General features: G+C 70.2%; 46 protein-coding genes. 23 read left to right on the forward strand and 23 right to left on the reverse strand.

Annotation, left to right across the window (positions count from 1 at the left end):
• Positions 1-159: 159 nt before the first annotated feature.
• From ACFVS6_RS34890 to ACFVS6_RS34915, 6 genes are all read right to left on the reverse strand, one after another.
• Complete coding sequence (locus ACFVS6_RS34890; protein ID WP_389710410.1) at positions 160-1,563, reverse strand: 8-oxoguanine deaminase; 1,404 nt, start codon at positions 1,561-1,563, stop codon at positions 160-162.
• Positions 1,564-1,755: 192 nt separating this feature from the next.
• Entirely contained in the window at positions 1,756-2,679 is a 924-nt protein-coding gene (gene pucL / locus ACFVS6_RS34895) for a factor-independent urate hydroxylase (protein WP_356876379.1), read from the reverse strand.
• 1 nt (position 2,680) lies between these two features.
• Positions 2,681-3,070 carry a hydroxyisourate hydrolase gene (gene uraH, locus ACFVS6_RS34900; protein ID WP_281204049.1) on the reverse strand — a complete coding sequence of 130 codons (390 nt, stop codon included), beginning with the start codon at positions 3,068-3,070 and terminating at the stop codon, positions 2,681-2,683.
• A 2-nt stretch (positions 3,071-3,072) separates the two neighbouring features.
• Positions 3,073-3,579, reverse strand: a complete 507-nt coding sequence (uraD, locus tag ACFVS6_RS34905; RefSeq protein WP_389710412.1) for a 2-oxo-4-hydroxy-4-carboxy-5-ureidoimidazoline decarboxylase — start codon at positions 3,577-3,579, stop codon at positions 3,073-3,075.
• 154 nt (positions 3,580-3,733) lie between these two features.
• Positions 3,734-4,129 (reverse strand): helix-turn-helix domain-containing protein, encoded by a 396-nt coding sequence (locus ACFVS6_RS34910; protein WP_389710414.1) that lies wholly within the window; start codon positions 4,127-4,129, stop codon positions 3,734-3,736.
• Positions 4,126-4,377 (reverse strand): thiamine-binding protein, encoded by a 252-nt coding sequence (locus tag ACFVS6_RS34915; RefSeq protein WP_389710416.1) that lies wholly within the window; start codon positions 4,375-4,377, stop codon positions 4,126-4,128. Before ACFVS6_RS34915 ends, ACFVS6_RS34910 begins: the two co-directional genes overlap by 4 nt.
• A 126-nt stretch (positions 4,378-4,503) precedes the next feature.
• Here ACFVS6_RS34915 and ACFVS6_RS34920 point away from each other — a divergent pair, with 126 nt between their 5' ends.
• From ACFVS6_RS34920 to ACFVS6_RS34930, 3 genes are all read left to right on the forward strand, one after another.
• Positions 4,504-5,337 (forward strand): TIM barrel protein, encoded by an 834-nt coding sequence (locus tag ACFVS6_RS34920; RefSeq protein WP_362876380.1) that lies wholly within the window; start codon positions 4,504-4,506, stop codon positions 5,335-5,337.
• A 75-nt stretch (positions 5,338-5,412) separates the two neighbouring features.
• Positions 5,413-6,303: a 2-hydroxy-3-oxopropionate reductase gene (locus ACFVS6_RS34925; RefSeq protein WP_281204044.1), complete on the forward strand. Its 891-nt coding sequence runs from the start codon at positions 5,413-5,415 to the stop codon at positions 6,301-6,303.
• A gap of 233 nt (positions 6,304-6,536) precedes the next feature.
• Positions 6,537-7,994 (forward strand): catalase, encoded by a 1,458-nt coding sequence (locus ACFVS6_RS34930; protein WP_389710479.1) that lies wholly within the window; start codon positions 6,537-6,539, stop codon positions 7,992-7,994.
• A gap of 435 nt (positions 7,995-8,429) precedes the next feature.
• Here ACFVS6_RS34930 and ACFVS6_RS34935 read toward each other — a convergent pair whose 3' ends face one another.
• Both ACFVS6_RS34935 and gcl read right to left on the reverse strand, forming a co-directional pair.
• Positions 8,430-9,923: an APC family permease gene (locus tag ACFVS6_RS34935; RefSeq protein WP_389710418.1), complete on the reverse strand. Its 1,494-nt coding sequence runs from the start codon at positions 9,921-9,923 to the stop codon at positions 8,430-8,432.
• A gap of 298 nt (positions 9,924-10,221) precedes the next feature.
• On the reverse strand, positions 10,222-12,009 hold the full coding sequence (gene gcl / locus ACFVS6_RS34940) for a glyoxylate carboligase (RefSeq protein WP_389710420.1): 1,788 nt from the start codon (positions 12,007-12,009) through the stop codon (positions 10,222-10,224).
• A 266-nt stretch (positions 12,010-12,275) separates the two neighbouring features.
• Here gcl and ACFVS6_RS34945 point away from each other — a divergent pair, with 266 nt between their 5' ends.
• Positions 12,276-13,073, forward strand: a complete 798-nt coding sequence (locus tag ACFVS6_RS34945; RefSeq protein ID WP_389710422.1) for a hypothetical protein — start codon at positions 12,276-12,278, stop codon at positions 13,071-13,073.
• A gap of 67 nt (positions 13,074-13,140) precedes the next feature.
• The gene (locus tag ACFVS6_RS34950; protein ID WP_389710423.1) at positions 13,141-13,629 is read left to right on the forward strand and encodes a glutathione peroxidase; all 489 of its coding nucleotides are present in this window, start codon (positions 13,141-13,143) and stop codon (positions 13,627-13,629) included.
• Between the two features lie 24 nt (positions 13,630-13,653).
• Here the strand turns inward: ACFVS6_RS34950 and ACFVS6_RS34955 are convergent, their stop codons facing one another.
• Entirely contained in the window at positions 13,654-15,333 is a 1,680-nt protein-coding gene (locus ACFVS6_RS34955) for an AMP-binding protein (protein WP_389710424.1), read from the reverse strand.
• Between the two features lie 45 nt (positions 15,334-15,378).
• Complete coding sequence (locus ACFVS6_RS34960) at positions 15,379-16,515, reverse strand: winged helix DNA-binding domain-containing protein (RefSeq protein ID WP_389710426.1); 1,137 nt, start codon at positions 16,513-16,515, stop codon at positions 15,379-15,381.
• Positions 16,516-16,956: 441 nt separating this feature from the next.
• Here ACFVS6_RS34960 and ACFVS6_RS34965 point away from each other — a divergent pair, with 441 nt between their 5' ends.
• Positions 16,957-18,123 (forward strand): magnesium and cobalt transport protein CorA, encoded by a 1,167-nt coding sequence (locus tag ACFVS6_RS34965; protein ID WP_389710428.1) that lies wholly within the window; start codon positions 16,957-16,959, stop codon positions 18,121-18,123.
• Positions 18,124-18,158: 35 nt separating this feature from the next.
• Here the strand turns inward: ACFVS6_RS34965 and ACFVS6_RS34970 are convergent, their stop codons facing one another.
• From ACFVS6_RS34970 to ACFVS6_RS34995, 6 genes are all read right to left on the reverse strand, one after another.
• A complete protein-coding gene (locus ACFVS6_RS34970; protein WP_389710430.1) occupies positions 18,159-18,488 on the reverse strand; it encodes a Pycsar system effector family protein in 330 nt (109 codons plus the stop codon).
• A gap of 206 nt (positions 18,489-18,694) precedes the next feature.
• The gene (locus tag ACFVS6_RS34975) at positions 18,695-19,375 is read right to left on the reverse strand and encodes a hypothetical protein (protein ID WP_389710432.1); all 681 of its coding nucleotides are present in this window, start codon (positions 19,373-19,375) and stop codon (positions 18,695-18,697) included.
• A 239-nt stretch (positions 19,376-19,614) separates the two neighbouring features.
• A complete protein-coding gene (locus tag ACFVS6_RS34980; protein WP_389710434.1) occupies positions 19,615-21,708 on the reverse strand; it encodes a hypothetical protein in 2,094 nt (697 codons plus the stop codon).
• A complete protein-coding gene (locus tag ACFVS6_RS34985; RefSeq protein ID WP_389710436.1) occupies positions 21,705-22,604 on the reverse strand; it encodes a hypothetical protein in 900 nt (299 codons plus the stop codon). The genes ACFVS6_RS34980 and ACFVS6_RS34985 overlap by 4 nt, the downstream gene beginning before the upstream one ends.
• Before the next feature lie 129 nt (positions 22,605-22,733).
• The gene (locus ACFVS6_RS34990) at positions 22,734-23,459 is read right to left on the reverse strand and encodes a Crp/Fnr family transcriptional regulator (RefSeq protein ID WP_389710437.1); all 726 of its coding nucleotides are present in this window, start codon (positions 23,457-23,459) and stop codon (positions 22,734-22,736) included.
• A 234-nt stretch (positions 23,460-23,693) separates the two neighbouring features.
• Complete coding sequence (locus ACFVS6_RS34995) at positions 23,694-23,849, reverse strand: hypothetical protein (protein ID WP_389710439.1); 156 nt, start codon at positions 23,847-23,849, stop codon at positions 23,694-23,696.
• Between the two features lie 365 nt (positions 23,850-24,214).
• Here ACFVS6_RS34995 and ACFVS6_RS35000 point away from each other — a divergent pair, with 365 nt between their 5' ends.
• The 6 genes from ACFVS6_RS35000 to ACFVS6_RS35025 all read left to right on the forward strand — a co-directional run bounded on the left by ACFVS6_RS35000 (position 24,215) and on the right by ACFVS6_RS35025 (position 30,906).
• Positions 24,215-25,690: an AAA family ATPase gene (locus tag ACFVS6_RS35000; protein WP_389710441.1), complete on the forward strand. Its 1,476-nt coding sequence runs from the start codon at positions 24,215-24,217 to the stop codon at positions 25,688-25,690.
• A gap of 832 nt (positions 25,691-26,522) precedes the next feature.
• Entirely contained in the window at positions 26,523-27,722 is a 1,200-nt protein-coding gene (locus ACFVS6_RS35005; RefSeq protein WP_389710442.1) for an ATP-binding protein, read from the forward strand.
• Positions 27,719-28,561, forward strand: coding sequence for a roadblock/LC7 domain-containing protein (locus tag ACFVS6_RS35010; RefSeq protein ID WP_389710444.1), 843 nt, complete (start codon positions 27,719-27,721; stop codon positions 28,559-28,561). The genes ACFVS6_RS35005 and ACFVS6_RS35010 overlap by 4 nt, the downstream gene beginning before the upstream one ends.
• Positions 28,554-28,949, forward strand: a complete 396-nt coding sequence (locus tag ACFVS6_RS35015; RefSeq protein ID WP_389710446.1) for a DUF742 domain-containing protein — start codon at positions 28,554-28,556, stop codon at positions 28,947-28,949. Before ACFVS6_RS35010 ends, ACFVS6_RS35015 begins: the two co-directional genes overlap by 8 nt.
• A gap of 3 nt (positions 28,950-28,952) precedes the next feature.
• The gene (locus ACFVS6_RS35020) at positions 28,953-29,513 is read left to right on the forward strand and encodes an ATP/GTP-binding protein (RefSeq protein ID WP_389710448.1); all 561 of its coding nucleotides are present in this window, start codon (positions 28,953-28,955) and stop codon (positions 29,511-29,513) included.
• Between the two features lie 10 nt (positions 29,514-29,523).
• Positions 29,524-30,906, forward strand: coding sequence for a cytochrome P450 (locus ACFVS6_RS35025; RefSeq protein ID WP_389710450.1), 1,383 nt, complete (start codon positions 29,524-29,526; stop codon positions 30,904-30,906).
• Positions 30,907-31,098: 192 nt separating this feature from the next.
• Here ACFVS6_RS35025 and ACFVS6_RS35030 read toward each other — a convergent pair whose 3' ends face one another.
• Positions 31,099-31,716, reverse strand: a complete 618-nt coding sequence (locus ACFVS6_RS35030; RefSeq protein ID WP_389710452.1) for a TetR/AcrR family transcriptional regulator — start codon at positions 31,714-31,716, stop codon at positions 31,099-31,101.
• A 116-nt stretch (positions 31,717-31,832) separates the two neighbouring features.
• Between ACFVS6_RS35030 and ACFVS6_RS35035 the strand changes: the two genes are divergently transcribed.
• Positions 31,833-32,690, forward strand: a complete 858-nt coding sequence (locus ACFVS6_RS35035; protein ID WP_389710454.1) for a class I SAM-dependent methyltransferase — start codon at positions 31,833-31,835, stop codon at positions 32,688-32,690.
• Between the two features lie 76 nt (positions 32,691-32,766).
• Here ACFVS6_RS35035 and ACFVS6_RS35040 read toward each other — a convergent pair whose 3' ends face one another.
• Entirely contained in the window at positions 32,767-33,774 is a 1,008-nt protein-coding gene (locus tag ACFVS6_RS35040; RefSeq protein WP_389710456.1) for a hypothetical protein, read from the reverse strand.
• A gap of 186 nt (positions 33,775-33,960) precedes the next feature.
• Here ACFVS6_RS35040 and ACFVS6_RS35045 point away from each other — a divergent pair, with 186 nt between their 5' ends.
• The 9 genes from ACFVS6_RS35045 (at position 33,961) to ACFVS6_RS35085 (ending at position 42,160) form a co-directional block, all read left to right on the forward strand.
• Complete coding sequence (locus ACFVS6_RS35045; RefSeq protein WP_389710458.1) at positions 33,961-34,251, forward strand: cation transporter; 291 nt, start codon at positions 33,961-33,963, stop codon at positions 34,249-34,251.
• A gap of 95 nt (positions 34,252-34,346) precedes the next feature.
• On the forward strand, positions 34,347-36,614 hold the full coding sequence (locus tag ACFVS6_RS35050) for a heavy metal translocating P-type ATPase (RefSeq protein WP_389710460.1): 2,268 nt from the start codon (positions 34,347-34,349) through the stop codon (positions 36,612-36,614).
• Between the two features lie 9 nt (positions 36,615-36,623).
• The gene (locus tag ACFVS6_RS35055) at positions 36,624-36,905 is read left to right on the forward strand and encodes a metal-sensitive transcriptional regulator (protein ID WP_389710462.1); all 282 of its coding nucleotides are present in this window, start codon (positions 36,624-36,626) and stop codon (positions 36,903-36,905) included.
• A 332-nt stretch (positions 36,906-37,237) separates the two neighbouring features.
• Positions 37,238-37,633, forward strand: coding sequence for a BlaI/MecI/CopY family transcriptional regulator (locus ACFVS6_RS35060; protein WP_281203999.1), 396 nt, complete (start codon positions 37,238-37,240; stop codon positions 37,631-37,633).
• Positions 37,630-38,538 carry a M56 family metallopeptidase gene (locus tag ACFVS6_RS35065; RefSeq protein ID WP_389710464.1) on the forward strand — a complete coding sequence of 303 codons (909 nt, stop codon included), beginning with the start codon at positions 37,630-37,632 and terminating at the stop codon, positions 38,536-38,538. The genes ACFVS6_RS35060 and ACFVS6_RS35065 overlap by 4 nt, the downstream gene beginning before the upstream one ends.
• A gap of 155 nt (positions 38,539-38,693) precedes the next feature.
• Positions 38,694-39,173: a GNAT family N-acetyltransferase gene (locus ACFVS6_RS35070; RefSeq protein ID WP_389710465.1), complete on the forward strand. Its 480-nt coding sequence runs from the start codon at positions 38,694-38,696 to the stop codon at positions 39,171-39,173.
• Between the two features lie 282 nt (positions 39,174-39,455).
• A complete protein-coding gene (locus ACFVS6_RS35075; protein WP_389710467.1) occupies positions 39,456-40,346 on the forward strand; it encodes a class I SAM-dependent methyltransferase in 891 nt (296 codons plus the stop codon).
• Positions 40,347-40,435: 89 nt separating this feature from the next.
• On the forward strand, positions 40,436-40,873 hold the full coding sequence (locus ACFVS6_RS35080) for a Fur family transcriptional regulator (protein WP_389710469.1): 438 nt from the start codon (positions 40,436-40,438) through the stop codon (positions 40,871-40,873).
• A gap of 234 nt (positions 40,874-41,107) precedes the next feature.
• Complete coding sequence (locus tag ACFVS6_RS35085) at positions 41,108-42,160, forward strand: LuxR C-terminal-related transcriptional regulator (protein WP_389710471.1); 1,053 nt, start codon at positions 41,108-41,110, stop codon at positions 42,158-42,160.
• A gap of 502 nt (positions 42,161-42,662) precedes the next feature.
• On the opposite strand, the gene mshA is transcribed toward ACFVS6_RS35085, so the two are convergent.
• Positions 42,663-43,979 carry a D-inositol-3-phosphate glycosyltransferase gene (gene mshA, locus ACFVS6_RS35090; protein WP_389710481.1) on the reverse strand — a complete coding sequence of 439 codons (1,317 nt, stop codon included), beginning with the start codon at positions 43,977-43,979 and terminating at the stop codon, positions 42,663-42,665.
• Between the two features lie 148 nt (positions 43,980-44,127).
• A complete protein-coding gene (locus ACFVS6_RS35095) occupies positions 44,128-45,702 on the reverse strand; it encodes a class I tRNA ligase family protein (protein WP_389710473.1) in 1,575 nt (524 codons plus the stop codon).
• A gap of 329 nt (positions 45,703-46,031) precedes the next feature.
• Here ACFVS6_RS35095 and ACFVS6_RS35100 point away from each other — a divergent pair, with 329 nt between their 5' ends.
• The gene (locus ACFVS6_RS35100; protein WP_281203992.1) at positions 46,032-46,775 is read left to right on the forward strand and encodes a PIG-L deacetylase family protein; all 744 of its coding nucleotides are present in this window, start codon (positions 46,032-46,034) and stop codon (positions 46,773-46,775) included.
• A gap of 37 nt (positions 46,776-46,812) precedes the next feature.
• Here the strand turns inward: ACFVS6_RS35100 and ACFVS6_RS35105 are convergent, their stop codons facing one another.
• The 3 genes from ACFVS6_RS35105 to ACFVS6_RS35115 form a co-directional block, all read right to left on the reverse strand.
• Positions 46,813-47,487, reverse strand: coding sequence for a maleylpyruvate isomerase family mycothiol-dependent enzyme (locus ACFVS6_RS35105; protein WP_389710483.1), 675 nt, complete (start codon positions 47,485-47,487; stop codon positions 46,813-46,815).
• Positions 47,484-48,890: an adenosylhomocysteinase gene (gene ahcY / locus ACFVS6_RS35110; RefSeq protein WP_389710475.1), complete on the reverse strand. Its 1,407-nt coding sequence runs from the start codon at positions 48,888-48,890 to the stop codon at positions 47,484-47,486. The genes ACFVS6_RS35105 and ahcY overlap by 4 nt, the downstream gene beginning before the upstream one ends.
• 35 nt (positions 48,891-48,925) lie before the next feature.
• Positions 48,926-50,329: vitamin B12 dependent-methionine synthase activation domain-containing protein (locus ACFVS6_RS35115; RefSeq protein WP_389710477.1), on the reverse strand; the 1,404-nt coding region annotated here is incomplete at its 5' end.

Here is a 50,329-nt window from a genome sequence, read left to right on the forward strand (position 1 = left end):
GTCCCCTGTGCCGGGGGGGGGGGGTTTGACCGATGCCCCCCCCCCGGGGGCCCCCCCCGTACCCCCCCGGGGGCCCTCCCGGGCACGGCCGCCCGCCCCCCCCGCGGGGGCCCCCGCCCGCCGGTCGGGGGCCGTCCCCCCCGACCGGACTCCGGGGGATCAGGCCTGCGCGGAGATCCGCGCGAGGCGCTGGGCCTCTTGCCGCGTGGACACCGCGATGGCGTCCTCGTCGGCGAAGAGCAGTCGGTTGTTCTCGACGATCTGCTTGCCGTTGACGAACGAGGCCGTCACCGGGGCCGCCGCACCGAAGACCAGCGCGGTGACCGGGTCGGCGATCGAGGAGTGCAGGAGGGTGTTCAGGTTCCACAGGACCAGGTCGGCGCACTTGCCGACCTCCAGCGAACCGATGTTGTCCGCGCGGCCGAGGACCTGGGCACCACCGTAGGTGCCGAGGCGCAGGGCCTGGCGGGCGTTGAGGGCACGCTCGCGGTGGACCGGGTTCAGCCGGTTGATCAGCAGCGCGTTGCGCAGCTCGGTGTGCAGCTCACCGGACTCGTTGGAGGCGGTGCCGTCCACGCCGAGGCCGACCGGTACGCCGGCGGCCAGCATGTCCGGGACGCGGGCGATGCCGGCGGCCAGACGGGCGTTGGAGGACGGGCAGTGCGCGACACCGGTCTTGGTGCGGGCGAACGCGGCGATGTCGGAGTCGTTCATGTGGACGCTGTGCGCCATCCACACGTCCTCGCCGAGCCAGCCGGTCGACTCGAAGTAGTCGGTCGGGCCCATGCCGAACAGTTCCTTGCAGAACTGCTCCTCCTCGACGGTCTCGGAGCCGTGCGTGTGCAGGCGCACACCAAGCCGACGCGCCAGCTCGGCGCCCTGCTTCAGCAGCTCGGTGGAGACGGAGAAGGGGGAGCAGGGGGCGACGGCGACCTGGGTCATCGCGTCGAAGGAGGCGTCGTGGTAACGCTTGACGGTCGCCTCGGTGTCGGCCAGCGCGCCTTCGAGGGTCTCGACGGCGTGGTCCGGCGGCAGGCCGCCGTCCTTCTCGCTGCGGTCCATCGAACCGCGGGCGAGGGTGAAGCGGACACCCATCTCGGACGCGGCGCGGATGATCGAGCCGGACAGGTCGCCGGAGTTCGCGGGGAAGACGTAGTGGTGGTCCATCGCGGTGGTCACACCACCCTTGGCCATCGCGGCGAGGGAGCCCTGCGCGGCCGTGTACGTCATCTGCTCGTCGATGCGCGCCCACGTCGGGTACAGCGCGACGAGCCAGTTGAAGAGGTTGTGGTCGGTGGCCAGGCCACGCGTGATCCACTGGTAGAAGTGGTGGTGCGTGTTGACCAGACCGGGAGTCACGAGGTGCCCGGTGCCGTCGATGCGGCGGACCACGTTTTCGAGGTTCGCGGGGGCTTTGCCCGCGCCGACGAACTCGATCCTGTTGCCGGCGAGGACGACGTGGCCCGAGGCGTACTCGGTGTCGTTCGCGTCGACCGTCGCGATCGCACAGTTCTCGACGACGATGCGCTCGACGGCGCTGTCAGGGGCTGCCGATGCTGCCATGGGACTTCCTCGTGCTTTCAGTGGCGGTGCGGGCACGGCAAAACCCAGGGGATTTGAGTGCCGGAGCCGGGGGCCTTGGCAGCTGACAGTACTGCCGCCCCGTGTGTTGCGTCCGGGTGCCGATTCAGGAAGTTGTGGGGGTGTCGCGCACCCCGGGGCCACTGCGGAGCCCCGGGGAACGCGTGCCGCGCCCTAGAGGTTGGTCATGTCCACGGGGATACGGGCGTCAACGCCGTCGCGGAGGACCGTCGCCTCGATCAGCCCGTACGGGCGGTCGGCGGCGAAGTACACCTCGTTGTCGTTCTTGAGGCCGAAGGGCTCCAGGTCGACGAGGAAGTGGTGCTTGTTCGGGAGCGAGAAGCGAACCTCGTCGATCTCCGAACGGTGGTTGATGATGCGCGAACCCATCTGGTACAGGGTCTGCTGGAGCGAGAGGGAGTAGGTCTCCGCGAAGGCCTGCAGCATGTGCTTGCGGGTCTCGGCGTAGGACTTCTCCCAGTTGGGCATCCGCTGCTCGTCGTCCGACCAGGCGAAGCGCCAGCGAGCCGACACCTGGGTGGCCAGGATCCGGTCGTAGGCCTCCTTCAGCGTCGTGTACTTGTCCTTCACGTAACCCCAGAACTCGGAGTTCGTGGAGTTCATGACGACGAGGTCCTTGAGGCCGGAGATGACCTCCCAGTTCTTGCCGTCGTACGTGATCTGGGTGACCCGGGTCTCGCCGCCGTTGCGGACGAAGGAGTGGTTCACCTCGTCGGAGCCGATGAACTTGGAGTTGGCGTCCGAGGTGGCGATCCGGGACCAGGAGTACTCCTCGATCCGGATGCGCGCCTTCTGGATCGGCTCCTGGCTGTTGACGAACCAGCGCGCCAGGTGGATGCCGAACTGCTCGGCGGACTCGATGCCGTACTCCTTGGCGAACGCGTACACCGTGTTCTTGGTGGTGTCCGTCGGCAGGACGTTGGCGTTCGAGCCGGAGTAGTGGACGTCGTCCATGTCGCCGGAGAGGGCGACCGAGACGTTCAGGTCCTTGATGTGGTGGGTGTCGCCGTCCCGCGTGATCTTGACGACGCGGTTCTCTGCTTTGCCGTACTGGTTCTGGCCCAGAATCGTGGCCATGCTAGCTCCCTCGGTAAACGGAGTAGCCGAACGGGTTGAGCAGCAGCGGTACGTGGTAGTGCTCGCCCGGGTTCACCGCGAAGGTGATGGTGACCTCGGGGAAGAACGCACCGCTGTCCCTTACGCGGGGGGCGTCCTGCTGCGCCTCGGCTTGCTTCTTGGAGAAGTACGTCTCGGTCTCGAAGTCGAGACGCACGTGGGTGGTGCCCTCCGGCAGCGCCGGCAGGTCCTTGCAGCGCCCGTCCGCATCGGTGGCGGATCCACCCAGGGCCGCCCACTCGCCGTCGAGACCCGTACGGGCCGACAGGGAGATGGCGACGCCCTCGGCGGGCTTGCCGATGCTGGTGTCCAGGATGTGAGTGGACACCGAGGCGGTGGTTGCCGTGCTCATGGTCACTCTCCTTCTACGAGTCGGGTCAGGCGGATCTTGTTGATCTTGACGAGCTCACCGCGGGCGGTTTCCCGCTCCTGCTCCGGCGAGTTGTCGATCCGGACCTTGACCGCGTCCCGCATGAACTCACCGGTCGCACCGGTGGCGCAGATGAGGAAGACGTGGCCGAACTTCTCCTGGTAGGCCAGGTTCAGTTCGAGGAGCTCGTTCTTCAGCTCCTCCGAGGCGCCGGCCATGCCACGCTGCTCGCGGGCGGAGGTCGGGTCCCCCGGCTTCGGCCGGCCGATCGGCGCGTGGCCGCCCATCGCCTCGCCCAGGTCCTCCGCGGTGAGCTCCGCCATGGCGGATTCGTTCGCGGCGAACAGGGAGTCGGCGGTGGCGAAGGGGCGCTGGGCGAGGAGCTTTTCGCCCCATGCCGAGCTGGCGCACACCTCGTGCAGCTCGGCCGTGGCCTCGCTGTCGGCCAAGGCGTTGAACCGGGTGAGACCCGGGGTCGGACTCGAAGTCACGGTAGGCCTCCGTGGCCTGTTGTTGCTTGGACGGGCTGCGCATAGCTAACGCCCTCGACAACACGGCGTCAACACTTTGTTGAAACTTCCCGTACACAAAAGCCGCCGCCCGGGTGAATTGGGCGGCGGCTCGTGACGTGTGGTGACCGTGGGTTCACTCTTGGCTGTTCTTGGGCGCTTTCGGGGTGGCCGAATCCCTGTTCAAGTAGTTGTAGACGGTGAAGCGGCTCACGCCCAGTGCTCCCGCGACCGTCTCCACACCGTGCCGCACGGAGAAGGCGCCCCGCGCCTCCAGTATCCGCACCACGTCCTGCTTGGCCTTGCGGTCCAACTGCGCCAACGGTACGCCGTGCCGGCGCTCCAGGGCGGCCAGGATGTGGTCCAGCGAGTCGGACAGCTGGGGCAGTCGCACCGCCAGCAGCTCCTGGCCCTCCCAGCTCAGCACCACGTCGTCGGGCTGGGCCAGGGCCGGATCCATCAGCTCGCCGCCCATCGCGTCGATCAGGGGCTTGACCGCGGCGACGAAGGGGTGGTCACGGGGCTCGGTCACGAGGCCTCCTCCCTGATCACGTTCACCTGGAGCGAGACGCGCGTCGCGCCGGCCTCCAGGGAATCGCGCAGCAACGCGGCCACGGCGGTCAGCACCCGGTCGGCCTCGCCCTCGGCGGTGTTGCCGAACGGGCCGACGTCCACCGCGTCCAGCTGGGCCTTCTGGATGACCTCGCGAGCGGCCACGGCATGGGCGGGGGCCTCTTCGAGATCGAAGGGCTCGGTCGTGAACTCCACTCTCAATCGCACGCAGGTCAACCTACTGCGCAGTCACGATTTTTCGGCAGTCCGCACTTGACATCGGCGCGGAATCCCATGCAGTCTTCCATCAAGCAGAAAATAACTTCCGCAATACGGAAGGAGCGCACACCCCTCATGGGATACACGGACCAGCGCTTCGATGTAAACCTGTCGATCCTCTTCACGGAACTCCCGCTCCTGGAGCGTCCCGCGGCTGCCGCCGCGGCGGGCTTCACGGCGGTCGAGCTGTGGTGGCCCTGGATCGAGACCCCCACCCCCGCACAGGCTGAGCTCGACGCCCTCAAGAAGGCTCTTGAGGACGCGGGCACCCAGCTGGTGGGCCTGAACTTCTACGCCGGCCAACTGCCGGGCCCGGACCGCGGCGCGGTTTCGGTACCCGGTGACGAGTCGGACCGCTTCAACGCCAACATCAACGTCGCGGCGGACTTCGCCGCCTCGGTGGGTTGCAAGGCGCTGAACGCCCTGTACGGCAACCGCGTCGAAGGCGTGGACCCGGCCGTCCAGGACGAGCTCGCGCTGAAGAACCTGGTCGTGGCCGCTCGGGCCGCCGACCGCGTCGGCGCGATCCTCCTGATCGAGACCCTCAACAAGCCCGAGTCGCCGCTCTACCCCCTGGTGAGCGCGCCGGCCGGCATCGAGGTGGTGGACAAGGTCAACGAGGCCACCGGCCTCGGGAACGCCAAGTTCCTGCTCGACCTTTACCACCTGGCGATGAACGATGAGGACCTCTCCGAGGTCATCGAAAAGTACGCCGCCAAGACCGGTCACGTCCAGATCGCGGACAAGCCCGGACGCGGTGCCCCCGGCACCGGCGAGCTGCCCCTCGAGGCGCTCCTGGACCAGCTGAAGAAGGCCGGATACGAGGGCTGGGTGGGCCTGGAGTACAAGGCGGCCGACGCCGCCGCGTCCTTCGAATGGCTGCCCGCCGAGGCCCGCGCCGCCCGATAGGCGGACAAAGTCCAGGCGATCAGCCAGGCACCCCCCGCACTTTTCGTACAAAGCATTAAGAGAAGGACCCTCATCATGAGCAACCTCCCCAAGATCGCCTGGATCGGCCTCGGAATCATGGGCTCCCCCATGGCCGAGAACCTCCTCAAGGCCGGTTACTCGGTCACCGGCTTCACCCTGGAGCAGGACAAGCTGGACCGCCTGGCCGCCGCCGGCGGCAGCGCGGCCGGCTCGATCGCCGAGGCCGTCAAGGACGCCGACGTCATCATCACGATGGTGCCCGCCTCCCCGCAGGTCGAGGCCATCTCCTACGGTGAGAACGGCATCCTGGAGAACGCGAAGTCCGGCGCGCTGATCGTCGACATGTCGTCGATCACCCCGCAGACCTCGATCGACCTCGCGAAGAACGCCGCCGAGAAGGGCATCCGCGTCATCGACGCCCCGGTGTCCGGTGGCGAGGCCGGTGCCATCGAGGCCGTCCTGTCGATCATGGTGGGTGGCGAGCAGGCCGACTTCGACGAGGCCCTGCCGGTCCTGGAGACCCTCGGCAAGACGATCGTCCTGTGCGGTCCGCACGGCTCCGGCCAGACGGTGAAGGCCGCCAACCAGCTCATCGTCGCGGTGAACATCCAGGCGTGCGCCGAGGCCGTCGTCTTCCTCGAGAAGTCGGGCGTGAACCTCCAGGCCGCCCTGGACGTCCTCAACGGCGGTCTGGCCGGCTCCACGGTCCTGACCCGCAAGAAGGACAACTTCCTGAACCGCGACTTCAAGCCCGGTTTCCGGATCGACCTGCACCACAAGGACATGGGCATCGTCACCGACGCCGCCCGCAACGTCGGTGCGGCCCTTCCGGTCGGCGCGGTCGTCGCCCAGCTGGTCGCCTCGCTGCGCGCCCAGGGTGACGGCGGCCTGGACCACTCCGCGCTGCTGCGCGCGGTCGAGCGCCTCTCCGGCGACCAGGTCTGATCCCGCCGCGGCCCGCCCCGCGGGCCGCGCCTCCCCCCTCACGGGGGCCCCGAGTGTCCGGATGGTGCCGGTGCTGACACCTGTCCTGTCGCGCCCAAGCGCCGGCACCGTCCGGATTTCCTCTCCTCAATCTTTGTTCAACAAACTGTTGACGTCGCGTTCGAGCCGAATTTAGGCTGTTCCGCATGACGGAAGACCGATTCCGTCAGCAGTTATCCGTACGGAAGGTCACCATGTCGAAGCGCACGCTGACGACCGAGTCCGGCGCCCCGGTCGCCGACAATCAGAACTCCGCCACCGCCGGCGTCGGTGGCCCGCTCCTGGTCCAGGACCAGCAGCTCCTCGAAAAGCTTGCCCGCTTCAACCGTGAGCGCATCCCGGAGCGCGTGGTGCACGCCCGCGGTTCCGCCGCGTACGGCCACTTCGAGGTGACGGACGACGTCACCGCGTACACCAGCGCCGCGTTCCTGAACACGGTCGGCAAGAAGACCGAGACCTTCCTGCGGTTCTCCACCGTGGCGGACTCCCTCGGTGGCGCGGACGCCGTCCGCGACCCGCGCGGCTTCGCGCTGAAGTTCTACACCGAAGAGGGCAACTACGACCTCGTCGGCAACAACACCCCGGTGTTCTTCATCAAGGACCCGATCAAGTTCCCCGACTTCATCCACTCCCAGAAGCGCGACCCCTTCACGGGCAAGCAGGAGCCGGACAACGTCTGGGACTTCTGGGCGCACGCCCCCGAGGCGACGCACCAGATCACCTGGCTGATGGGTGACCGCGGCATCCCGGCGTCCTACCGCCACATGAACGGCTACGGCTCGCACACCTACCAGTGGACGAACGAGCAGGGCGAGGCCTTCTTCGTCAAGTACCACTTCAAGACGAACCAGGGCATCCGCTGCCTGTCGGGCGACCAGGCCGCCGAGCTCGTCGGCAAGGACGCCAACTCGCACCAGACCGACCTGCTCCAGGCGATCGAGCGCGGCGTGAACCCGAGCTGGACCCTCTACGTCCAGATCATGCCCGCCGCCGAGGCCGCGGACTACCGCTTCAACCCGTTCGACCTCACCAAGGTGTGGCCGCACAGCGACTACCCGCTGCAGCGCGTGGGCCGTCTGGTCCTCGACCGCAACCCGGACAACGTCTTCGCCGAGGTCGAGCAGTCGGCGTTCTCCCCGAACAACTTCGTCCCGGGCATCACCGCCTCGCCGGACAAGATGCTCCAGGGCCGTCTCTTCGCGTACGCCGACGCCCAGCGCTACCGCCTCGGTGTGAACCACACCGTGCTGCCGGTCAACGCCCCGAAGGCGACGAAGGCCGACAACTACGGCCGCGACGGCGTCATGGCGCTGCGCAACGGCTCGCGCCACGACAAGAACTACGAGCCCAACTCGTACCAGGGTCCGGCCGAGACCGGTCTCGCGCTGGGCGCCCCGAAGGCCGTCTCCGGCTGGACCGGCACCCACGAGGCCCCGGCCCACACCAAGGATGACAACTTCTTCCAGGCCGGCGAGCTGTACCGGCTGATGTCGGAGGCCGAGAAGGAGCGTCTGGTGGCGAACATCGCCGGCGGTCTCTCCCAGGTCACCCTGGAGGACGTCATCGAGGAGAACCTGGCTCACTTCCACGCCGCCGACGCCGACTACGGCAAGCGCGTCGAGGAGGCCGTCCGCGCCCTGCGCGACGCCTGAGCCTGAAAGCTGTACCGGGGGCCTGACGGGAGGTCAGGCCCCGGGTGCTGAGCCCGACCCGTGGACCCGGATGAGGGGTGGTACGCGGTGAGGGCAGGACGAGGACCGTGGCGAGCGTGCGAGCCAGTGCGGTGGTAATGGGTTCCGAGGCCCGTCTCTTGACCTGAGGGAGACGACGCCGGAGTTCTCGTCGCCCGCCCGCCACGGTCCCAGCCACATCCTCCTTGTACGAGGGGCTACGCACAGAGCCCCCTCCTATAAGAGAGGACAACCTCCCCCCGGCACTCCGCCCGGCGGTGCGAACGTCCTGTCGCGCCAGCCTCGCTCCGTCGGGCGGTACCAAACCAGAGCGCCGAGTCACGGACGGTCCCGTGACTCGGCGCTTTGTCGTGCGCGGTGTGCGGTGTGCGCGGTGTGCGCCGTACCCGTTCCCGGTCAGATGCGGTCGCCGGACGCGTTCTCCTCGTCCCCGGGCGCCTTCCGCAGCGACTCTCGGTCGAAGAGCAGCATCCCGGCGAAGAACAGCCCTCCCAGGACGAGCAGACCGGCCACGATCACCACGGAGACGAGTGCCTCCGCGGGAGCCACCAGGACGAACAGCGCCACGAGCGTCCACACCAGCGCGCAGAGCGCGACGGGCAGCTCGAAGCGTCCGAGGCCGAACGCGCCCTCCCTCCGGCCCAGCCGGCCCCGTACGGCCAGGTAGAGCACGATCGTCGCGCCGTAGATCAGGGCCGGGAGGATGGTCGACGCGGTGATCAGCTCCAGCAGCGCGGCGCCCGGCAGCCCGACCATCAGCACGACGCCGAGCGCGAGGATCAGCAGGGTCGCCGGGATCGGTGTCCGCGTGCGCGGGTTGACCCGGCGCATCGTGCGGTACGCGGGGAACCGGGCGTCGCGCGACATCGCGTAGACGAGCCGTGAGCAGGCGACCATCACCACGACCCCGGCGCCGAAGAACGCGAACGAGATCGCGACCAGCAGCCCGCTCTCCGCCGCCGGACCGAGGCGCTCGCGCAGGATCGCCGCGACGGGCGAGGGGTCGGCGCTGATCCGCGGCAGGTCCTCGATCGCGACGGTGAGCGTGATCAGGAAGAGCATGCCGAGGACCCCGGCCGCCACGACCGACCCCACGATGGCGCGCGGGACGCTGCGGTAGGGATCCTTGGCCTCCTCCGCCAGGTTGGCCGCGGAGTCGAACCCGACCAGCGTGGCCAACCCCATGATCATCGCGAGCATCAGCCCGCCTCCGACGCCGAAGTAGTCCGGGGCGTGGACGGCGACGCCCCGTGAGGTGAGGTTGCCGGTCGAGCCGCCGCCCGCGACCACCACGGCGACGACGAGGGCGACGGCCACCAGCACCACGAGGACCACTTCGAGCCCCACCGCGACCGAGTTGATCCAACTGACCAGGCGCGTCGAGGCGATGGCGATCACGGCCTGGACGCACAGCGCCACCACCGTGATCAGGCGCGCGGTCCCCTCGTCCGGCGCGATGCCGGCGAGCGGCATGAACGCCTGGGAGGCGAGCGCGTTGTCCATCGCCACCACGGCGATCGCCAGGTAGCAGAAGGTCAACCAGCCGAACCACCAGCCCGTGCGCGGGCTCGCCAGCCGCGAGGCCCACTGGTACGAGGAGCCGCTGAGCGGGATGCGGGCCGCGAACTGCGCGACCACCAGCGCCACCAGGGTCTGCCCCACGGCCGCGATCAACCACAGCCAGATCCCGACCGGCCCCGAGGTCAGCAGTACCTGGTCGTAGGTGGCGAAGATGCCGACCGCCACCGAGATGAACGCGAACGAGATCGCGAACACCTGGAACGAGCCCAGGGTGCGTTTGAGCTCCTGCCGGTAACCGCCGGGCTCGGCGGGGTCACCGCCGTCCCGTCCCCCCGTGGGAGCCTGCGACGCCTCGACCACCTCGGCCACCTGCCCTTCCCCGTGCTCCTCGGGCCGCCCCTCCCCCGCGGCAGCGGCGGCCGGCGGGGCCGGAGGGGGCGGGGCAACCCGGCCAGTGTGCCCCCGCGACCACCCGGACCCCGTACGCGGCGTTCGACGCGCGCGGCCGGGCCCCCGAACGGACGCCGGGCGGCGCGCGACGGGCGACGGCGGGCGGACGGGTGGCGGGCGCCTGGCAGCAGGCGGCTGCCCGCCACCGACCCCGCGACGCGGACGGCCCCCGCCCCTCCTGGTGGAGGGACGGGGGCCGGCGGGTGGTGCGGGGTGATCAGACCTGGAGGGCCTTGATCGCGGTCGGGGCGTGGCCCGGCTCGGTCGCGAGCTCTTCGAACTCGGTGACGTCGCTCATGTCGACCGTCTTGCTCATCGCGATGTTCGTGATGCGCTCCAGGATGGCCTCGACGACGACCGGGACCTGGAACTCCTGGGCCAGCTTCTTGGCCTCCTCGAAGGCCTCGCCCAGCTTGTCCGGGTCGGTGACACGGATGGCCTTGACGCCCAGGCCCTCGGCGACCTTGACGTGGTCGACGCCGTAGACACCCAGCTCGGGGGTGTTGATGTTCTCGAATTCGAGGTTGACCTCGAAGTTGATGCCCAGACCGCCCTGCGCCTGACGGATCAGACCCAGGTAGGCGTTGTTCACGAGGACGTGGACGTAGGGGACCTTGTGCTGGGCGGCGACCGCCAGCTCCTCGATCATGAACTGGAAGTCGTAGTCGCCCGAGAGCGCGACGATCGGGGTCTCCGGCTCAGCGGTGGCGGCACCGATCGCGGCCGGGATGGTCCAGCCGAGCGGGCCGGCCTGGCCGCAGTTGATCCAGTTGCGCGGGCGGTAGACGTGCAGGAACTGCGCGGCGGCGATCTGCGAGAGCCCGATGGTGGTGACGTAGCGGGTCTCGGGGCCGAACGCCTTGTTCATCTCCTCGTAGACGCGCTGCGGCTTCAGGGGGATGTTGTCGAAGTGCGTACGGCGCTGCAGGGTCGCCTTGCGGTCCTGCGCCGAGGCGGTCCAGGCGGAGAAGTCCGGCAGCTTGCCCTCGGCCTTGAGCTCCTTGGCGATCTCGATGAAGAGCTCCAGCGCGGCCTTGGCGTCGGAGGCGATGCCGAAGTCCGGGGCGAAGATCTTGCCGAGCTGCGTGGGCTCGATGTCGACGTGGACGAACTTGCGGCCCTTGGTGTAGGCGTCCAGGTTGTAACCGGTGTGACGGTTGGCCCAACGGTTGCCGATGCCGAAGACGAAGTCCGACTCCAGGAACGTCGCGTTGCCGTAGCGGTGCGCGGTCTGGACACCGACCATGCCGGCGGCCAGCTCGTGGTCGTCCGGGATGGTGCCCCAGCCCATCAGGGTGGAGATGACCGGGACGTTGACCAGCTCGGCGAACTCGACCAGCAGGTCGGAGGCGTCGGCGTTGATGATGCCGCCACCGGCGACGATCAGCGGGCGCTCCGACTCCAGCAGGAACTGCAGGGCCTTGGCGGCCTGGGCGCGGGTGGCCTGCGGCTTGTAGACCGGCAGCGGCGCGTAGGTCTCCGGGTCGAACTCGATCTCGGTCAGCTGGACGTCGATGGGCAGGTCGATCAGGACCGGGCCCGGACGGCCGGAGCGCATCAGGTGGAAGGCCTCCTGGAACACGCCCGGGACCTGCGCGGCCTCCAGGACGGTCGTGGCCTTCTTGGTGACGGGCTTGGCGATCGAGGCGATGTCGACGGCCTGGAAGTCCTCCTTGTGGAGCTTCGAGACCGGAGCCTGACCGGTGATGCACAGGATCGGGATGGAGTCCGCGATCGCCGAGTACAGACCGGTGATCATGTCGGTGCCGGCGGGGCCGGAGGTACCGATGCAGACACCGATGTTGCCGGCCTTGGCACGCGTGTACCCCTCGGCCATGTGCGAGGCGCCCTCGACGTGGCGGGCGAGCGTGTGGCTGATGCCGCCCACGTTCTTGAGCTCGCGGTAGAACGGGTTGATCGCTGCGCCGGGCACGCCGAAGGCTTGCGAAACGCCCTCAAGCTTGAGGATCTCCACTGCAGCGGCGGCGGCTGTCATACGGGGCATCGAGTTCTCCTGCGGGTCCGACGGTCAGGCTTTTCCGTAATCCGGAAGTTTTGTTCTGCTATACGGAACAAGCTAAGCGGCGGCTTGTCGCACGTCAAGGCGGGAGGACACCCCGGAACGCACCAAAAGCCGCATCTGTTTCGGTGAGTTGCACAAATGGCCGGGCCGCCGGCGCGATTCCGGGGCAATCCGCGGGCTCGCCCGCCCCCTCGGTCGCGGGTGGTGGAGCATGGACCTACGCACAGCGACGAGGGGGTCCTTTTCACATGGCGGAAGCGGTACCGGTGCGCTGCCCGGAGTGCATGCGCGAGAACGGCTACACCTCCCCGGTCTTCCCCTGCGCCTGCGGGAGCCCGGTCACACCGGCGCTGGACCTGACCGCGCCACCGCTCACGCTCACGCACCGCACCTGGTCGCAGAGCTGGGTGACCGTGCGGTGCGGGGCCTGCGGGCGGGACAGCGAATGGCCGCACCCGGAGGTGGGGTGCGGATCGTGCGGGACGGTGGTCCTGATTCCGGTCCATCCGCCCGAGGCACAGCGGGCAGGACCCGCCGGCGACGCCGACCCGGTCGGTGACGCGACGCCGCCGGCAGTCGCACCACCGACATCCGGCCGTCCGGGCGCGCGCACGGGTGCGGGTGCGGGGTCAGGTGCGGCCGGGAGGACCCCGGTCCCGCGGCCCGCGTTCCGGCCGGTGACCATCCGTACGGCCCGGGACGCGGTGGCGACGGCCGCGCTGTACCTGCGGTGGCTCGGCTTCCAGGACGTCCGCCGACCGGACGGGCTGCCCATCCCGTCGGCGGCGGTGGACCTCCGGGCACCCGGAGTCGTCGCGCAAGTGGATCCGACGACGACCCCGGCCGGGCTACGGGCGGTGGAGTGCGTCTGGCTGAACGGGCTGACGGCCTCCGCGACGAGCGTCTACTTCTCCCTCGCCGGGTACACGGAGGACGCCCGCAGCCGGGCGGACGACCTGGGCATACCGCTGTTCGTCATGGACCTGACCGGCATGCCGCAGCCGGTCAACGACCCGGCGGACGAACTCGTCGGGACGGGGGCCTAGGCTCGGAGATCGTTGGTACCACTGTTCCTGTTGTTGCTGTTGTTGCCGCCCCGCCGAGGAGAGCCCGATGAGCCTGTACGACATCCCGCTGACCACCCTTGCCGACGAACCGACGAGCCTCGCGGCCCACAAGGGCAAGGCCATCCTGCTGGTGAACACCGCCTCGCAGTGCGGTCTCACCCCCCAGTACTCCGGGCTGGCCCGCCTGCAGTTCAAGTACGAGGAGAAGGGCTTCACCGTCATCGGCGTGCCCTGCAACCAGTTCGGCGGCCAGGAGCCCGGCAACGCCGAGGACATCCAGACCTTCTGCGCGGCCGGCTTCGGCGTGACCTTCCCCATGCTGGAGAAGACCGAGGTCAACGGCGAGAACCGGCACCCGCTCTACCAGGAGCTGGTGCGGACGCCGGACGCCGACGGCGAGGCGGGGGACATCCAGTGGAACTTCGAGAAGTTCCTGATCTCCCCCGCCGGCGAGGTCGTGGCACGCTTCCGCCCGCGCACCGAGCCCGAGGCGCCCGAGGTCATCGCCGCGATCGAGGCGCAGCTGCCGGCCTGAGGCCGCAGGCCCCCGTACGTCCGCTCAGCGCAGGTCGGCCTCGTCGTACTCCCCCGCGGAGCCGGCCGCGGTGAGCTCCCGCAGCTCCACCCGGCGGATCTTGCCGGACACGGTCTTGGGCAGCTCGGCGAACTCGATGCGGCGGATCCGCTTGTACGGGGAGAGGACCGCCCGGGAGTGCTCGAAGAGCACCCGGGCGGTCTCCTTGTCCGGCTCCCAGCCCTCGGCGAGGGTGATGTACGCCTTCGGGACGGAGAGCCGCAGCGCGTCCGGAGCCGGTACGACGGCCGCCTCGACGACGGCCTCGTGTTCCAGCAGGGCGCTCTCCAGCTCGAACGGGCTGATCTTGTAATCGGAGGCCTTGAACACGTCGTCGGCGCGCCCGACGTAGGTCAGGTAGCCGTCCGCGTCGCGCGCGGCGATGTCCCCGGTGCGGTAGAGCCCGTCCGCCATGGCCTCGGCGGTGCGCCGCGGGTCGTCGCGGTAGCCCGTCATCACGCCGGCGGGGCGGGTGCGCAGGTCGACGCAGAGCTCCCCCTCGTCGGGCGACGGCTCACCGGTGACGGCGTCCAGCAGCACGATCGTGTATCCGGGCGCCGGCCGGCCCATGGAGCCGGGCTTGACGGGGACGCCGGGGAAGTTGCCCACCTGGAGGGTGGTCTCCGTCTGGCCGAAGCCGTCGCGGATGGTCACGCCCCAGGCCTCCCGTACCCGCTCGATGACCTCGGGGTTGAGCGGTTCGCCCGCCGCGACCGCCTCGCGCGGGGGCTTGCGCAGTCGGGTGAGGTCGGACTGGATCAGCATCCGCCAGACGGTGGGCGGGGCGCAGAAGGTGGTGACGCCTGCCCGGTCCATCTCGGCCATCAGCCGCTCCGCGTCGAAGCGGGCGTAGTTGTGGACGAAGACGGTGGCGCCGGCGTTCCACGGTGCGAAGAGGTTGGACCAGGCGTGCTTGGCCCAACCGGGCGAGGCGATGTTGAGGTGCACGTCGCCGGGGCGCAGTCCGAGCCAGTACATGGTCGACAGGTGCCCGACGGGGTACGAGGCGTGCGTGTGCTCGACCAGTTTGGGGCGGTCGGTGGTGCCCGAGGTGAAGTAAAGCATCAGCGGGTCGGTGGCGAGGGTCTCGCCGTCCGGACGGAACTCCCGATCGGCCCGGCGCATGTCCTCCAGCCGCCGCCACCCGGTGGGGACGTCCTCTCCCGCGGCGATCCGGGTGTAGGTGCCCGGCACCTCGTCGAACTTGGGGGTGTCCTCGGAGCGGGCGATGACGTGGCGGACCGCGCCGCGCTCGACCCGGTCGCGCAGGTCGGCCGGGCCGAGCAGGGGGGTCGCGGGGATGACGACGGCGCGGAGCTTCATCGCGGCGAGCATCACCTCCCACAGCTCGACCTGGTTGCCGAGCATGACCAGGATCCGGTCGCCGGCCTCCACGCCCTGGGCCCGGAGCCAGTTCGCGGCCGCCGCGGAGCGGGCGCTCAGGTCCTCGAAGGAGACGCTGCGGCCGGTGCCGTCCTCCTCCACGATGCGCAGCGCGTCGGCGGCGTTGTCGGTCGCGATGCGGTCGAACCAGTCGAGTGCCCAGTTGAAACGCTCCGGGCGGGGCCAGGTGAATCCGGTGTGGGCGGCGTCGTAGTCCCCGCGGTGCGCGAGCAGGAAGTCCCGTGCGGCGAGGAAGCTGTCGGTGGCGCTGTTCTCCGTCATGACAGGCATCGTGCCGCGCCGGACGTACCGTCCACCAGGGCGGCGTCAGCCCAGGATTGACCCGAAGCGCACGGATCCGGGGCCGCCCGCCATGCCGGCGAGCAGGACCTGCCCCTCGGCCTCGATCTCCTCCTTCCGTGCGCGGGACTGCGTGCCGAACAGCTCGACGGTGAGGACGGGATCCGTCCCGGAGCCCTCTTTCGCGCCTTCGTCCAGGCGCCAGAGCCCCGCGAGGAACCCGTCGACGAGGAGGGTGCGGTGGGCCTGGTTTCCCGTCCAGGTGCGGCCCTTGATCTCGGGGGCCACGACACGGGTGCGGTCCGCGTGGGAGAGCAGCAGGTTGTCGAACTCGGGCAGGAAACGCGGTGGTGCGGGCGTGTCGGCGTCGGGGCGGGGTGCGTCGGGCAGGTCGAACAGCTCGGTGCCGTTCTCGTCCCGGAAGGTGATCAGGCGCGGCCGCAGACGCTCGAAGGCCTCCCGCAGCCGGGTGAGACCGGCCCAGGTCTGCATGTCCTTCACGGAGGCGGGACCGAAGGCGCCGAGGTAGCGCAGCACCACCTCGTCCACGGGCTGAGCCGGAGCGGCTTCCTCCCCGAGCCAGCTTTCGACGGTGGCCAGCCGGACCTGCCCGCTGCGACCCCACACGCCGCGGGGGGTCACCTGGACGAGCGGGAGCAGGCAGCGGGCCGCGACCGACAGCGACTGCGGGTCGGCGGCGGGCCAGTGGACGAGGAGCTCCTCGCGGATCTCCACCATCGTGCGGGGCTCCGCCTCGATGAAGGCCCGGGCCCGCTCGGCGAGCCGGTCCAGGTCCACGCCCGTGAGCCCCTTGCGGAAGTACGCGACCTCACGGTCCCGGGCGGCCTGGACGAGGGGCCGCAGGGTGAGGGCGTCGTGCGCGGTGTGGGTATGGATGGTGGAGCGCATCGTCACCATCCGGACCACCTCGCGGGACTCCATGAGCCCGGCCAGCTCGGCGGGCCGGAACCCGGCGAGGCGGGCGTGGAGCTGGAAGTAGGGGGGCTTGACGTTCTGCGCCTGCAGCCCGAGGAGGTGCGCGACGGCGTCCCGCGCGGACATCTCCGCCCGGCTCAGCAACAGCTGCCGGGCAAGGGTCGCGCGGTTCAGCGCACGGGTCCCGATCAGGGGACTCTGGTCGGGGGTCTTCGTCCTGGAGGCCATGCCCACACGCTAACGGCGATTGCGGACGACCCCTGTCCGCAATCCCATCCCGAACTCACACCCCTCCCGGACGGCCCGCGAACCGGCACCTGGCGCCTGGCGCCCTCGGCCCGACGCCCTCTGCACCCTGCCCTCTGCCCTCCACCTCCGCCCGAGCCGCCTTCCGGCCCCTCCCCCATTCCTCGTCCCCGTCCCCACCCCGTCCCCTCACCCCGTCCCCTCACCTCGTCCCCTCCTGAAGGCGCATGTCCCTCCCCGTCCTGAAGGCGCATGTCCCTCCCCGTCCTGACGGCCCACGTTCCTCCCCGTCCTGACGGCCCACGTTCCTCCCGTCCTGACGGTCGGCATCCGCACCCTCCTGACGGCCGACATTCCTGCCGATACATCCCTATATCCTGCCCTTGATGAGTAAACGTACGTTCGACCGGGAGTTGACCTGCGATGTCGGAGCGACCAGACCGCCGCCCCACCCCGCCCGCGAAGCGCCCGGGCCGGCTCCGCCCGTCCGGCCACGGCGCCACTCCCCCGGCCGGGCCTCCCCCGGCGGGTGGCGGGCCGGAGCCCACCGCGGCGGTCCCGCCCAACCACCGCAGCGTGATCGACTCCGCCGTCTACCGCGACGGCCTGCGCATCGCCTCCCCGGCCACCCTCGCCGACACCTTCCGGCAGCTGCGCGAGCAGCCGGACGGCATGGCCTGGATCGGGCTCCACCGCCCCACGGAGACCGAACTACACTCCCTCGCGCATGAGTTCAACCTCCACGAACTCGCCGTCGAGGACGCCCTGGAAGCCCACCAGCGCCCCAAGCTGGAGCGCTACGGCGACACCCTGTTCGTCGTCCTGCGCGCGGCCCGCTACCTGGACGCCCTGGAGGAGGTCGAGTTCGGCGAACTGCACGTCTTCGTCGGCCCGGACTTCCTGATCACCGTCCGCCACGGCGGCGCCCCCGACCTCTCCGCCGTCCGCCGCCGCATGGAGGAGAACCCGGCCCTCCTCTCCCTCGGCCCGGAAGCCGCCCTGTACGCGATCCTCGACGCGGTGGTCGACGGCTACGCACCGGTCGTCGCGGGCGTCCAGACCGACATCGACGAGATCGAGACCGAGGTCTTCCGAGGCGACCCCGCGGTCTCCCGCCGCATCTACGAACTCTCCCGCGAAATGGTCGAGTTCCAACGGGCCACCCGCCCCTTGGTCGGCATGCTCCACGGCCTGATGGCCGGCTTCGCCAAGTACGGCACCGACGAGGAACTCCAGCGCTACCTGAGGGACGTCGCCGACCACGTCACCCACACCAGCGAACGCGTGGACGGCTTCCGCCAGGCCCTCACCGAAATCCTGACGGTCAACGCCACCCTGGTCTCCCAACAGCAGAACGCCGAAATGCGCGCCCTGGCCGAAGCCGGCTTCGAACAGAACGAGGAGATCAAGAAGATCTCCTCCTGGGCGGCGATCCTCTTCGCCCCCACCCTGGTCGGCACGATCTACGGCATGAACTTCGAGACCATGCCCGAACTGAAGTGGGTGGCCGGCTACCCCTTCGCGATCCTGCTCATGGCGGTCGTCTGCGTGAGCCTGTACGTCATCTTCAAGAAGCGCGACTGGCTGTAAGCGGTGGGCCATACACACCGGTCGGCAAGTCCGTATCAACCGACTGCAACGACTGTAAGGGCCGCCGTGATTGCCGGCAGCAACATGACGATCGCGTACCGCACGCAGCGGTTCTTGGCCCGGGCGATTCTGCTGGTCTCCCTCAACATGCGGAGCAGTCGGGGATGGGGATGGGAGCCGTGGCGGATGAGTCCGGTCGATAGTTCGGAGCGCGTCTCCACCCGTGCTACGTCCTCGTAATAGGCGAGGAGGCCGCTGCGGTCGCCGGCCCTCGCGCCCCGGCGCGGGGTGAGGGCCAGGAGCAGGAAGACCAACGCCATGGTCGTGGTGGCCGCCGCCGTCCACCACAAGGCGACGGCCCACAATGCATCGAGGGGACGTCTTACGAGTAGAAGTCCGAAGAGTGTGCCTCCTGTTGCCAGCAGAACGGCTGCCTTGCCATCAGCCCGTCCGATTTCCATGTAGTTCTGCGCGATGAGCTCGCGCGACAGGACCACTACGTGGTCCGTGTCCGGGGGATGGCTCTCGGGCCGGCTTCTCAACACCGCCAGGCGAGACGACAGAGCCCGCATCACGGAGCCACCCCGTGGAAACCGTTCGTGCCGCTACGGGGTACACCGGCTTCACCGATCCGGCGCAGAACCTCATCGCCCTGGGGTACGCCGACTTCGCTGAGGAGGCTCGCCAGGTTCACTCCGATGAAGCTCCGGTCCTCCTTCGTCAGCCCTTGCAGCGCTGCGGCCAGTGTTCGCTCCCATCCGTCCCGCTCGCTCAGCAGCTTGCCGTTCTCGACGGTCCAGTCGAGTACCTCCCTGGCCTGATCGGGATGGTGAAGCAACCAGAGCGCCGCCAGGCCGACCGGTCCGCCGGCGACCACTTCGCGGTAGAAGCTGTAGGCCTCACGGTGGGCCTCGCCGAAGCCCGGCGGAAGGAGGAGTTCGGCAGGATGGCTCGACGCCGGCAGAAGGCCGGCCGGGGGGTCCAGGAACCAGTAGGTCAGTCCCGCGCCGTCGATGCTCCGTGGCCGGCCGGGCGGCTCGACCGGGGCGGTCCCGTACAGGACCGGCGGCCGCCGGAGGAGATCGGGGGCACCCATCACCTCGACGCTTCCTCGGATGGACTGGGCGATCAGCCGGCGGGCGGTGTCCTCGGTGAGGCCGCTGCGCGCCGTGACCACCGGGTTGCTGACGTTCCAGGCGACTTCGTAGCGTGCCCGCGAAGGTGTTGTTGTCGCAGGGACACGATGTGACACCTCCACCACGGTCCGGCGTTCCGCCAACGAGACCCACCCGATCGAGTCGAACTCCCTACGGAAGACGGCACCGATGGACGGTCGGGGGTATCCCCAGATGTCTCCGCCTCGGGGCGGCTCCAGTCGATCCTCCCCCTGGTCCGAGAGGAGGACGAGCGCGCGATCCGATGGCGATCCGAACCTCTGCCTCAGCAGTTGCCGAACCGGTGAAGACGTGTCCGAAGTGAACAGCGGCCTGCTCATGACGCATTTCCCCTTCGCGATGCATTCATATGGTCTCGGTGGCGCCCCAGCAGTAGACGGATGACTCCCGGACGATGCCGAGCGATGCGGGAAAGCTCGCTCAGTAGGTGGTCGAATGCCGTCCTCCGGAACGTGTCGGGCTCGGCTTCGACCCGCCCGAGCCCTCGGGCCACCGCTTCGTACGTGGCCGGATCGTCAAGACCCTGCACGACGAGCGAGAAGCCCTGCACCGGATGGCGTTCCAGAGTCTGAGCCAGGGTGATCCGGACGGCGCCCGGCGCACCCGGCTGGGGGAACGTCGATAGACACAGGGAGTGGATCACATGCACCGCCAGCGTGTGACGGGGTGTTCCCCGGCCGGTCTCCAGCCACCTCGTCACCGTCTCAAGAACCTCCATGTGGTTTCCCTCCTCGGTAAGGAGGGCCCCGAGCGCGAAGGAGACGGCGGCGCGCAGCTTGTCGTCCAACTCCGTCGAGGAACCTTCCAGGATGGTGTCCAGGAGTTTCAGGGCCGCGGCCGGCCTGGCGAGGCCGTAGCTACCCGCGCAGGTCTCGGCGACCGTGCAGCGGAGTACTGCGGAGGAAGACCGGCTCCATCGGCGCATCTGCTCCTTGACCGCCCCCGACACCAGGGGATGTTGGACGATCTCTCCCAATGCGACCGCCACCAGACGTCGGCGCCAGCGGTCGCCCGAGGAGGCGAAGCGGTGCAACTGGGTCAGCGCTCCGGGACCGGTGGCGTGAGCGAGTACCCGGCCGATAGCCACCCCGGCAGCCACATCGAGGCCAGGCTGATAGCGCAGTTGCTCAAGCGATCCCCACAGCACATCCGGCATGCCTTCGAAGTCCAGCCACAGGTGCCGCAGGAGTGTCGCCGAGCGGTGCTTGCCGGAGAAGACGATCGACTGCACGGGGTAGCGGTACCGGTCAGCGGGCGAAGTTCGGGGCGCCAGCGGTCGTGCGCCGATGGCTTCGAGTCGGTCCTCGAACGACGGGCCGAGTACGTCGGGCAACTGATGCTCGGAGTCCTCGCCATGGACCACCGTCCTTGTGGCACGCGCACCGAGGAGGGGGCGCATTGCCGTGGCGAACTGCTCGATCACCGTACGGTCCTGTCCGGCGAGCAGAGCGACCGCCGCCATCAAAGCGACCCTGTCGGGGCTGTGGCGGGCCTGAACGAGCGCGGACCGAGCGGCATCCGCGGTACCTGTCAGGAGGTCGTCGAGCACAACCTTGATCGGTGCCGACGTCTCCGCGGACTGCCGCAACCCGTCCGCCAGGTCGACGGCGTCGCCGGGAAGTGGATGCGTCGAGAGGTACTCGGTGCACGCGGGCGAGGCCAGGTGTTCCAGTGCGGCGTTCAGCTGTTCGCTGTCGAGCCGCCCGTCTGCGGCCAGGAGCAGCAGTCGCCTCTCTGCGACCTCGTGCGGTCCGGGCGCGAGATGCACCTCTTCCCACCGGCCGGTGTCCGACGGTAAGCGGGCTTCCTGCGCCATGGTGACCACCAGGTGCGCCCCGGCTGCGCGCAAGGCATCGGCCAGACCTGCGAGCCGCACCTCGTCGAGCGATCGGGCGGATGCCGCCGGCAAACCCTGGAGGAGGTATCCGCGACCGGCTTTCGGGCGCCACACCGACAGATCCGCCATGGCGTCCAGGCCCGTGACTCCGTCCTCGCCGTGCCTTTCGGCGAGGAGGGCGAACGCCGCCGTACCGGCGCCTGTTCCGGCCCTCGCCCTGAGCAGCACGATCCGACTGTCCAGCGCCTTCCGGCAGCGTGCGTACGCTGGTGGTTCGACGAATCCGTACAGCCGATCGCGCACCTCTTTCGCCGGATAAGGCCCCTCACGCAGGCGCGGTTTGAGGATTCGCTCGGTGGCTTCGTCGGTCCACCCGCTGATGTTCAGGTACGTGAAGTCACCGCCCACGTTCCCCATCAGCGCGACTCCGCTGTCGACGCGTTGGCGGCTTTCACGGAAGGAATTGTGATGAGCGACATCCGGACCGGCAGCATCCGAACCGGGCGGCGGATCTGAGTGGACGGTGTCCGGCTGGATGTCCGGATCGGCAGCCGGGACGGGTCCGGCAGTCACCGGCGGTCCTCGTCGCCGGCTCGCTTGTCACCGGCGACGTTGTCTCCGCTGCCCCAATGCTGATTGGTTCCACGGTACGTGGTCGCAGGCGCGGTATAGGTGAAGTCACGACCGATGTTGCCCATCACCGCGGCTCCTTCCCCGACGTGCTGGGAGTTCCCGCCGTTGTCCGTGCCGGTCCCCTTGTCCGATGTCACGGCGTGCCTCACCGGCACCGCGCCCACGGGTTCCTCACGCGGCTGGATGCCGGCCCGTACCAGGTTCCCCGAGGGCGAGGGGACGTACAGCCAGGCCCGCTGTGCAAAGTTCTTGCCCTCGACGGTGGCGGACACTTCGACACACCGGTCTGGGTGGAGCCCCGTGTAGGCGCCCAGCACGACGTCCTCGTAGACCCGCTCGGAGACGATGGCGGCGAGGTGGGTCACCTCTTCGCTCGCTGCGGCGAGGATCGCCTTGACCGGGAGCGAGTCGAGGAGCCGGTGCATGTCGTTGCGGGCCGTGCCGTTCCCGTCCCCGGGCTCGTCCCCGTCGGGCAGCGGACCGACGTGGATGCTGGCCCGGAGCCTGATCCGCGGGCCGACGGCCTGCCGGTTGTACGAACCGAGTACGTCGTCCAGAACGCCCAGGAAGGGCCAGAGCACGAAGGGCAGGTGTACCGGATCGAACCCGAAGACGACGCCGTCGCCGGTGTTGGCGGGAAATCGCTGGGCATCACGCAACTGGTGCAGGCCGGCTCGTTCCAACGCCTGGTCAACAAGTTGAGGAATGAGCCGGCTGACCGGGCCGTGTTGAGCGGCCGGCAGGCCGGTGAAGTCCTTCGCGTCCACCGCGAACAGGGCACGGTAGGGCGGGAGCGGTCGACTTTCGGCGTACGGAACGGGCACGGATACGGGCATGCGGATTCTCCTCACGAATGGTTCGTCGAGCAGCCGTGGTCGGGCTGGTTCGAGGTTCCGTCCGTGCCGTTCCACCGAATGCACAGCGCTGGGCACATGGAGTGTGGCCCGCGTCACAGGCCGCCGTCCTCAGTCGGTCGCCGCCCAGCGCTGCAGGGCTTCCACGTCCCTGATGACGATCACACGGCGGGCCGTCTCGACCAGTCCGACGGCCCGCAGCTGCCCCAACCCGCTGATGACCGCGTTGCGTGTGACGCCGATCGCCTGCGCGACCTCTTCCTGGTTCAGCCCCGTCAGCCGAACCGCACGGCTTCCGGCGATCTGATCGGTGAGCACGGCCAGCCTCAGCAACGTCCTTGCCAGCCTTACGACCAGGGGCAAGGTCTGCAGTTCGGCACGGTGTATGTCGGACTCGCGCATCCTTGCCAGTGCCTGACGCATCAAGTGCATGACCAGTCCGCGTTCTTCGACGAACCGAACGAAGCGCTCGGCGTCCAGAACGACCGCGGCGCAGGGTGTCAGGGCGACGACGTCCGCCGTGCGTGAGGTTCCGTTGAAGACGGATACCTCTCCAAGAAGGTCTCCAGGCCCTCGGAAGGCGAGCCAGGTCTTTGCGCCGTTGGACTCTCGGCACACCACTTTGGCCAACCCGGAGGTGAGAGCCAGCAGGTACGTCCCGGGAGAACCTTGCCGCAGCATCACGCTGCGCTCCGGAAACATCCTGGTCACGCCTTGACTGCGCAGGTCGCGCCAGACTTCATCGGACAGCACGTGTCGCCTTCCCATCACGCCCACACCGGTGCACATCGGACCCACGAGTTGTACGCCGATGTATCGGGCGGCATCGACGATCAAGTGACGTTGACCGAAAAGCAATCGTGAGGGTCCGGCTCAGCTCAGTGCTCGGACGCAAGCGCCGGCGACTGCTCTTGGTAAAGGCCGGAAACGGCTCGTCCTATCCCATCGGTGACCCCCCTGGCTGCTGGAGGGGGATTCTTGGGTCGCGCGCCGGAGCTCCCCGAATCAGGCTCGTCTCCGAACGCATCATGGAACCAGGACTCCTGGGTAACCCGCTCGAACCGCCCGGATTCACTTGCGGGACGTGAGCTCGGCAAGGAGGGCCACAACCGTGACGGCTCCCACGACAGCGGCGCCGGCTTCTGGTGCATACAAAGCCAGGATGGTGACGATCACACCGACCATCAGCAGGACAGCAAGACGCACACTTGCGGGTTCCATGGACATTCGCCTTCCGTACGGGAGAGAACGGGGATGTGCATCCAGCGTGTGTCCCTCACCGAAGGCCTTGACGACCTGAGACGCCACCTGACAGCTTCGGCCAAAATTTCCCGCCGCCCGGCATGGTCTCGGCCGAGAATCGCAGATCTCGTGCATGCCTGTCGGCCCGTCTGATTGACAGGATCTGACGCAGGCCGACAAGGGGGAATCACATGGCGGGTGTCCCGTCTTGGAGGAAGCCGGACCTACACGAACGCCCGGTACTCAAGGGGCTCAACGACGGTCTGCACGATCTACGACTGGACGCTGGGCTCCCATCTGCACGAAGCATCCGCGACCGGATCGGGAAGGACGCGCAGGACTATTGGATCGTGAACCACCAGGCAGTGCTGGACACCTTCCAGAGGCCGGACCTCCCCAGGCTTGGCCGTCTGGAGCTCATCGTCGCCGTCCTGTCCGAGGACGCGGGTCGCGACGACCCCGACAGCGAAGCCAAACGGTTCAAGGCGTTGTGGAAGCAGGCGTACGACGAGACGGTCGCGCAAGCATCCGTGCAGCCACCGCCCGAGGCCGCCGCTCCGGACGTCAGCGACGAAGCGAGCATCCCCACCGATCCTGGGAATGCACATGCACAGGAGGCCGAAGGAAAGCATCAGCAAGGCACATCAGCCGATGACGAGACGCCTCCTGACATCGACGAAGCGGCCGCACGCGTCAACTACGCGGAAGAGTCCCTGAAGGGGTTGATCATCAACGCGGCACAGGCCCTGTGGGACGACAAGGATGCGTTGCGAGTCTTCCTCGGCATCGTGCGTCGCGGTGAGGGGTTCGTCAGGATGGCTGACGCGGTGTCCGAGCGCCGACCGGCGAACGCAACATTCTACGGAGTCAGGAGCAGGGAGTTCGAGGTTGATCCTTCTCCGGCACGACACGAGCTTGCCATGCTCCACCGACTTCTCGACGAAAGCAGGATGAAGCTCGGCCTGTCGTTCACCGAGTTGGGGAATCGGACTGCTGTCTCGTCCGACGAATGGATCCGTTGGTATACGCATAAGGAACTACCACGTCGTGACGCCATCGTGGCCTTCTCTCACGTAGCACGCTTGACGTATGAGGACCACATTCTCCTGCTCGGCCTTTGGGGCGCTGCCCATGAAGCACTGGAGGCGCAGCGTCGCTTCGATGCACTGCCGACCCGGATCAGCTTCGAAGAGGCGTGGTCAATGCGAGAGTCGGCGACTCCGCTGACATGGGTGCTCGCGGGCGTCGCAGGGGAAGACCAACGAGTTTGCGGCCCTGACTTGGCAACCGGCACTGCGCCGGCTTTCATCGTGACGGGGCCGCCGGGATCTGGACGATCGACTGCGCTGGTGACCATCGCACTCTCGCTGCTCGCCGCCGGCACCCGCGTCGCACTGGCCACACCCAAGGCATCCCCCTTGCGGGAACTGGCCGGCCGGAGCGGCGTATTGGCTCTCTGGGTACAAGACGGACTCAAGGGCGAAGATTTGGAGGAGGTTCTGAAGTCGGCATCCCCCGACGAACCGGTCGTCGTGCTGATCGACGACGCGGACGTCCTCGCCGAGTGCGAAGCGAGCCGTCTACTGGTGAGCCTGGTGCAGCACGGGTTCCAGGAGGGTACGGCCTTGGTCGTGGCTCTCCGCGAAGACACCCGCCGTCTCGGCGTCGGCTGGCTCGGAGAAGCGGTGAAAGCCCATCGTGGCCTTCTATTGTCCCCACAGGAACGGAGCACCCGCGATGTGAAGGCGTCAGGGTCGGCGACTCCGTCATCGGCGGGCCCATTACTCCGGGCCGGGGCTGGCTACATCTCGGCGACGGCAAGTTAGTGGCTGTGGCTGTGCCCGGGTGATCCCGTGGCTTCGCCTGCTCGGCTCCACCTCGGCGCCCGAGGTCTTCGTGACGGCCGGAACCAGGGTCGGGAGGTGTTGCCAGAGGGAACCAGGTGTGGAATGCCGGTCCCGGCCTGCCCCCGGCCCGCGGCGGTCTTCCCGCGGCGGCGGGGCGGGGGTTCCGGATCGGGGGCTCGGGGAGGTGCTGCGGTTGGTTGTGAAGGACCGGTTGCGCGGGAACGCGCGGGTCGCCGGTGTTCTCCGGCCGGCCGGGGCATGTCGCCCGGGGGCTTCTCGCGGCCGGGAGCGGCTCGGCCCGGTGGGTAGGGGACGCGGGGGTGGAACCGCGGCCCGCCCAGGTGAACGCCGTCGGCGCGGGGGTGGGGGTGGGTCCGCGCGGTCCTCCTGATCCTGGATTCGGGCCCTCGTGATCGAGCCACCGCGGCCCTCAACGGTCGGGGTGCATGGGTTGACAGGGCCTCAGGCCGATGTGAGGGATTGTCGCCCGTCGCGTGAAGAAGCGCTCGACCGAACGGTCGGGAGCGAGGTGGGCGACGGTGGGTCAGATGTCGAAGCGCCATGTCAACCAGCGTTTGTAGCAACCGGGTTGGGGCGAATGTGGCGCCCGGACCGCCGTCGAGGGGGCGAAGAACCGGGTGATAGCATCCCGGCATCTGTGATCTTGATCCATTTTGACGCAGATGCTGATTTCCGATCGGCGGCAGGCTCTCCGCGTCACGGCGGGTGAGCCGCGCCGATCAGCTGTGTTGCGGGGCCTCGCGAGGTGTATCTGCAGCCGTCCGCACGACATGCGCCGTGAAAGGTTTCCATGAATCGAGACGCACTTGTGTGGTGCTTGGTTGCGGTGGCGGCGATAGCCGTCGTCGCGGTCGTGGCACTCGTCGCCCGTAACAGAGCGCTGGGGGCGAAGAAGGAGCAAAACGAGGCCGAACTGAGGCACCAACTGCAGGCCGCGGAGAGCCACCTGCACGCGTCGTACGGCGAGTTGCAGAGGTTCCGGAACGAGCAGGACGCCACGCTCCGCGAGGCCAAGGAGGCGGCGGAGGAGAACACCAAGGCCGTCCTCAAGGGTGCTGCCAGCCTCCTGCAGAGCCTCGCGGCCGAGCAGACCACGCTGCTGGACGGCATCCAGCGCAAGTACGGCGGACACGGCGTCCTCAGCGACCTGTTGGACGTCAACCACGCCAACGCCCAGATGGCGCGCAAGGCCCAGGGCATCGCCGTCATGTGCGGAGCGCCGCTCGGTCGCCGCAACAGGCCCGCCAGCGTCTACGACGTGGTGCGCAGCGCCCAGGGCCAGATCCGCAACTTCAACCGGGTCGCCATCATGCAGCAGACCGGTCTCGCCCTGAAGGCGTCCGCGGTCGCGCCCGTCGCGCTCGCCGTGGCCGAGTTGCTCGACAACGCGGCGAGTTTCTCGCAGCACGACGCGCCGATCGAGGTCACGTTCCAGCGCGTGCAGAACAACCTGTGCATCGTCATCGACGACGCCGGTGTCAGCATGAACGACGAGGACCGGCAGCGGGCGACCGCGCTGCTCTCCGGAGAAGTCGCCCCCCGCCTGTCGCAACTCGGGACCCAGCCGAAGTTCGGCTTCCCGGTCGTCGGTCTGATCGCGCGTCAGCACGGTTTCAGGGTGGACGTCACCGGAGTCTCCCGGTACGGCGGCGTCAGGGCCGTCGTCCTCTTGCCCGAGGAGCTGTGGACCATGGAGGAGATACCGCCCGTCCAGGAGGCTCCGGTCAGCAACATCCGGCGCGCGCCCGAGAGCCGGTCGGAGAGCCGGCCCCAGAGCGCGCCGTCGCGCACCATGCACGGTCTGCCCAAGCGGGGCGCACGTCAGGCGCCCATCGCGAGCGTTCCGGATCCCGACTCGGCGCCGCCGGCGCCGCGGACCCCGCAGGAGACGGGCCGCACTTCCGGGCGCGGCCTCGGGGCCTTTCAGCGCGGCACGCTCTCCGGCCGCAACCTTGACGCCACCTCGTTCGAAGGGCCCGAAGACGCATGACCGCAGACCTGTCGTGGATGCTAGAGGACATCGTGCACAACGTGCCCCACGCACGGCACGCCGTCCTGCTGTCCGCGGACGGCCTCCCTCGCGGCGCGACGGAGGGACTGGCCGAGAAGGACGTGCGCACCATCTCCGCCGCCATGGCGGGGATGCAGTCGCTCAGCCGGGCGACGGCCCACTTCGCCGGCCCCGAGGAGGAGCGGCAGTGGAACCAGACCATCATCGAGTTCTCGCACGGCTGGAGCTTCCTGATCGGGGCCGGGCAGGGCTCGTACCTCGCGGCCGCGGCCGCGCCCGACGTGGACATGCAGCAGATCTCCTTCCGCATGCACCGTCTCGTCGCGCGACTGGGCAACAACCTCACCTCGCCGCCGAGGGTGAGCGTCGAGGACGCCGGAGGCGCGCGGGGGAACTCCTCCCGACAGCGGGGATCCGGTGACGGGGGCTTCGTCCTCGGCGAGCTGGACCGGGTGGTGTCGGAGGTCGAGGGTGCCCGCCACGCGGTGCTGTTGGGATCGGACGGGCTTCCCCGCGGGGCCACCAACGGGATGAGCCGTGACCTCGCGGACACGATCTCGGCGGCCATGACGGGCATCCACGCCTACAGCCGGGTGACCTCCCAGTTCACGGGGGCCGTCGAGGACGCGGAATGGCGTCAGACGGTCATCGAGTTCCAGCACGGCTGGATCTTCCTGATGGCGGCCGGGCCGGATGCCTTCCTGGCCGCCGCAGCCGAACACGACTGTGACATAGAGAAGTTCACCACGCGCCTGCACGAGGTGGTTCCCCGACTGACCGCGGCGGCGACATCGGGGAAGGGAACAGGTCATGTCTGACGGGCCCGCGCAGGACGACGAGTTGGAACTGACGTCTCCGTTAGTCCCCCTCTTCGTGATCACGAACGGTCGAGCGCTGCCCCCGGACCACGAGTACGAGCACACCACACTCGTGACGGCGTCGGCGGTCGAGAACGGACAGGCCACGGCGCGCACGCTGTCGCCGGAGGCCGGGCAGGTCATGGACCTGGTCGCCAACGGCTTCCTGTCCGTGGCGGAGGTGGCGGGGCACACGCACCTGCCCCTGGGCGTCGTCCGGATCCTGCTGGCGCAGTTGGAGGAGGACAGTCTCATCCTCGCGAGGACACCGATACCGCGCGCCGAACGTGTCGACAGAGAACTGGTCAGCGCCGTCCTCGAAGGCCTGAAGAATCGATTCGGAGCGTAATCCGTGTACCTGGATCCAGATGTCTCCCACGCGGTGAAGATCCTCATAGTGGGGCACTTCGGGGTCGGCAAGACCACCTGCATCGGAAGTCTCTCCGAGATCGAGCCCCTACGGACCGAGGAGGAGATCACCGAGGCCAGCGTGGGCCTCGATGACCTGTCGGGCACGCCCGACAAGACGACCACCACCGTCGCCATGGACTTCGGCCGGCTGACCCTCAGCGACACCCTGGTGCTCTACCTCTTCGGGACGCCCGGCCAGGAGCGCTTCAAGGAGATGTGGGAGGAGCTCTCGCGGGGCGCGCTGGGGGCCCTGGTCCTGGTCGACCCGGAGCGGCTGCACGAGTCGTTCCCCGTCCTGGACCTCGTCGAGCGGTTCGGCCTGACGTACGCCATCGCCGTGAACCACTTCGAGGGCACCACCCACTACCCGCTCGACGAGGTGCGCGAGGCCCTGAATCTCACCGCCGAAACGCCTGTCGTGAAGTGCGACGTGCGGGACGAGAACTCCTCGGCGCAGGCCCTTATCACCCTCGTGACCCACCTCATGTCCCAACTCGGCTAGGAGCGCAGGAATGCAACAGCCAATTGAGTCCCAGGAGATACCCCCCGGCTGCCCCGCGCACGGGAACGTCCGGATGTACGGCCCCTCGTTCGGAGCCGACCCGGAGAGCCACTACGAGCAGCTGCGGCACTTCGGTCCCAGCGCGCCGGTGGACATCGCCCCCGGTGTCCAGGCCGAGCTCGTCACCAGCTACGACGCGGCCCTGTACGTCCTGCAGAACCCCGCCACCTTCGTGCGCGACTCCCGCCGCTGGAACGCCCTGAACGAAGGGCGCGTGCCGGCCGACAGCCCGGCGCTCCCCATGTTGGCGTACCGTCCGAACGCGCTCCTCAGTGACGGTGCGGCCCACGCGCGCCTGCGCCGTGCCGTCACCGACAGCCTCGCCACGGTCAACGAGCACCAGCTCATCCGGCAGACGCAGCAGTCCGCCAACTACCTGATCAGTCAGTTCAGTACGGACATCCGCGGCCAGGCCGAGTTGATGGCCGAGTACGCACAGCCGTTGCCGCTGCTGGTCTTCAGCGAGCTGTTCGGCTGCCCGCCCGACATCGGCGACCGCGTGATCGCCGGGATCAGCGGCCTCTTCGAGGGCAAGCCCGGTTCCGACGAGGTACTCGGCGGGGCGCTCACCGAGCTGATCGCCCTCAAGCGGCGGCGTCCGACGTCGGACCTGACGACGCGCCTGATGGAGCACCCGGCCCAGCTCACCGACGAGGAGGTGCTGCACCAGTTGGTCACGCTGCTCTCCGGTGGCACCGCGCCGGTGGCCGCGGCCATCGGCACCAGCAGCGCCCTGTACCTCGGGGAGGACTGGCAGATCGGCCTTCCGGTCGAGGACGCCGTCTCGCAGACCCTCTGGAACTACGCGCCGATCGCCAACTACGCGGCGCACTACCCGACTCACGACGTCGAGCTCGGCGACAGGCTGGTGCGTGCCAACGACCCGGTCCTGATCTCGTTCGCCGCGGCCAACACGGATCCGAAGCTGACGGAACACCGTGAACAGCTGAGCGCGAAGGCGCACTTGGCCTTCGGAGCGGGCCCGCACGCCTGCCCCGCCAAGGACCCGGCCTTCATGATGACCGTGACCGCCGTCGAGACGCTGCTGAACCAGTTGCACGACGTCGAGATGCGCGTTCCGTTCAAGTCGCTGACCTGGGCGCCGAGCATGTGGAGCCGCTCGCTGGTCACCCTCCCGATCCGCTTCACCCCGAAGGGCGTTCCGCAGCCCGCCGAGGCCGCCGGATCGAACGCGGGCCGGCCGCTCCAGCAGCAGACGGCGTCCCCGTCCCCCTCGAACGCCGGGCCGTCGTCGCGCACGAACGCGGGCGCCGCGCCGCAGCCCAAGGGCGGTCTGTTCAGCCGCTTCCTGGCCTGGACCAGGGGTGAGTGAGCCGATCCGATCGAGTGGTCCCGCGTGACCCGGGCGACCCCCTGAGACCCCGGCGGTCGCAGGGCTTCGGTGATCACGTGGAGTTGTGTGGCGGCTGGTTCCCGGGAACGAGCCGCCATCGAACGTTGTCCCGCCCGGCCGGCACGTGAGGCACCGGTCCTCCGGGCCGCTGCGGGCGCCCCGGCCCGCCCGTCAGTCGGATTCGGGAGCCGCGGGGTCCGACCCGGGCCCCAGGAGCATGGCGATCAGGCGGTACGTCGTGGTGGGCGGGGTCGGGGTGGTGGCCGGGGTGCGGGTCATCAGGAGGTGGTGGACCGTGCCGACCAGGGCGAGCGCGATGGTGGCCGGGTCGGCGTGCGGCGGGACGCGGCCGAGGTGCCGTTCCGCCTCCAGGTAGGCGGTGACCGAGTCCTGGATCGCCCCGAAGGCCGGCGCTCCGGACTCCAGGCCCTCGCGGGTGTGGAGCGATGCCGCGGGGCGGGTCATGGCGATGCCGACGACCGCCGGGGGCAGGGAGTCCAGCAGGGCGACCGTGATGTCCTGGAGGTTGTCCGCGACGGCGCCCCGTCCCACGCGCGACGGCAGCAGGGCCGCGTGGTGGGCGGCGCGGGCGAAGCGGTCCAGGACCAGTTCCGCGACGAACTCGTCCAGGCCGGCGAAGTGCGCGTGCAGTACCCCCTTCCCGCAGTCGGCCTCCGCGGTGACGGCCCGGCTGGTCAGGCCGGCGGCCCCGTCGCGTGCGACGACCCGCTCGGCGGCTGCGAACAGTCGCTCCCTGAGATCCGGAATCGCCACTCCACGCGGTGACATAACACCCCTTTCCGCCGGGCCCGTTGCCAGTACGGGCACTTGCCCATACTGTTTGGGCACTTGCCCATACTAAGGGTCGGGCGCTTCGCGCCGCCCGGCCGGTACGGAGGTGCAGCATGACGCGGACCGGCAACGCCGACCAGGCCGAGGCATGGAACGGGTACGAGGGCTCCCACTGGGCCCGGAGCCACGCACGCTGGGATGCCGTCAACGACGGCTTCAACGCGCCGCTGCTCGATGCCGCCGCCGTGAGCGGGACCGACCACGTCCTGGACATCGGCTGCGGTCCGGGACGCACCACCCTGTCGGCCGCCGGGCGGGCCGCGTCGGGGCGGGCCGTCGGGGTCGACCTGTCGGCCCCCGCCGTGGACCGGGCACGGGCTAACGCGCGGCGGGAGGGGGTTCGCAACGCGTCGTTCATCGAGGCCGACGCCCAGGTCCACGCGTTCGGGGACTGCGCCTTCGACGCGGCCGTCAGCCGCTACGGGATGACCTTCTTCGGCGACCCGGTGGCCGCGTTCACGAACGTCCTGCGCGCGCTGCGCCCCGGCGGCAGGATGGCGTTCGTGTGCGCGGCCCGCCCCCTGGACAACGAGTGGTTCGAGGCGATGGCCTCGCTCGACGGCATCCTCCCCCTCGGCGACTTCGGCACCCCCGGCTCGGAGGGCATGTTCTCGCTCTCCGAACCCGGCCTGGCGGGCGCCCTGTTGTCGGAGGCCGGCGGGGAGGGGGTCCACGCCGAGCGCCTGGACGTTCCCGGGAACTGGGGGCGGGACGCCGAGGACGCGGCCGCCTTCCTGCTCGACTCCGGGCCGGGACGCCACATGCTCGGGCAGGTCGGACCGGAGGCGCGGGAGGAGGCCCGCCGGGTGCTCACGGACCGCTTGCGCGGGTACGAGGCCGGTGGCGCAGTGTGGCTGCGCAGCAGCGCGTGGCTGGTCACCGCGGTCCGCGGCGGCGCGTCCCGGGCTTGAGGGGTCAGGAGCGGACCGGGCGGGCGACGGCGCGGGGAGCCCACCCTCCCGGTGCGCCGGTGGGGCGCGGCCCCGGTCAGTGGGTGTGCGCGTCGCCCGATTCGGGGGCGGTCGACCCGGTGGCGGGAGCGGGAGCGGGCGTGGTGGCCGGGGCGGCGGGGGCGCTCGCGTCCGGACCGGGGGCCGGTCGGGTGCCGGCGTTCACCGTGAAGGCGGCGGTGCGGACCTTGCCCTCGTGCTGGAAGTCCAGGAAGAGCCGGTAGGCGCCCGCGCTCGGGGCCGTCGCCGTGAACGAGACGTCGGGGCCGGGGCCGCCCTCGTTGGGGTGGACGTGCAGGTAGGCGAGGTCCCCGTCGCGGAGGGCGACGAGGTGGCCGTACGCCCCGAGGTACGGCTCCAGGTTCGTGACGGGCCTGCCGTCCTTGGTGACCGTCAGCTTGAGCTCGCCCGCCTTGCCGGGTTCGAGGGTGCCGCCGAGCGTGACCTGGTAGCCGTCCGCGTCTGCGGTCCTCGCCTCCGCCGGCAGGGGGTTCGGCGCGTACGCGCCGGGCACGGCCAGGTCGGCGCCCAGGGTGACGCCCTTCGCGCCGTCCCCGGCGGGGGTGAAGTCGGCGAAGGCCTTGTAGCCGCCCGCCGCGGGCAGGTCGACCGGGGTCGACCAGGTGCCGTCCGCGGCCCGGACCGGGTGGAGGTGGCGGTACACGGTGAGGTCACGCGAGGCGACGATGAAGTGCAGTTCCTTGCCGTGCTCGGTCTTGTACGAGGTGACCTTGCGCCCCTCGGCGTCCTTCACCGAGAAGCGGAGCTCCCCCCGGCCCCCCTCGATGCGCGGGGTGTCCAGACTCAGCGCGTAGCCGCCCTCGGACACCTGGAGGCCACCCGCCGCCGGGGCCTGCGCGGCGGCTTCCCCGTGACCCCCGTGGCCGGCGTCCGCGCCCTTCGGCGCGGGGGCCTCCGCGTGGTTCGCGTGCTCCACCTTCACGGGCGGGCCGACGGGGCCCACGCCCGCCCCGACCCCGTACGCGGCGCCGAAGGCCGCTGCGAGCGCGGCGGCAAAGGCGGCGGTCTTCACTCCGGTGTTCATGACTGCTCTCCCGTACGACGTAGTGCCGCGTCCAGCGGTTTCATGAGCCCACCATACCCCTGGGGGGTACCAAGTCAAGCCGCGGAATCCCTTGCGGATCGATACCCATGGGGGGTATACCTGACATCAGTCCGGATACCCCTGGTGGGTATCGGGCGGCTACCTGAACCGACCGAGGAGAAATCCATGTCTTCCTGCTGCTCCCCCGACGGCAACTGCGGCACGAACGCCGGAGCGACCACCACCGCCACGGCGCTCGTCGACCGCACCGCCACCGCCTACCGCGTGTCCGGCATGACCTGCGGACACTGCAGGACCGCCATCACCGCGTCGGTCGGCGCGCTCGACGGGGTCCTGTCCGTGGACGTGGACGTCGACGGCGGCCTGGTCACGGTCACGACGGCGGGCGACCCGGACGACACCGCCATCGCCGCCGCGATCGACGACGCCGGCTACGAGCTGACCGGCCGCGCCTGAGGCTCCGTCCCACCCCGAACCACTCGGCCGCCGGGATCCGGTCCGTCCCACCGGGCCCCGGCCCCCACCCCGCGCTCGAACGAGGAGCAGCCCTCATGACCACCATCACTCCCGGCGCCGCCCAGGTCGAGCTCGCCATCGGCGGCATGACCTGCGCCTCGTGCGCGGCCCGCATCGAGAAGAAGCTCAACCGCATGGACGGCGTCGAGGCGACCGTCAACTACTCCACCGAGAAGGCCAAGGTCACCTTCGACGCCGACATCTCCGTCGCGGACCTGATCGCCACCGTCGAGGCCACCGGCTACACCGCTCAGGAGCCGACCCCTCCCCGCACCGACACCGGCTCGGGCTCCGACCCGGGCGGCGAGGACGACGACGGGGCCGAGGAGCTGCGCCCGCTGCGGCAGCGGCTGATCACCTCCGTCGTCCTCGCCGTGCCCGTCATCGCGATGGCCATGGTCCCGGCGCTCCAGATCGACTACTGGCAGTGGCTCTCCCTGACGCTGGCCGCGCCCGTCGTCACGTACGCCGCCTGGCCGTTCCACCGGGCGGCGTGGACCAACGCCAAGCACGGCGCGGCCACCATGGACACGCTGATCTCCGTGGGTACGACGGCCGCGTTCCTCTGGTCCCTGTGGGCCCTGTTCTTCGGTACGGCCGGTACCCCGGGCATGACCCACGCCTTCGAGTTCACCATCGCCCGCACCGACGGCGCGGGGAACATCTACCTGGAGGCGGCGGCCGGGGTCACCGCCTTCATCCTGGCCGGCCGCTATTTCGAGGCCCGCTCCAAGCGCAAGGCCGGCGCCGCCCTGAAGGCGCTCCTGGAACTGGGCGCCAAGGAGGTCACCGTGCTGCGCGGCGGCCGCGAGGTCACCGTGCCCACCGCCGACCTGCAGGTCGGTGACCGCTTCCTGGTCCGCCCCGGCGAGAAGATCGCCACCGACGGCACCGTGGTGGAGGGTTCCTCCGCCGTGGACGCCTCCATGCTCACCGGCGAGTCCGTCCCGGTCGAGGTGTCCGTCGGGGACTCCGTCACCGGAGCCACCCTCAACGCCGGCGGCCGGCTGGTCGTCGAGGCCACCCGCATCGGCTCCGACACCCAACTGGCCCGGATGGCACGGCTGGTGGAGGACGCCCAGAACGGCAAGGCCGCCGCGCAGCGCCTCGCCGACAAGATCTCCGCGGTGTTCGTGCCGATCGTCATCGGCCTCGCGCTCGCCACCCTCGGCTTCTGGCTCGGCACCGGCTCGGGCCTGGCGGCCGCCTTCACCGCCGCCGTCGCCGTACTGATCATCGCCTGCCCGTGCGCCCTGGGCCTGGCCACCCCGACCGCCCTCATGGTCGGCACCGGCCGCGGTGCGCAGCTCGGCATCCTGATCAAGGGTCCCGAGGTGCTGGAGACCACCCGCAAGGTCGACACCATCGTCCTGGACAAGACCGGTACGGTCACCACCGGCCGGATGACCCTGCTCAAGGTGCACACCGCGCAGGGCGTGGACGAGAACGACGTACTGCGTCTGGCGGGTGCGCTGGAGCACGCCTCCGAGCACCCGATCGCCCAGGCCGTCGCGGCGGGCGCGAGCGCCCGGGTCGGTGCGCTGCCCACCCCCGAGGACTTCGCCAACGTCCCCGGGCTCGGCGTGCAGGGCGTCGTCGACGGGCACGCGGTGCTCGTGGGCCGCGAGAAGCTCCTCGCCGAGTGGGCGATGGCGCTGCCCGCGCACCTGGAACGTGCCAAGGCCGAGGCGGAGGCCGCCGGGCGCACCGCCATCGCCGTGGCGTGGGACGGTGAGGCGCGGGCCGTGCTGGAGGTCGCCGACGCCGTCAAGGACACCAGCGCCGAGGCGATCCGCCGGCTGCGCGCCCTCGGTCTCACGCCGATCCTGCTGACCGGCGACAACAGGGCCGTCGCGGAGTCCGTGGCGGCCGAGGTCGGCATCGACGAGGTGATCGCCGAGGTCATGCCGCAGGACAAGGTCGACGTCGTCAAGCGGCTCCAGGCCGAGGGGCGCAGCGTCGCCATGGTGGGCGACGGCGTCAACGACGCGGCCGCGCTCGCCCAGGCCGACCTGGGCCTGGCCATGGGCACGGGTACCGACGCCGCGATCGAGGCCGGTGACCTGACCCTGGTACGCGGCGACCTGCGGGCGGCGGCCGACGCCATCCGGCTCGCCCGCAAGACCCTGGGCACCATCCGCTCGAACCTGTTCTGGGCGTTCGCCTACAACGTGGGCGCCCTGCCGCTCGCCGCGGCGGGACTGCTCAACCCGATGATCGCCGGAGCGGCCATGGCCTTCTCCTCGGTCTTCGTCGTCGGCAACAGCCTGCGTCTGCGCGGCTTCCGGGCCGCCGCCAACTGAGGAGCCCCCGTGGCCGGTTACGGAGAACAGAAGGACGACGTCATCAGACGTCTGCGGCGGATCGAGGGCCAGATCCGCGGCGTGCAGCGGATGGTCACCGAGGACGCCTACTGCATCGACGTGCTCACCCAGGTGTCCGCGGTCAACGCGGCGCTCCGGGCCTGCGCCGTGACGCTCCTCGACGAGCACCTCGGCAACTGCGTCGTCGAGGCCGCCGCCCGGGGCGGGGACGACGCCCGGGTCAAGGTGGCCGAGGCCACGGAGGCCATCGCCCGGCTCGTCCGCGCGTAGGGCCCTCCGATCCGCGGCGGCCCCGCCGCCCCTCCACCCCCCTCGACCGAGCAGCCCGGTCGGCGACTTCCGCCGGCCGGGCTGCTCCGCCGTGCGCGCGGACGGCCCCGTTCGGCGCCCGGGCAGGTCGGCCGATGCCGGCACTCCCCCGCCGGCGGTTCCGGTCGGGCGCGGCGAGCGACGGCGGGGTGTGCGCGTCCCCTTCCCCTCCGTCGACCCTCTCCCCCCGCTCCCGGGGCGCGCGGTCGCGGCGGTGTACCCGGCCGGGTACGGACCCGTCGCCGGGGCGGGCCGTAGCATGAGCCGCTCGCGAGCGGGAGGGGCCGAGAGGGATGCGCGTACGCCGGCTGGGAGAGCTGGAGGCCGAGATCATGGACCGGGTGTGGCAGTGGGAACGCCCCGCCTCCGTCCGTGAGATCGTCGACGACATAAACCGGGGGCGCAAGGTCGCCTACACCACGGTCATGACCGTGGCCGACATCCTGTACCGCAAGGGTTGGTTGAGCCGCGAGAAGTCCGGCCGGGCCTGGATGTACGAGGCCGTCCGCAGCCGGGAGGAGTACACGGCGGCGCTCATGCAGGACGCCCTCGGCGACAGCCAGGACCGCCGGGCCGCCCTGCTCCGGTTCGTCGAGCGCATGTCCCACGAGGACGTGGCGGCCCTGGACGAGGCCCTGCGCGCCGCCCACCCCGACCGCCCCGCCGGCCCGACCGGAGGCACCCGGTGAACCACCACGTCCTGCCGCCCCTCGGACTCGCCCTGATCACGGGCCTGGTGATCCCCTGGATGCTGCTGCGGGCCCGCTGGGCCCAGCAGGTGCCCCGGCTCGGACTGGCCGTGTGGATCATGTGCGGCTCCGTCTTCGCGCTCGCCACCGCGATCCTGCCCGCCCAGCTCCTGCTGCCCGCCGAGACCAGTCACCGGCTCATCGACGCCGTCCTGACCCTGAGCCCGCCCTCCCCTCGGCGACTGGCGGACGGGACGGCGCGCGAGTTCCTCGCCGCCGCCACGGCTCTCGCGGTCCTGGCGCTGCCCGGCACCGGTTTCGTACGGGAGCTCGTGCGGGCCCGGCGGGCCCGCAGCAGGCACGCCGAACTGCTGCGGCTGGTCGGCCGGTACGACGCCGAGCTGGGGGTGACCGTACTGGACGACGCGCGCCCGGCGGTGTACTGCCTGCCGGGGCGCTCGCGCCGCGTCGTGATCTCCTCGGGGGCCGCGGACGTCCTGACGGAACAGGAGCTGGCCGCCGCACTCGCCCACGAGCGGGCCCACATCGCCGGCCGGCACCACCTGCTGCTCGCGGCGGCGGGAGCGTATTCGACCGTCTTCCGCCGGCTCCCCCTGGCCCGGATCGGCGGCCAGGCGGTGCCGCTGCTGCTGGAGATGGCCGCCGATGACCGTGCGCTGCGCGGCTGTTCGCGCGACGCGCTGGCCACGGCGCTCTACGCGCTGGCGGCCGGGCACGCGCCCCGGCGGGCCTTCGCGGCGGGCGGCCCGTCGGCGGCGGTGCGGATGCGCCGCATCCTGACGCCGCACCGGGTGGGTCACGCGGTCCTGCGCGGCCTGCTCGCGGTGACGGCGGCCATGTCGGTCATCGTGCCCACGGTCGTCGCCTGTTGTTGGACCTCGTGATAGCCCCTTCGTCCGACCCTTCCACCGACGCTCGCCCCAACCCGGCTATTTACTAAGCCAATTCGTAGATTTCACCTTGCCCCCGACCACTCGAATTGCCCGCTATTCTGGGCGCGTGCGGGCTCAGGACCGGTGCGGCGAGAGGGGCGGAACAAATGCTGCTGGCTGACGTGCGGGCGGCAGCGCCGGGCGACGCGACGGCGATATCCCGGCTCCTCGCGGAGGCGATTCGCGAGGACTACGGCAGTGCGCTCGGTGAAATCCGGGTCGGCCGACTGGTGTCGGATCATTGCTCGCTGCCCCGCATAAGAGCGGAAATTGGAATTCCAGGTGGGGCGCCCGGTTGGCTCGGTTGGCTGGTCGCGGCCGGTCCGGACGGCGCCGTCGTGGGAGCGGTGTCGGGCGGCGTACCGGTCGCCTCGGAGGGCGAGGTCTACGCCCTGTGCACGACTCCGGCCCGCCGCCGGGAGGGCGTCGGCACGGCCCTGCTCGCGGCCGCCACCGAACGGATGCGAACGCACGGGGCGACGGCCCAGCGGATCGGCCTCCCCGTCGAACAGGCACCCGCCCTGCCGTTCTTCGCCCACCACGGATTCACCGCGCTGACCCCGCTCCGGCTCGGCCGCACGCTCTGACGATTGGCCTGAACCAGCGGCTCCCCCCACCTTGCCGCCCGACCCGCCCCGAGGGCTTCCGCGCGCCCGGTCCGGCGAACTCGACGCCCCGGCACCCCGACCGGTCCCTCGACGGCTCCGGCCCGGCGCGCGTGGCAGATCCACGCCATCGCGTGTTCACGCAGCCCGCCGCTCTGGCCCAACCCCCGCGCCGCAGGACAGGATTTGACCAGCGGCGACGGGTTCCCGACGGCACGGGAGCCCCGCCCGGACGGTCGGACCGAGCGAGCCCCTGGAGGAGCGATGCACACATCGAGCGGCACCTTCCTGCCCGTCATGCCGATCATGGCCACCGCGCCCACCACGTACGCGGCGCCGCCGACCGCGTTCCCGACCGGTGGCGCCGTGCCGGCGCCCGCGGACTTCCTGCCCGGTCTGGAATCGACCGCTCCCGCCGACGAGGACGCGGCGTGGCTGCACGACGCGCTGCTGGGCCCGCACAGCGCGGACATCGTCCGCTACCTGAGCCTCGCCCGGCGCTGCGGCGGCCCGGTCCTGGACCTGGGCTGCGGCGCCGGCCGGCTGGCCGTCCCGTTCGCCCGCCAGGGCTTCTCCGTCGAGGCCGTCGACCGGGACGCGGACTCCCTGGAGCGACTGCGTGCCTGGGGCCGGCGGATCGGGCCCCAGGTGGCGCGCCGCCTGGTCACCACCCGGGCCGATCTGGCGGAACTGCGGCTGCGGCGCACGTACCGGCTGGCCCTGCTGGCCGGAACGATGATCGCGGCGGTTCCGCCGTCCGCCCGGCCGGGGCTGCTGCGCGAGATCGCCGCGCACCTGGAACCCGGCGGCGCGCTCGCCCTCGACTTCACGGCGCACCGGCCGCCGGGACTGTCCGAGGAGCCGGTGCGCACCTGGGCCTTTCCGGTCCCCCGCTTCGACGGCGTCGAGGAGTGGGCCGTGGCCCGCCAGGTCTTCGACCTCGCCGACATGAGCGAACGCGTCTCCTACCACTGCGTGCGCACCGGCAAGCTGAGCACCGAACGCGTGGTCCGCACGACGCGCAAGTGGATCGTGGACCCGGCACGCCTCGAAGCGGAGTTGGACGCGGCGGGGCTCCGGGTGGAGCACCGCAGGCACCACCGCGTCGACGGGCGGACGGAGAGCGTCCTGCTCGTGTGCCGGCCCCGCGCCTGACGGCCGACATCCACCCCTCCACGAGGCCCGGCAAGAGGTACGATGCCCCCAAAGGTTTGAGTGGACCAGATGACGGATGGGGCGCAGCGATGGCTGTCGTGGAGGAGTCGACCGGCCGCGAGGCGGTGATCCAGCGCCTTCGCGACGTGGGTCTGCGCGTCACCGGCCCGCGCCTCGAAGTGCTCCAGGTGCTGGCGGCGGGCAGCCACATGGACGTCGAGTCCATCACGGCCGCGGCGCGCGAGCGGCTGGGCACCCTGACCAGCCAGGCCGTCTACGAGATGCTGCGGCACTTCCTGGAGACCGGTCTGGCGACGAAGTTCGACCGTCCGGGATTGCCGGCCGTCTTCGAGGTCTCGGGCCCGCCGCACCAGCACGCGCTCTGCCTGCGGTGCGGGCGCGTGGAGAACGTCCGGGTCGAGGCTCCGAAGCCCGCGGGCGGGGAGCTCCGGTCCTGGCGGATGGACGACGCGGAGGTCATCTTCAAGGGGCTGTGCCCCGACTGCCTGAGCCTGCCGCAGGACTGATCCCCACCGACCCCGACGACGCAGCGACCCGCCCCGCGAGCAAGGGAGTTGGGCCCGCGATCACCCCGTGGGGCACTTCGACGTCACCCCGTCCCGGCAGGTCCGCGACGGCGCCGCAGGCCCGGGGCAGGGGTTGTGACGCCGGTCACATCCGTTTCCGGGGGGCGGGGACTCCCTCACGGGCATGTGCCAAAGTGTGACTGTCGATTCGTAAGATGAGGGGGTCGCTTCGCAATGGCAACGGGCGATGGCAGGGACGGCGTCCAGTCGGCCGACAGGGTGCTGGCCCTCTATCAGCAGCTGCGCCTGCGCGGGGTGTCCAACCTCGACGACGTCTTCGCGGAGCTCGGGCCGACCCCCGAGGAGCGGGAACGGTGGCGCGCGGAACTGATCGCCCTCGGCCTCATCGTGCCGACGGGCACCACCCACGCCACCCGCGCCGACCTCCAGTCCGGGGCCTGGCAGCCGGGACCGGACGCGGTGGCCGTGGTCGATCCGGAGATCGCCCTGTTGCGGATGCTGCAACGCGAACGCGAGCGGCTGCGCGAGCACCTCGACGAGTCCGACCGGACGTACAGCGCCCTGGAGACGCTGGTCGGGAAGTTCCTGCGCCCCGGTTCCCTGAGCGGCTCCGAGGTCGAGGTCGAGATCATCGACGACTACGGGCGGATCCAGCAGGTGCTGGAGGACATCACGGACGTCATCCGCCACGACCTGACCTCCATGCACGTGACGGCCCTGGTCCGGGAGGTGGCGGACCGGGTGCTCAGCCGCGACCGCCGGCAGATCGACAACGGGGTGCGCATCCGCGCCATCTACCACCAGCGGATCACCACCTCGCCGGAGGCGGTGGAGATGCTGCGCCGCCGGGTCGAGGCCGGGGTCGAGATCCGACTGTCGCCCGCGGCCCCGATGAACATGATCATCGCGGACCAGCAGTTCGCCGTGCTGCCCGTGCACCCCGACGACCGGTCGGCGGGCGCGATCCTCGCCCGCGGTCCCGCCCTGGTCCGCTCCTACCTGGCGCTGTACGAGCACTGTTGGCACGCGGCCACACCGTACGGGGACGACGTCGCACCGGAACTCGGCGGCGACGGGCTGTCCGAGCAGCAGCGGGCCGCGCTCAAGATGCTCGCCTCGGGAATGAAGGACGAGAAGGTCGCCCGGAACCTGGGGGTTTCCCTGCGGACGGTGAGTCGCATGCTGTCCGAGTTGATGCAGGAAATGGGGGCGTCGAGCCGTTTCGAGGCCGGGGTGCGGGCGCAGCGACTCGGATGGCTGGATTGATTCACCTCCCATCGACCCCGGACGTGCCTTCCGGGAACCCCGCCTGAAATACGGCCGCAACACTCCGGTCGGGCTCCACGGAAAAGCCCCGCGGCCGCCCGGGGGCGATTGCGGGGCTCGTCGCGGGACCGTCCGGGCCGTTCAGTCCCAGCCGTTGCCGTTCGACCGGGCCGCCGGCCGAGCGGCGGCGGTACAGGCCCGAAGGGCGGGGGCGCTGTGGCGGGCGTTCGCGCGGGGTGCGGTGGTGTGCGCTGCCGACATGATTCCTCCAGGAACACGAAAGGTCGATTTCGTCCTCGTGGATCCGTGCCGCCGGAATTCCTTCGAAGACTTCTCCATTGTCCTGCATCGGGCCGGGTGGGGCCGGATTCCTTTAGCGCACCTGAGGCGGATCTGGAGCCCTTGCGCGAGAATCGCGCAAGGCATGCGTCAGTGACGTCCCGCGCCAATTCCGCGCATTGCGCGGAGGGTTCACGGAGACGTCACACCGGCGCACCCTTGGTCAGCCCAAAAGAGCTGCTAGGGTGGAATTCCGACCTTCTCGACCCTCCAGGAGAGAGGCGTCGGCGAGGCAGGAGCGTGCCGTCGCTCCTGCCTCATTCATTCCCGCTCCCGACCGTTCCGCGCGCAGTACGTCCCGATAGACGTCCAGGGTCCGGGCGGCCGCCGTCCGCCACGTCATGGATCGGGCGTGTCTCACCGCGGCCGCGCCCATGACGACGCCCGCCTGCGGGTGTTCCGCGAACCAACGGAGCCACCGGGCGTACTCCACCGGGTCGTTGCCGTGGACGAGCATGCCCGTCAGTCCGTCACGCACCGCGGTCGGCAGTCCGCCGACGGCCGAGGCCAGCACCGGGGTCCCGCACGCCTGCGCCTCCAGGGCCACCAGCCCGAAGGACTCGCTGCGCGAGGGGACCATGAGTACGTCCGCCGCCCGGTACCACTGCGCCAGCTCGGCCGGCGGCACGGGCGGGAAGTGGCGCAGCACGTCGGACACCCCCAACTCCCGTGCCAGGTTCCATGCGTCGCCGCGCGGCCCGGCGCCCGAGTTCCCGCCGACGACGGGGACGACGGTCCGCCGGCGCAGTCGCGGAGCCCGCCTGAGCAGTTCGGCGACCGCCCGGACCATCACGTCCGGCCCCTTGAGGGGTTGGATGCGGCCGGCGTAGAGGGGCACGAACGCGTCGGCCGGCAGCCCGAGGGCTGCCCGCGCCGCCGCCCGTCCCCGGCCGGGAACGAACGTGCGCAGGTCCACGCCGGGCCGGACGATCTCGGTGCGGGCCGCCTGCGCTCCGTACAGTTCCCGCAACGCCCGCGCCTCGTCGGCGCTGTTGGCGATCAGCCGGTCGGCGGAGCCGACCACCTGGTGTTCGCCGCGGATCCGCGTGGGCGGCTCGGGGGTGTCGCCGTCCGCGAGCGCGGCGTTCTTGACGCGGGCCAGGGTGTGCGCGGTGTGCACCAGCGGGACCCGCCAACCGACGGCCGCGATGCGGCCGGCCTGCCCGGAGAGCCAGTAGTGCGAGTGGACCAGGTCGTAGCGCCGTTCCTCCTTGAGCAGCGCCAGTGAGAACGGCACCACGAGGGCGGGCATGTCCTCCTTGGACAGGGCGGCCCGCGGGCCGGCCTCCAGGTGACGCAGCCGTACGCCGGGGCCGAGATCGGCCCACCGCGGCATGACCTCGCCCCGACAGCGGGTGAACAGGTCCACCTCGACGCCCAGTTCGGCGAGGGCTCGGGAGAGCTGGACCATGTAGACGTTCATGCCGCCCGCGTCCCCGGTGCCGGGCTGGTGCAGCGGCGAGGTGTGGACGCTGAGCATGGCGACGCGCAGGGACACGTGGAGCTCCTACGGGCAGGGGCCTCGTGCGCCCCGTACCGCCGTGTGACCGGCGCGGGTTCACGCGGCGAAGTGGGGATGGGTGTCGTCGTACGGTGGTGCGGTTCGCGGCTGGGGGTCCGCGGGCGTGTCAGAAGCCGAACACCGGTCCCGAGGGCGGGGCCAGCCTGGTGCCCGGTGCGGGAGGGGCGAGCACGGCGGCGGAGACCGGGCCGCCGGGTGCGACGCCGAGCGCGGCGGCCAGTCGGTCCGCGCCCTCGGGCATGACCGGCCTAGCCCAGGCGCCGAGCGCGCGGGCCACGGCCAGTTGGGCCGCGAGGACGGGAAGGTGTCGGCGTCCCGCGGTGGGACGGCGGGCCTCGTGCGCGTTGACGTGGCCGAAGTCGGAGGCCGACCGGACCATCTCGTCGAGCAGCGCCATCGCCCTGCGGGGGTCGAACGCCTCGGGCGAGTACGCCTCCCGCAGGTCCTCCACCCCGCGCAGCAACCGGCGCTCCAGGACCTCCCAACCGGCGCCGCCGGGCAGCGCCGGCGGAACGAGGCCGGCGCACTCCTCCCGTACGGCGGCGAACAGGCGCGACAGCCAGTTGTTCCAGCTCTCGTCGAGTTCCCGGCGGGCGGCGGCGAGCCGGTCGGTGCGGAACGCCGTGCGGGTGGCCACGGGACGCGCCTGGAGGACGTGCCGGCGCAGGGTGTCCGAACCGTACTCGGTGATCAGGTCCAGCGCCCAGGCCTTCTCCCCGGAGCCCCGGGACAGCGCCTGGTCGTCGATCACGTACGCCTCGTTGACGCAGAAGCGCTGCGGCAGTTCGACCCCTTGGGCCAACAACAGGACGGGCAGGAGGACGGCGTGGCAGAAGGCGTGGCCGAAGCCGCAGAAGTGGATGGCCCGTTCGGGCAGCGGTCGGTCGCCGTGCCCGAAGAGGTGCATCGCGGCGGCCTCGAAGCAGCCGTCGATGCGCTGGTCGGGAAACCCGTCGACCGGTACGGGCAGTCCCCATCCGGCGGGGTGCGACACGGCCACGTCGGGCAGGCCGTCCTCGGCGAGCGACTCGCACAGGGCGGCCAGGCGCGGCGGGAGGCCGGTGGTGGCCCAGTGGTCGGCGAGGGCCTCGCGGTGCGGTTCCAGGGGGATGTAGAGGCGCCGGCAGCGCCGGGGCGTGGCCGGGGATCCGCATTGGACGCACCGCGGGTCCAGCAGGTCGCCGCCGTCGTTGGGGCGGGCGCACTCGTGGCACATGCCGCCGTCGCTGGGCGCCGAGCAGTGCGGGCAGGAACCGGTGACGTGCGCTCCGTGGAGCCAGCGCCCGCAGGGCTCGCAGTAGGGCGTCAGGCGGGTGCGGGCGGCGATGACGCCCTCCGCGTGGAGCCACCGGAACAGGTCCGCCAGCCAGCGCCCGTACCCCTTGTCCTGGCGCGGGCGCACGATGTGGTCGAACTCGACGCCCGAGCGCAGCCAATCGGCCGTGATCGCCTCCCGATAGCCCTCGGCGACCTCCTCCGGCTTGCGGCCGGCGCGCAGCGCGCGGACGTGGACGGAGCTGGTGTGGTCGGCGGTGCCGGTGGTGAACAGGACGGGCTCGCCCTCGGCGCGCAGGTACCGGGACAGCACATCCGCAGCGACGTACGGTCCTGCGAGATGGCCGACGTGAAGTTCGCCGTGGGTGGCCGGCGGGGTCGCGGTGATCCATACGGGGGTGCTCATGGGACCTCCTTGACGCTGTGGTGCGAAGTACGCAGCGAGACTCGGAACGGAAGGGGCGCGGGCCCGCCCCGCTCCGCACGCCGCGGGAGGGCCCGGGGAGAGCGGGATGCCCATGCAAAGCGTGACAGAGAAACGAACCAAGCGGTCTGATTACGGCTTGCGCGTTCACGCCATGCGCGGAAACGCCAGACGTCCCGCGCCCGCCCGGACCCCTCCCGAGGACGGCCGGACAGGGCCGCCCGGCCGCCCCGTGGCGTAGAGATGTCATGTCGCGAGTACGCCAGAGGGCCCGCCTTGCGGGCCACGTCCGCGCCCAACACGCTGATCTCATGGAACACTTCGCGACCGATCGCACAGACCTGAGCGCACCGGAATCCCTGCTGGTCGTGGCCGCGCACCCGGACGACATCGAGTTCTGCGTCAGCGGGACGGTCATGCGGTGGATCGCACAGGGCACCACCCGGGTGACGTACTGCATCGTCACCGACGGCGGCGCCGGCGGATACGACGAGCAGCTGCCGCGCCAGGCCATGGGCGACCTGCGGCGCGCCGAGCAGGTCCACTCGGCCAAACGCAGCGGCGTCGACGACGTCCGCTTCCTCGGCTATCCCGACAGCTACGTCGAATCGAACCTGGAGCTGCGCCGCGACCTGTGCCGGGTGATCCGGCAGGTCCGTCCGCAGCGGGCCGTCATACCGAGCCCCGAGATCAACTGGGGGCGCATCGCCGACCTGCACCCCGACCACCGCGCGGTGGGCGACGCCGCGTTGCGTGCGATCTACCCCGAGGCCCGCAATCCGTTCGCGCACCCGTCGCTCCTCAAGGAGGAGGGGTTGGAGCCGTGGATCGTCCCGGAGCTGTGGCTGATGACGGGCCCCACACCGAACCGGTACGTCGACGTCACCCCGGTGTTCGACCGGAAGGTGGAGGCCCTGCGCATCCACACCTCGCAGACCGCGCACTTCGACGACCTGGCGGGGCTGTTGCGGAGCTGGCTCGGCGACCACGCACGGTCGGCCGGGCTGCCCGCGGGGCGGATGGCGGAGGCCTTCCAGGTCGTCCGGATCGACTGACGACGCGCACCGGCCGGGATCACCCGGTCGTCCGTGATCACCGGTAGATGAGGAGTTCCGCCTCCGCAGCGCCTTCCAGTGCGTAGCGGGTCGCGACCAGCGGACGTCCGGAGTAGAGCCGGATCAGCGTCGCCGCGTCACCGGTGAAGCGGGCCGGGGGGCGGCCGGGCTCGGCGTTGCCCAGGTCCAGCGGTTCCGCGTGACCGTCGATGTGGGCGAGGAGCCTCGGTGTGTCCCGCTTGCGGCTGGTGGTGCGGAGCAGGGGCAGCGCGAGCGCGAGACTGCCCCCGCCGTACGCCCCGGGCGCCCCGAAGGCCTCACGGACGTCACCCGCGTGGATCCACTCCCCCAGTGCCACCGCGTCCAACGTGCCGTCTCCGGCGGCGATGGCCGCTCCGGCTTCCGTGAGCCCGCGTTCCAACTCGTCGACGATCCGCGACACGGGCCAGTCCGCCCGCTCGGCCACGTCGGCGGCGTTCGCCGCGGGCAGGAACACCCCCTCCTCCAGGCGACCCTCGACGATGCGGACGAGGGCGGCCGCGCAGTGCGCCAGGACGTCCCGAGCCGTCCACCCGGGGCACGCCGTCCGCAACCCGTACGAGCTCTCGGGCGTGCGGCGCAACAGGGGTATCAGCGCGTCGCGTTCGGTGCGCAGCAACAGGTCCGGGAGCCAGGGATCGCGTACTTCGCGAACGGTTTCCACGGCCGTCAGTAGCGGTAGTGGTCGGGCTTGTACGGGCCCTCGACGGGAACGCCGATGTAGGCCGCCTGCTCGGGCCGCAGGGTGGTGAGCCGGACACCGAGCGCGTCGAGGTGGAGGCGGGCCACCTTCTCGTCGAGGTGCTTGGGCAGCACGTGCACGTCGATCGGGTACTCGGACGGCTTGGTGAAGAGCTCGATCTGGGCCAGGGTCTGGTCCGCGAAGGAGTTCGACATCACGAAAGACGGGTGACCGGTCGCGTTGCCCAGGTTCAGCAGACGCCCCTCGGACAGCACGATGAGAACCTTGCCGTCGGGGAACGTCCAGGTGTGGACCTGCGGCTTCACCTCGTCCTTGACGATCCCCTCGACCTCGGCCAGGCCGGCCATGTCGATCTCGTTGTCGAAGTGCCCGATGTTCCCCACGATGGCCTGATGCTTCATCCTGGCCATGTCGGCGGCCATGATGATGTCCTTGTTCCCGGTCGTCGTGATGAAGATGTCGGCCGTCTCCACGACATCCTCAAGCGTGGCCACCTGATATCCGTCCATCGCCGCCTGCAACGCGCAGATCGGGTCGATCTCCGTGACGATCACCCGGGCACCCTGACCCCGCAAGGACTCCGCACTGCCCTTGCCTACATCCCCGTAACCGAACACCACCGCGACCTTGCCACCGATCAGGACGTCGGTGGCACGGTTGATGCCGTCGATCAGCGAATGCCGACACCCGTACTTGTTGTCGAACTTCGACTTCGTGACCGCGTCGTTCACATTGATCGCCGGGAACAACAACGACCCCTCCGACACCATCTCGTACAGACGGTGCACACCCGTGGTCGTCTCCTCCGACACACCCCGAACCTCGGCTGCCAACCCCACCCAATCAATACCGGTACGCCCCAACAACCTCAGGATGTGCCCGTACTCCTCGTTGTCGGCCGTCGACGGATCCGGAACCACACCCGCCTTCTGGAACTCCACCCCCTTGTGGACCAGCAACGTGGCATCACCACCGTCATCGAGGATCATGTTCGGACCCGCGTACCCCGGCCACGTCAACGCCTGCTCCGTGCACCACCAGTACTCCTCCAGCGTCTCGCCCTTCCACGCGAACACCGGAATCCCCGCCGCCGCGATCGCCGCCGCCGCATGATCCTGCGTCGAATAGATGTTGCACGACACCCACCGAACCTCGGCCCCCAACGCCACCAACGTCTCGATCAACACCGCCGTCTGCACCGTCATGTGCAACGACCCCATGATCCGCGCACCCGCCAACGGCTGCGCCCCGGCATACTCACGCCGGATCGACATCAACCCCGGCATCTCGTGCTCCGCCAAGGTGATCTCCTTCCGCCCGAACGCGGCAAGCGACGGATCGGCGACCTTGAAGTCCGTGAATTCGGCAGGCATGGGATGTGCTCCTTGGAGGTGTACGGGGCCGGCGGTCATCGGCGGCCTCCGGCATTGAAGTAGTTGGCTTCGGGGTGGTGGATGACGATGGCGTCGGTGGACTGCTCGGGGTGGAGCTGGAACTCCTCCGAGAGGTGGACGCCGATCCGCTCCGGCCGCAGCAGGTCCGCGATCTTCGCGCGGTCCTCCAGGTCGGGACAGGCCGGGTAGCCCAGGGAGTACCGACAGCCCTGGTACTCGGTACGGAACATGCCGTCCATGGCTGCCGGGTCGGACCCGGCGATGCCCAGGTCGGCGCGGACGCGGGCGTGCCAGTACTCGGCCAGTGCCTCGGCGAGCTGGACGGAGAGACCGTGCAACTCCATGTACTCCCGGTAGGCGTTCGCCTCGAACAGCTTGGCCGTGGCCTCGCCGATCCGCGAGCCGACGGTGACGACCTGGAAACCGATGACGTCGACCTCGCCGGACTCCTCGGGACGGATGAAGTCCGCGAGGCACAGGCGACGGCCGCGGCGCTGGCGCGGGAAGGTGAACCGGGTCCGCTCCGCACCGTCCTCGTCGAGGACGATCAGGTCGTCGCCCTTGGAAACGCAGGGGAAGTAGCCGTGCACGACGGCGGCCTCCAGGAGCTGCTCCGTGTGCAGGCGGTCCAACCATCCCCGAAGCCGTGGCCGGCCCTCCGACTCGACGGAACCGGCGTCCTTCAACCCCCACTGACCCTTGAACAGGGCGTTCTCGTCGAGCCACCCGGCGTACTCCTTGAGCTGGATCCCCTTCACCACCCGAGTACCGAGGAACGGCGGCTCCGGCACCGGGTTGTCGACGGCCACATCTGACCGGCCGCCCGACTCCTCCGGCTCGTCGACCTGGAGGGCGGGGGTGTCCCGCTTGGCGACCCGGCGTTGCTTGAGTTCGGGGAGGGTGGCGCCGGGGACGCCGCGTTTGACGCCCATGAGGGCGTCCATGAGGCGCAGGCCCTCGAAGGCGTCGCGGGCGTAGCGGACTTCGCCGGCGTAGATCTCGTGGAGGTCCTGTTCGACGTAGGCGCGGGTGAGGGCGGCGCCGCCGAGGATGACGGGGAAGCGTTCCGCGAGTCCCCGGGTGTTCAGTTCCTCCAGGTTCTCCTTCATGATCACGGTGGACTTGACGAGGAGTCCTGACATGCCGATGACGTCGGCACGGTGTTCCTCGGCGGCTTCGAGGATCGCGGAGACCGGCTGCTTGATGCCGATGTTCACGACGTTGTAGCCGTTGTTGGTCAAGATGATGTCGACCAAATTCTTACCGATGTCATGCACGTCACCGCGCACCGTGGCCAGGACGATCGTGCCCTTGCCGTCCGCGTCGGTCTTCTCCATGTGCGGTTCCAGATACGCCACCGCGGTCTTCATGACCTCGGCCGACTGGAGCACGAACGGCAACTGCATCTGCCCCGACCC

The sequence above is a fragment of the Streptomyces sp. NPDC057939 genome (assembly GCF_042887545.1).
GTDB lineage: Bacteria > Actinomycetota > Actinomycetes > Streptomycetales > Streptomycetaceae > Streptomyces.

Bases quoted from the DNA above. Each gene is read 5' to 3' on its own strand.
- ACFVS6_RS35085 (WP_389710471.1), top strand. From the start codon at position 41,108: ATGGCAACGGGCGATGGCAGGGACGGCGTCCAGTCGGCCGACAGGGTG.
- gcl (WP_389710420.1), bottom strand. From the start codon at position 12,009: ATGCCCCGTATGACAGCCGCCGCCGCTGCAGTGGAGATCCTCAAGCTT.
- ACFVS6_RS34890 (WP_389710410.1), bottom strand. From the start codon at position 1,563: ATGGCAGCATCGGCAGCCCCTGACAGCGCCGTCGAGCGCATCGTCGTC.
- uraH (WP_281204049.1), bottom strand. From the start codon at position 3,070: ATGAGCACGGCAACCACCGCCTCGGTGTCCACTCACATCCTGGACACC.
- ACFVS6_RS35095 (WP_389710473.1), bottom strand. From the start codon at position 45,702: ATGAGCACCCCCGTATGGATCACCGCGACCCCGCCGGCCACCCACGGC.
- ACFVS6_RS35035 (WP_389710454.1), top strand. From the start codon at position 31,833: ATGACGCGGACCGGCAACGCCGACCAGGCCGAGGCATGGAACGGGTAC.
- ACFVS6_RS35080 (WP_389710469.1), top strand. From the start codon at position 40,436: ATGGCTGTCGTGGAGGAGTCGACCGGCCGCGAGGCGGTGATCCAGCGC.
- ACFVS6_RS35075 (WP_389710467.1), top strand. From the start codon at position 39,456: ATGCACACATCGAGCGGCACCTTCCTGCCCGTCATGCCGATCATGGCC.
- ACFVS6_RS35030 (WP_389710452.1), bottom strand. From the start codon at position 31,716: ATGTCACCGCGTGGAGTGGCGATTCCGGATCTCAGGGAGCGACTGTTC.
- ACFVS6_RS35010 (WP_389710444.1), top strand. From the start codon at position 27,719: ATGACCGCAGACCTGTCGTGGATGCTAGAGGACATCGTGCACAACGTG.
- ACFVS6_RS35015 (WP_389710446.1), top strand. From the start codon at position 28,554: ATGTCTGACGGGCCCGCGCAGGACGACGAGTTGGAACTGACGTCTCCG.
- ACFVS6_RS34950 (WP_389710423.1), top strand. From the start codon at position 13,141: ATGAGCCTGTACGACATCCCGCTGACCACCCTTGCCGACGAACCGACG.
- ACFVS6_RS34985 (WP_389710436.1), bottom strand. From the start codon at position 22,604: ATGCCCGTATCCGTGCCCGTTCCGTACGCCGAAAGTCGACCGCTCCCG.
- ACFVS6_RS35005 (WP_389710442.1), top strand. From the start codon at position 26,523: ATGAATCGAGACGCACTTGTGTGGTGCTTGGTTGCGGTGGCGGCGATA.
- ACFVS6_RS34925 (WP_281204044.1), top strand. From the start codon at position 5,413: ATGAGCAACCTCCCCAAGATCGCCTGGATCGGCCTCGGAATCATGGGC.
- ACFVS6_RS35100 (WP_281203992.1), top strand. From the start codon at position 46,032: ATGGAACACTTCGCGACCGATCGCACAGACCTGAGCGCACCGGAATCC.
- ACFVS6_RS35070 (WP_389710465.1), top strand. From the start codon at position 38,694: ATGCTGCTGGCTGACGTGCGGGCGGCAGCGCCGGGCGACGCGACGGCG.
- pucL (WP_356876379.1), bottom strand. From the start codon at position 2,679: ATGGCCACGATTCTGGGCCAGAACCAGTACGGCAAAGCAGAGAACCGC.
- ACFVS6_RS34945 (WP_389710422.1), top strand. From the start codon at position 12,276: ATGGCGGAAGCGGTACCGGTGCGCTGCCCGGAGTGCATGCGCGAGAAC.
- ACFVS6_RS34965 (WP_389710428.1), top strand. From the start codon at position 16,957: ATGTCGGAGCGACCAGACCGCCGCCCCACCCCGCCCGCGAAGCGCCCG.
- ACFVS6_RS35060 (WP_281203999.1), top strand. From the start codon at position 37,238: ATGCGCGTACGCCGGCTGGGAGAGCTGGAGGCCGAGATCATGGACCGG.
- ACFVS6_RS34955 (WP_389710424.1), bottom strand. From the start codon at position 15,333: ATGACGGAGAACAGCGCCACCGACAGCTTCCTCGCCGCACGGGACTTC.
- ACFVS6_RS34995 (WP_389710439.1), bottom strand. From the start codon at position 23,849: ATGTCCATGGAACCCGCAAGTGTGCGTCTTGCTGTCCTGCTGATGGTC.
- ACFVS6_RS35025 (WP_389710450.1), top strand. From the start codon at position 29,524: ATGCAACAGCCAATTGAGTCCCAGGAGATACCCCCCGGCTGCCCCGCG.
- ACFVS6_RS35040 (WP_389710456.1), bottom strand. From the start codon at position 33,774: ATGAACACCGGAGTGAAGACCGCCGCCTTTGCCGCCGCGCTCGCAGCG.
- mshA (WP_389710481.1), bottom strand. From the start codon at position 43,979: ATGCTCAGCGTCCACACCTCGCCGCTGCACCAGCCCGGCACCGGGGAC.
- ACFVS6_RS35045 (WP_389710458.1), top strand. From the start codon at position 33,961: ATGTCTTCCTGCTGCTCCCCCGACGGCAACTGCGGCACGAACGCCGGA.
- ACFVS6_RS34960 (WP_389710426.1), bottom strand. From the start codon at position 16,515: ATGGCCTCCAGGACGAAGACCCCCGACCAGAGTCCCCTGATCGGGACC.
- ahcY (WP_389710475.1), bottom strand. From the start codon at position 48,890: ATGCCTGCCGAATTCACGGACTTCAAGGTCGCCGATCCGTCGCTTGCC.
- ACFVS6_RS35050 (WP_389710460.1), top strand. From the start codon at position 34,347: ATGACCACCATCACTCCCGGCGCCGCCCAGGTCGAGCTCGCCATCGGC.
- ACFVS6_RS34920 (WP_362876380.1), top strand. From the start codon at position 4,504: ATGGGATACACGGACCAGCGCTTCGATGTAAACCTGTCGATCCTCTTC.
- ACFVS6_RS34930 (WP_389710479.1), top strand. From the start codon at position 6,537: ATGTCGAAGCGCACGCTGACGACCGAGTCCGGCGCCCCGGTCGCCGAC.